Consider the following 55,289-nt stretch of genomic DNA (forward strand, 5'->3'; position numbering starts at 1 on the left):
ACCAGATTGAGGCCTTTGCTTCGGTGCAGGGCGACTTCGACAATCTGTCGGCCTTCCTCAAGGCGGCTGGCATCAAGAAGCTCGGCAAGGGCGCGCTGAAGGCCGCACTTGCCTGCTTCGGCGAGCGTGACGCCAACGCCCAGTCGGTGCTGGACGACAAGGGAAATCCGCAGTTCGATTCCGACCTGCGCGAGTTCGAGAACGTGCCGCTGAATCAGTCCATCGACGATTACTTCGCCCGCGAAGTGCTGCCCCATGTGCCGGATGCCTGGATCGACACCGGCAAGACAGATCCGAAGGACGGCCAGATAGGCATCGTCGGCTACGAGATCAACTTCAACCGCTATTTTTACGTGTACCAGCCGCCGCGTGCGCTGGCCGAGATCGATGCCGATCTGAAGGCGGTGGAGGCCGAAATCGCCGCACTGCTGGGCGAGGTGACGGCATGAACGAAATCCTGATCTATCAGGTGGGCAATCATCCGGTTGAGGTGCGTCTTGAGGGAGAAACCGTCTGGCTCAGCCAGCGGCAGCTGGCCGAATTGCTGGATACCACCACTGACAATATCAGCCTGCACGTGAAGAACATCTACAGCGATGGAGAGCTGGACGAGGCGGCAACTACCGAGGAAAGCTCGGTAGTTCAGCAAGAAGGTAAACGGCGTGTCACTCGCCGCCTGAAGCTCTACAACCTGGACGCCATCATCTCGGTGGCCTATCGGGTCAACTCCAAGCGCGGAGTTCAGTTCCGCCAGTGGGCCACCCGCGTGCTGCGCGAACACCTGACCCGTGGCTTCACCCTCAATCGCCAGCGTTTCGAGAGCAATGCCGGCGAGCTGGAGGCGGCGCTGCTGATGGTGCGCCGTCTCACCCATAACCCCGAGTTGAGTGCCGATGCCGGACGCGGCCTGGCAGATATCGTCAGCCGCTACGCGCAGACCTTTCTGCTGCTGCAGCGTTATGACGAAGGCTTGCTGAGTGAGCCCCTGGTGCAGGCGGGAGGCGTGTTGCCGACGCCAGATCAGGCACGCACCGCGCTGGCTGAGCTGAAAATCAACTTGATAGGTCGTGGCGAGGCTACTGAGCTGTTCGCCCGCGAGCGTGGCGATGACCTGGCCGCGTTGCTGGGCAACCTCGACCAGAGCGTGTTCGGCGAGCCGGCTTATCCCAGCATTGAGGCCAAGGCGGCGCACCTGTTGTATTTCGTCATCAAGAACCATCCGTTCGCCGACGGCAACAAGCGTAGTGGCGCCTTCCTCTTTGTTGACTTCCTGCACCGCAACGGCCGTTTGCTTGATAACGCTGGCCAGCCGGTGATCAACGATATTGGCCTGGCCGCGCTGGCGTTATTGGTCGCCGAGTCCGCCCCGGCACAAAAGGACACCCTGATCCGCCTGATTATGAACATGCTGGCCGGGCCGACAGGAGTGCAGGCATGAGCCATTACAAGCCCTATCCGGCGTACAAGGATTCCGGAGTGGAGTGGTTGGGGCTGGTGCCGGAGCACTGGGACGTATGCAAGCTGGGCTTTCGGTATTCGATTGAGCTAGGGAAAATGCTTGATGAAAAAAGGCTAACCAAGACCAGCTTAGTTCCTTATTTACGCAATCAGGATGTGCAGTGGGGCAGCATCAACACCCAGGATCTACCTGAGATGGATATTCACCCTGAGGAGTTGGAGCGGTACACCATTCGGCATGGTGATCTCTTGGTTTGTGAAGGTGGCGATGTCGGTCGTGCTGCTATTTGGCGCGGTGACAATGCAGCCTTCGGCTACCAGAAGGCTCTGCATCGTCTGCGCCACCGCTCAGTAAGTGCAGACACGGCAGAGTTTTTTTATTTCTCGCTTTTGACCGCTAAACAGCGAGGTGAAAGCTGATCTGCCTTCAAAAGCAATCTCTGCCATTGCCGCCGCTATGAGCAGCCACACGAGTATGGCGACCAAGCTGCTCAGCGATGAGTCGACACGGGATGTGTTCCTGACGGTGGTGTATGAGCTGCTAAAGAAGGAAGCGGGCGCGGGTTTATTTAGTTCCGTTCGTGCGTGACGTGGCTGTCCCAGTGGGTTGATGTCCCCTTCATTCCACATAACTAACTTGGTGGAACGCTACCCCCTTGTTCCACAGTCAGTGCAGTGGAATGAGGGGGATGAAACCTTGCCTTTATCGTGCAGCTACTTTCCACAGTTGATCGACTCGCGTAGTGAAGCTCTGGCTCAAAAGCTCGCGGCGCATCCCCCATTCAGGGCTTGCTGGCACTATGCCGGGCCGCAATGTACCGCGCCCCCATTTGGCGTTGACCGAATCCAGAACGGCCATCACCTTTTCCGAAGCAGCAGGCTGGCTGGCAGCAAATAAGTCGTCAGTGAATTCGCCGCGTCCGCAGAGATCCATCAGCAGTACCTCGGCCTTCGCATAGGAAAAACCTGGGCGATACACTTCATCGAGGCCGGCAAGTGCGGCCTGGGTGATCAGTCGGGTGTCGTCGGTGGGGTAGGGCAGCTCGCACAGCATGCCCTTGGCAAATTTGAGCTCGTCCGGATTAAACATGCCGGTGCGAATGCTGACCCTGACTTTCCTGCAGACAGAGCCTTGCGCGCGAAGCTTTTCGCACGCCCTGGCCGCGTATGTGGCGACCGCTTCGCGGATGGGGGGCAGGTCTTCCTGACGCTCGCCGAACATTCTGCTGCAGCAAATCTCCTGTTTCGGTGGCGCGACGCTGTCCAGTTCCAGGCAAGCAGTGCCCTGTAATTCCCGTGCCGTTTTTTCCAATACCACGCTGAATTTCTTCCGCAAGGTCCAGGCATCTGTTTGAGCCAACTGCCACGCTGTCCGAATCCCCATCGCGCCGAGGCGTTCGGTCAGTTGCCGGCCGATGCCCCACACTTCGTTGACTGCAACGGCGCGGAGCAGCTTGTCGCGGCGTTGGGAATCAGTGAGATCCACCACGCCTCCGGTCTGCTTCTGCCACCTTTTCGCAGCGTAATTGGCTAATTTCGCTAAGGTCTTGGTCGAGGCGATGCCGACTCCGGTAGGAATGCCGGTACTGGCTAAAACTTGAGAGCGGATCTCACGGCCCAAGCGCACCAGGTCCGACTGGATGCCTGTCAACTCTGCAAAGGCTTCATCGATGCTGTAAACCTCCAGCTTCGGTACCAGCCCTTCGATGACGGTCATGACCCGTTCGCTGATGTCGCCGTACAGCGCATAGTTTGAACTGAACGCAACTCCTCCAGCTGCTTCGTAGGACCTCCGAACCTTAAACCAAGGTTCGCCCATCTTGATGCCTAGCGCCTTGGCCTCGGGGGTGCGGCTGATAACGCAGCCGTCATTATTGGACAGCACCACAATAGGCGTGCGCATCAGATCGGGGCGAAAAACACGCTCGCAACTGCAGTAAAAACTGTTGCAGTCGATCAGCGCGAAAACGTTCTCAGCCACTGTTGCGACCCCGCCGGCACAGGCCTATATAAACCCCCCAGATGTGCAGCTCTTCGCCTTCCAGCACGTATCGCGGTGGGTAAGCCGAATTGGCAGAGTGCAGCACCACCTGCTGCGACTCGATGTCGAAAATCTTGATCAGTGGATCGCCATTGAGGCAGGCAATCACCACGTCCTCGCGGCGCGGTTGCAGCGCTTTGTCTATCAGCACTAGGTCGCCGTCGAGAATGCCTAAGCCCGTCAGGCTATGGCCTGAAACCTGAGCGAGATATATCTGCGGGCGGTGCAGGCGAAATAGCTCGTCGAGCGAGATTCGCTGCTCCAGGTGGTCCTGAGCGGGGCTCGGAAACCCAGCCGGGACGGTCGGCAGGAAAAATGGAATGGTCGTCGGGGAGGGCGCAACGGGGCCGAGGATCGAAACGCTGTCCACGGGAGTCACCTTGAGCACTGGATGGATGAACAGTATTTGTTAGCGGCAGTACACAGTCAATCGAAAATAACGGGAGGAGGACATGTGCGGACGTTTCGTCCAACGACAAAGCCTGGAGGCTTACCTGGACGAGCTGGGTGAAAACAATCACCCCTGGCTGGGTGGGATGACACGCCGCTAGCGCGTTACAACGTAGCAGCGAGCATTCCCGTACATCTACTACGTGTTTTAGTTGGTGGGCTTATCGCTTCGCCAGTGCGCTTGGGGTAGTCCCCGGCTTGGGCGAAGGGGAAGATGCCACCGCCCATCAATGCCCGGGTGGAGAAGGTCGCGGAGGGGAAGTTTTTCCGGCAAATCTGGCCGAACCGAGCCCTGGTGGCAGCAGACGGCTGGTACGAGTGGGTGAAAGACGAAACGGACCCAAAGCGAAAGCAGCCGTACTTCATCCAGCCGCGCGAGGGTTCTGCCTGTTTCTTCGCAGCAATCGGAAAATACCCAGCGGACGGAGAACAGTGCGACGGAGATGGCTTTGTGATTATCACTGCAGACTCGAAGGGAGGCATGGTCGATATCCATGACCGACGCCCGATTGTGCTGACACCGGAGCTGGCTCGCGAGTGGATTGATCCCGATACCACCCTGCACCGGGCCGAGCAGCTACTGTTGCGTAAGCGTCTGGCCAACACACCTCCCTGATCCCTCCAGCGTATCCGCTCCATAAACCCCACCTACCCATAGCCTGCTGATCATTGGATGCTGAGCTCCCGTTTTCACCGGAGTTCATCCTTTGTCTGAATGTGGGTGCTAACGCTCAAACTCAGCCAGCGCTCGACCATCGTTACCAGCCAGATGCCGGTGGACAACTGGCACGAGCTGATCGGCGACCCGACCCTGGCCGACGCCATCCTCGACCGCCTGGTGCACAACGCTTACCGGATCAATCTGAAGGGTGAATCAATGCGCAAACGGACGCAGAAATTGACGACGCCGGGCACCTCAGACTAACAATGCCAGCCCTGCGTCGCTGCGCTCCGACTGCCCGGCCGGATGGCCGTGGAACAGGTGGCCAGATGGCCGTGGAATGCCTGGCCAGATGAGCGTGGACTGGGTGGCCGGATGGCGTGGAATCCGCACCGAACATTACGAAAAAACCGGCACGAGGCCGGTTTCTTAATGCTGAGCCGGATTGCCAAGTGACGTGCCGGCTTCGAGCGCGATTTAGAAGATGGTGCCTCTCTCGCGCGCGCTCTTTAGTTTTTCAGAGGGATTGGGATCTGCTCGCCACTCCTCAACGCGGTAGAACCGATAGCGCTCTTCACTGGCGTAGGTCTGGAAATAGACATCGATCTCGGTGTCGCTGACCACTTTGATGTGCAAGTTAAAGTCCCGCTCATCCCAGCCCTGCAGGTTCACGTACCCATCGATGGGGCTCTGCCAAGCATAGTGAACACGCTTGGTCATTGGATCGCCATAATAGAAGCGCTCCACCTCCACGAAATAGCCCAGCTCGACTTTTGGGTCGTTCCAGTTGAATTTCAGGTCAGTTTTGGGCTTAAAGGTGAAGCCGGCCTCTCTGACCTCTTCGGCGTCACTGATCCACTTGTAACCCTCAAGCACCTTCATCATGGCGAGGATGTGGGTCTTGTAGGACTCATCCATTCGATCTTCCGATGAGTCGTAGTAATCGACGCTGGTGCGGTTTCGGTCGAGCTCAAGCAACTGCTCGTCAGCCACTGTCCGTGCAAGCACGGAGCCGCTGAACAGTGCGCCAATCAGCATGCCCGCCGTAATCATTTTGTACATGGTGCTTCCTTGTTTGTGGTGTGGGCCCATCCCCAGCTAAATTATCTACCGCTTTACATGGGCTATGGCTATCGGAGCGGTCTCGTTTGTTGATCCATTTCGACAAATAATGGCTTTTAATGACGTTCAACAGGCGCCGGAAAGCTGCGCTATAGAGCGGCTCCGCCTGTCGCCTTCGATTGGACTGAAGATTACGCCAGTCACAGTATTAATGCTTGAAAGGAGTGACGTAAAAGGGTATGCGTCCGGCCATCACGCCTTGCGTGATTAAAGTGGCTGCCACTTATGCGGTAGCAATTGATCGATGTCACTCGCCCGCTGCGTCGGCAGGCGCGTGAGGACATCCTTCAGGTAAGCGTACGGATCATGGCCATTGAGCCGTGCAGACTGGATCAGGCTCATGATCGCCGCAGCCCGTTTTCCGCTACGCAACGAACCTGCAAAGAGCCAGTTCTTGCGTCCAAGAGCCCAGGGCCGGATCTGGTTTTCTGCCCAATTATTATCAATGGGTACAGCCCCGTCATCGAGGTAGCGCGACAGCGCCGCCCAGCGTTTCAGGCTGTAACTCAGTGCTTTGCTGATGGCTGAGCCTTCGGGCACGAGATCGCGCTGCGCCATCATCCAGGCATGCAGCCTATCCATCACCGGTACCGCTTTTTCCTGCCGTATTTGGCGTCGTAGATCCGGCTCCAGGTCGCGGGCTTCGCTTTCGATTTCGTACAGCAGTTGGATATAGCGCAGGGCTTGCTCGGCGAGCATGCTCTTGTTGGTGACGTGCAGTTCGTAGAACTTGCGCCGCGCATGGGCCATGCAGCCGATCTCGGTCACGCCGAGTTCGAAGCTGGCCTTGTAACCGCCAAAATCATCGCAAACCAGCTTGCCCCTCCAGTCTTGCAGGAAGTTGCGAGCATGTTCACCGGCGCGGCTGGGGCTGAAATCGTAAACGACAGCCGCTGTTTTGCAGAACTGGCTGGTGGCATAGGCCCACACATATGAGCGGTGGGTTTTCTTTGAGCCGGGCGCAAGCATCTGTACTGGTGTTTCATCGGCGTGGACGACCGGCTGCCCGAGCACTACATCGCGCAGCGCGTCGACCAGGGGCTGCAACTGCACACCGGTCACGCCTACCCATTGAGCCAAAGTGGAACGTGGAATCGCCAAGCCCGCACGACCGAAAATCGACTCCTGGCGGTACAGCGGAAGATGATCGGCAAACTTGGCGATCATGACGTGGGCAAGTAGCCCGGCGGTCGGGATACCCTTATCGATGATTTGGGCCGGAACCGGTGCTTGGATCAGAGTTTCGCAGTCATCACAGACGCACTTGCCACGGACATGGCGTTCGACGGTAAACACGTCTGGTGTGTAGTCCAGCTTTTCGCTGACGTCTTCTCCGATACGCTTGAGGGCGCAGCCGCATGGGAAGACAGCCCTGGGCAAGGCCGTGAACTACCTGGCCAGCAACTGGAGCAAGCTGGTGCGCTACGTCGAAGGCGGAAATCTGCCTATCGACAACAATCGCGCCGAGAACGCCATCCGCCCGTTCGTCATCGGCCGCAAGAACTGGCTGTTCAGCGACACGCCCAAGGGCGCGACGGCCAGCGCAAAGATCTACAGCCTGATCGAAACCGCCAAGGCCAACGGCCAGGAGCCCTACGCTTGGCTGCGCCATGTGCTCGAACGCCTGCCGACCGCCAACAGGGTCGAAGACTATGAAGCGCTGCTGCCGTGGAACTGCTCGCCAGCGCCGCCACGCTAAACGGAACACGCCTCATATAACAAGGTGGGGTTGGTGGATCGCTTACGATGCGGGAGTCAACCTGACTCTTTACTCCCCCAAGGCCTATGGTATCCATTGAGATAGCTCTTAGGGGGAATGGTCGAGCGCGCCGTCGTTCTGGTGTGTCCCAGCTGCAAGGAGCCAGCGATCTCTGGCTGTTTCTACTTCCCAAGGGCAAGCGCTTCGGCCTGTTGATGCGTCACGCATAGCTGGACTCCGGCGCTGCCCACTCTCTTGCCAGCACACAGCCTTCATGGTTCTCGGTCGAAGTTTCTTTTACGGTATTCGGTTAGTTGCCCGCGTTCCTAGATTTCTTCCGCATCAGTCCGCAACGGGTCCTCATCCAAACATTCGCGAGCATCTAGGTTCCTCAGGATCCGCACTTTCCGCAGCCATATTTATACAGATCGTGTCGTTATTGCCGGTCAGTAGGTGGCGGTGTGAGCATAGCGGACGGACTCGCATCCCGAAGTTTGCATCACGGACCGTAGATCATGATTTACGGAGTTAATTGGTGTGGAAATCTCTTGGCCAAGCCCGCTTCGGAGCGTTGTACCACTCCATTGGCATAACTGCTTGCCGAAGGGTTTCATTTGCTGATTGCAGTCCATGGAGCGAATGAGTATTGGACTAACGCGCTAGCTGAACCTGAAGCGTATTTACGAACGCATCATCATTCTCAACCCCCGTCGCCTGCCGGAGAAACACAAACTAAGTGCCGGGATCTTGGCGGTGATTCATACCTTCCAGGGCGACCTAGGTATGTAATCGCGCTGACACCACCGTCGATCACAAGCAAGATAATCGCGCCAAGCCCGACCAGGAATCAATATGGCATTTGCATCCAGGAAAAATGCACTAGGCCAATAGTGCTTAAGTATTAAAGGACACATTTTCGTGGATGAGGAGCCCGGTTTGTACTCAGCGTAGTAAGCACTACCCCGATATGGCGGACAGTGCTGCATGGCGAAAAACGTGGTCTGCGTTAATACTAGTTATACCGATATCGAGAAGCACGCCGAAAATCATAGTCGAGAATTGAGCTGTCAGGTGGCAATACGGTGCAGCACTTACGGGAAATTGGCAAGAACAGCCTGCCTGGCAAAGTCCAGCGCAAGAACGAGAAGGATCATGCCGGATCCGTTAATGATAATAGCTTTAAGATGCGTGCGGATTTTGCGGATTTTGCGGGTCTCTTGACTTGGCTGCATATGCGATGCGGATGCTTTGCGGAAGGATGCGGACTGCGCTTCGGATTTTCCGAAGAATCCGCATCGACATAGCGCGGGAGTCAAAATTCCTCGGGAGCGGCAATTTCTGCAGCCATATTGATACGGAACGTTTTGCCATCGTCGGTTAGTAGCTGACGGTGCATGAGTAGCACATTTAGTATCTCGTCCCGCAGCTTCGCTTTACGGACAATCGGTGGTCCAGATTTACCGAGCTTATTGACGTGGAACTCCCTCCAGTGTCCGGCCCGTTTCGGATCTTCGAACCACTCCATTAGCTCAGCAGCTTGCTTGAGAGTTTGTTTTACTGCTCCGCTGTCTATGTACCGCGACCACTCTTGTAATGAGTATTGCACCAATGCAATTGCACGACTCATGCAATCGCCGTCGATCTCGGCTTTTCCTTCGAAGCATGCAAAGACTGCTGCTAGGCGCCGTGCAAGCTCGCCTGCGCGACTAGCGAAAGGTCGCAAAGAGGCGAATTCACCTAGCAGGCCCTGTTCGGTCTCTACCTTGTTGTAATACTCAACCCATACATCAAGGGCGTCGGCGGACAGTTCTATAACGGGCGGCTGCACCTCGCCCGTTTCGCTGTTGATGTACTGCGGACTAGCCATCAATTCCAGACACCTGGCCCAGAAATTCACCAGGCGCTGGTCCGAACATGATTTGCGAGTCATCTGCTCTACAGTTATCAGGCGAGTACCAGCCAGTGTCGCTGGACTTGCGAACAAAAAGCGAGGCAGAAATCCTTGCCCTTGTAGCAAGGGGTCTGCAAGGGCATTGGCTACAGTGACCGGTTGGGCAAGAAGGTGAATACTCAGACGGCGATCGAAGGCAGAGCCTGATCCCTCTAAGTTACCTAGCGAGCGCGAGCGCTCGAAAGTACCGTCATCGAATCCTTTGACCAAGCCGCCAAGGGTTGCGGCACGTGTGTCGGATTTTAAAGACGCACCACCTAGTACCTGACCACCCTCGTCAGTGTCCCAGGAAGCTGCAGACGTGCCGCGTATCATGTCGCCGGCAATTCGCTCAAAGGTGGCGTCGCTATATTGCGAGCGCGGTTCGCGAGGGAGGGGGTGGTCCTGCAGGAACTTTTCTCTGTCCTTTCGACTGAGCTTTGCTGACCTGCCTAGGCTTTCGGTATTCTCCTGCCGCCATAGACGTAAGCTTTCTCGCTCGCCTTCATCGATGACTTTGAAAGCGAGCTTTCGGCAATCAGTTTTGCGATCGCCAGACTCAGCTAAAGTCAGCAAGAACAATGAGCAGGGCATGCCATCAGGACCGTGGATGGCAGGTGCTTTAACGCGGGTCTGTGCAATATGAACGATTGCGCCAATCACGCACTGTCCTGCCAGCGCCGGCGCAGCCTGTACTAGCTCTGCTATTGCCAAAACGGCATCTCGTATAAGCTGCGGAAAGGCTTCTAAGGGATAAGGCGTGGGCTGCGCAGAGCTTGCCAACAGTGGCACGGGAGGGAGCGTCGGATCAAACGAGGGGCGCTGTGCCAAAGTCATGAGCGCAGCTTTCATGCTCTTGCCCTCAGCCATTGGCGTAGGTCGTTGAAGTCAGTCAGATGTAGAGGACTGCCTTCTGGCCAAGCGGGGAAAACTACACTGCACTTCAGTTCATCAGCCGCGCGAGTAGCGTCGGTTCGGCCGCGGTTATGCTTAGACTCTCGATCATCATCTCCAGCCAGGATGATCTCAATGCTCGGATAACGGCGTCGTAGCTGCTTAGCAACAGCTAACAGATTTCCCGCGTTCATCGCGCAAGCTACAGGTGAGCCAGTTTCCTCATGGATAGTTGCTCCTGTTGCCCATCCTTCGCAAATGTACACAGGTCGATCGGTTTGCAGCGAGCCGATGGGAGAGTAGCAACCTTCTACCTTTCCTCCTTTCAGAAATAACTTCCTGTTTTCTTCAGGGCAATTGTGCTGTACATAAATGCGCTGTAGGTTCATCAACGTACCCTCAGAGAACAGAGGGACGAGCAAGACACTGTCTTTAACGCGCAGAATATGGGATTCGCAACCTTTAAGTACGAGGTAAGGATGGTCACTGCTAGCTCCGCTGGAGGACTTCCACAGCTCGCGTGCTTTAATCGAGGCTTGGCTGTGCCGTTCATGCCTAAGAGCAGCTTGCTGCCGTCGCAACGCCTGAAATTGCTGGTCCATCACATACTTCTCTACCGTACTGGCTGGATGCCGGCTCGACCAAGTTCGTGAGATGTCGGCTTTCCAGCTGCCGAAGGCTCCGCCCCAAATTTCGCCAGGAAACAGCACGTACCAGCCATTTTTCGAGCTAGGACGATCGCCAGGGACGTCGAAACGGTGGATCACCCGGTCCGGAATGGGCGTCCAGTCGAGAGGGCCGAAAACAAACTGCATTTCGTTAAGAAATGCGATAGCCGGGGCAAGAGAGGCAAAAGACGATCGAGCCAAGGTTGGCTTTTTTTCAGTCTTGGGTGGGGTTGGTTTGATGCGCATGTAAGATCCTGAACCAGTTGATTGGTACAGAAACTTTGCAAAATTCCCTGTGCTGGATGTCGGGTCTAATTGAGCTTTTACCTGCGTTATAGCTGTTGCACTGGGCTGCTATGCATGCTGCATGGTGCAATCATCACTGCTAGCTAGGCAGCATTCGCCCAACAGCGAGTTAGGGGGCTGGTAGACCCCGGCCATACTAGTTGGCATACCAAACACCTTGAGCTCCATTGGGTTGGTTATGGGCGGGCGGCCTATCCAGTGTGACGATGCTGCGCGTGCATCTGATGCTGAACTGGTTTGGCTACAGCGACCCGGCGATGGAGGAAGCGCTGTATGAGATCACTATCCTGCGCCAGTTCGCTGGCTGAGCCTGGTACGCACTCGACGAAACCACCATCCTCAACTTCTGTCACCTGCTGGAGAAACACGAACTGCCTGCCGGCAGCCTGGCCGTAGTCAACCGCTACCTGGACGGCCGGGGTTTGTCGTTGCGCCAAGCATCATTGTTGATGCCACGCTGATCAATGCGCCAAGTTCGACCAAGAAAAAAGACGCAAACGCAACCCGGAAATGCACCAGACAAGAAGGGTAATTTGATCTGACTGAGCTTCAGCGATTCATAACGATTAAGCTAAGGGCCGGGCTTTAGCCCGTCCCAGTGAGCAAAGCGAACGGTTTGCAGTTGTTAGTCCCCGGCAGCAGCAAATGTCGTTAGTGCGGTAGATACTACAGACCAAGGAATACACTTGCGTACTGCGGCGGCTTTGCTCGCTAATGATGAAGCGCTTTCAGATGCGAGCACCGCTCCTTGGATTAGATCAGGGCTAACCCTGGCCGCTGAGACAAGTCACAAGAGCATCTTTGGTTCCATAATATGGTATGTAAACATACCGCGCATCACGATCGGGTTTACTTGCGCGCGGATATGTGCCTGAATCCGAGTTAGGGTTCAGCCAGCCGAGCCAATGCTCTTTCTGTGTCGAGTAGTTGTTGTAGCCTGGCGTCCGATTCGCGACAGAGTCATCAGACGGTAAATCACCAATAACCTGAATAAACCATCCAATGCTATCTGGCTTCATCAGTAAACTTTCCTTGTGTGGGTCTAACGTTTTGGCTAAGGGGCTGGCTTTAGCCGGTCCCAGCGAACGAAGTGAGCGACTTGAATGCTGTAATGGACTCTCCCCGCGCCACAGTTCTATACCGAGAACGGTGGTGACTGAAATTGGAGTGTCGTCATGAAGCGAATTGCAGTTGATCTGGCCAAGTCCGTTTACCAAGTTGCCGAGAGTGTCCGTTCCGGCCAAGTAGTGCAGCGTAAACGGCTGAACCGAGAGGCGTTTAGGCGATATATACAGGAGCAGGCCGAGTCGGTCGAGTGGGTGATGGAGGCTTGCGGTACGGCCCATTACTGGGGACGCGTGGTGCAGAACTGGGGCATGCGGTAAAGCTGATCCACCCGCGCTATGTGCGCCCGTATCGCCGCCGCAACAAAACCGACCGCAACGACTGCGACGCAATGTTAGAGGCGGCACGCTGCAGGGATATTAATCCGGTGCCCGTGAAAACCCATGAGCAGCAACAACTGCAGCAACTGCATGGGCTGCGCGAGACCTGGAAGAAAAGCCGCACCCAGCGCATCAACCTCTTGCGCGGCATCCTGCGCGAGGCGGGCATCGAAGCCCCAGCGTCCACCGCCGCTTTTCTCCGCGCCGCCCACGAGCTGGTTGACCGCCCAGAGCTCGCCCCCTTGAGTCATCAACTGCATATCGTTTTGGCGGAAATCAACCTGCACGAACAATGCATGGCCGAGTGCGAGCAGCAGCTCAAGCGTTGGCATGCTGACGATGAAATAGTGCGCAAACTCGATGAAGTCAGCGGTATTGGCCTGCTAACGGCCAGCGCCCTGACCGCCGCTGTCGGTAAGCCCGAACGGTTCGCCAGTGGTCGCCAGCTCAGCGCCTGGCTGGGCATGACACCGCGTGAGTTCAGCAGCGGCGACCGCCGCAAACTCGGTCATATCAGCCGGCAGGGCAACGTCTATGTGCGCACACTGTTAATCCACGGCTCCCGAGCAGCCTTGCTGGCAGCGCAACGCTGTCAGGCCCGCACGCCAGAAAAACTAACCCAGTTACAACGCTGGGCCGTCGAGACGGCAGCCCGTATCGGCCACAACAAAGCGGCTGTGGCGTTAGCCAACAAACTGGCCAGGATCTGCTGGGCCGTGTGGTGCCATGAGCGGCGTTTCAGCGGTAACTGGCAAAGCGTAAAGACCGCCTGACGGCGGGGGTAATCAGAAAGGAGTGATGGTTTTCTTGTGGTTGTGGTGAGCAGCAGCACTGTCGGAACAGGCGAGTCCTGCAGCGGAACAAGGCCGATAACAACGATGATCCCTGGGATCGATTGAACGCTTGGCCCCCGCTGCGCGAACTACAGAATGGCCAGGGCGGAAAAGCCCAAAACAGGCCGGATAAACGAATGCAACCGCGCTGACGACAGGTGCAAAAGCAAAGCTTTGCTCACTACTTGTGGGGAGAGTCCATATACCAGTTGTTAGGCTTGCATATGGGCTTGGTTTTTATTGCTCTCGCCGCGTAAAGCTCAGAATGAATCTTTTTGCAAGCATGGTGGGTATCCCACCAAATACTAACGCAAATGTTATTGCGTTAAGTGGAGGTTTTGCTGTTCCGGAGCCAATTGCTGCGAATAAAAAGGCAAGAACAACAATAGTGCTGGTGGCTTGTAGAAATTCGATTGCTAGTTCTTTGTAATTCATTATTAATACTTTTGGTTTTATGGCGGTTGGCTGTGATGAGGTTTTTTTGATTTTGTGTGACGCCAGTTAGGCTGGCAGAAGTAGTTTGTGGGCTTTGACTAGGGCTTTGATTTTTTCGGGATTTTTGCTGTATTCAAATATATATGATTCTGGGTCGTTTGATTTGGAGAATATTTCCTCTAAGGTTTGATGATGATCAAATATCTAAAAATATTTTTCTTCTGCGTTCGTGTAAATTCTATTGGGATTTCCTACAAAAATACTTTTCAATTCGGGCACTAGGAGCCAGAAGTAATCAGTATCGTAACCTACTATGGTTCCATAGTATTTTTGACCATTTTTACTGAAGGTTAAAGATTCAATCTCTATGGGCATGAAGGCTCCTGTGGATGCCTAACGCCGCGCTCTGCGGAAAATTTGGAGCGCAGCGGAAAATTTGTCCGACAGCAGCGCCTTGTTAGGCATTACTCGCACCACCAATCTCTTGCCTTCTCAAGGTCATCAACGACGATATCAACGTTATCTAGCATGCCCGCCGCGTCAGGATAGTTGTCGTGTGAGTTGATTCGATGAGTCTTGGTCGGTGGGCGGAAGTGAGAGCCGTGTGGCGCGTTATTCGATAGAGCATCGGGAGTGGGTGGTGCGGCAGATGATGCACTCAGTAGTGAAACGACGCATCGCCGATGGTAGTGTGGGGTCTCCCCATGTGAGAGTAGGTCATCGTCAAGCTCCTTTCCCAAACCCCCGACCCGCGTAAGCTGGTCGGGGGTTTGCTTTTGGGCTGAAGAAATATCTATCGAGACATCTAGGGCTGTTTCCGGCTCGGCGTGTAGAAGGGATGGCCGAATAGTGCGGGGCAGGCCGAGGCCGTGCAGGACTTGTTCTGGAGCGTGTCTGCCTGCGATCTATCAAGAGCCATGGTCATGCCTTCGTATAGTGCCGATGCTGAAATCAGCCGTTGCCGTTTTCTGTTGACGAACGGTTGCGCGACAAGCCGCGGGCCGGTTTGCCCTCTGGTGGCTATGAGTAGGCACCCAGCAGATCGGGGCCCAACGACAACATATCGATAGTCCCACTCGGTCGTTCACTGCTACTGAGTGTCGTCGTCTTCGTCCGACTGACAGCTCACAGCGGCGTCTGCCGCTCGTTTAGAATGAGTGCTTTGCTCGGATATTTGCTATGCCGGAATCGGCTGCTACGCCAGGGCTTGATGAGGTTCCGCTCGAGCAGTTAGTCGCTTGCCCTGAATGTGATTTGCTGATGCTCAAGCCGAACCTCAATCTCGGCGAGGTTGCTGAGTGCCCTCGTTGCGGTTGTGAGCTGTTTCGCTTGCGGCATCGAATCGTCGGACCTGGGCTGGCGTTGGTGCTCGCTGCGTTGCTGTTGTACTTCCCGGCCAACTTCCTACCCATCATGAGACTGAATCTGCTCGGCCGGGTTACTGACGATACGGTCTGGAGTGGTGTGCTCAGTCTGTATAACAGCGGCATGCAAGGTATCGCCGTGGTGGTGTTTCTCTGCAGCATGGCTGTGCCGCTACTTAAACTCCTTTGCCAGCTGGCTGTATTGCTCTGCATTGCGGTCGATCGAGCGAAGCCATTGGGCATGCTGCTCTACCGGACGTATCACCATCTACGTGAATGGGGGATGCTGGAGGTTTACCTGCTCGGCATTCTGGTGTCGATCATCAAACTCAGGGACATGGCCGAACTCAGCCTGGGGATCGGGCTGGCGTGCTTTGCCGGTCTGCTGGTCGTTCAGGTCTGGCTGGAGTTGGTGATGTCGCCGCACCAGGTCTGGCAAGCGTTGTCGGAGCGTCGCGATGCGCGCTGCTGACGCCGGGCTGATGGTTTGCCATGAGTGTCATCAGCTCAATCGGGCTGATGCCGGTCAGCGTCATCAACGCTGCGTCCGCTGCGGTGCACGCGTGCATATGCGCAGACCCAACAGTATCGTTCGAACCTGGGCGCTTCTGATTACAGCGGCATTGCTCTATCTGCCGGCCAATCTCCTGCCGATCATGACGGTACGCATGCTGGGCAGTGGCACGCCGGATACCATCATGTCCGGTGTCGTGACCTTAGCCAAACACGGCATGTTCCCGATAGCCGCCGTGGTGTTCATCGCCAGCATACTGGTTCCCACATTCAAGCTTGTTGGAATCGCGATATTGTTGTTTTCAGTACAGCGCCACCATCCAATGTCGCCGCGCCAACGGATATTGGTTTTTCGCTTTATCGAGTGGATCGGGCGATGGTCCATGCTCGATATCTTTGTGATCGCCATTCTGGTGGCCATCGTCAATTTCGGCAGCCTCGCCAGCGTCGAAGCGGGCTTCGGTGCGGTTGCTTTCGCCAGCGTGGTCATCTTGACCATGCTCGCTGCCATCACGTTCGACCCTCGTCTGATCTGGGATAACACGGAATCCGGGAACAAGCATGACTGACCTGCCACAAGCTAATACTCGTCCTGCATCCAGCTGGTCGGCCATCTGGATTCTGCCGTTGATCGCACTGGCGATCGGCGCGTGGCTGGCGTGGGAAGCCTATAGTGAACGTGGCATATACATCGAGGTTGTCTTCGAAAGTGCCGAGGGTATCGAGATCGGCAAAACATCGGTGCTCTACAAGGGCATGACGATTGGTGTCGTAAGGGATCTGCGCCTCGGCGATGATGAGCGTCGGCAGGTCGTTGTCGCGGACATCGAGATGAACAAGGACGTCGATGGCTATCTACGCAGCGGCACGCGCTTCTGGCTGGTCAAGCCCAGTGTGACGCTAGCCGGGATTACCGGGCTGGAGACTCTGGTGTCGGGCAACTACATCGGTATCAGCCCTGCTGATGGCGAGGCATCGCGGCGTTTCGTTGCGCTGGCGGAAGAGCCGCCGATGTCCGATAGCCGCATCGGCCTGCACCTGACGCTCAAAGCCGAGCGCCTTGGCTCGCTGAATCGCGGCAGTCCGGTGTTCTATCGGCAGATCCAGGTCGGACAGGTGAAGAACTACGTGTTGTCCGAGGACGACAGTACCGTCGAGGTGCAGTTGTATATCCAGCCGGAGTACGCCCATCTGGTGCGCAAGCACACGCGATTCTGGAATGCCAGCGGCGTCACCGTGGATGCCGGTCTGACGGGGGTTAAGTTCCGTACGGAGTCGCTGGCTAGCATCGTCGCCGGCGGTATCGCCTTCGCCACGCCATCTCACCGCAAGGACAGCCCTGCGACCGATCCGAGCATCCCGTTCCGGCTCTACGAGGACTTCGATGCGGCCCAGGCGGGTATCAAGACGCTCGTATCTCTGCAGGATTTCGATGGGCTGCAGGCCGGCCGGACGCCTGTCATCTACAAGGGCATGCAGGTCGGTCTGCTGAAGAAGCTGGATATCGATTCCGACCTCAGCGGCGCGCAGGCCGAACTCTCCATCGACCCGCTATTCGAGGATTATCTGGTCGAGGACACGCAGTTCTGGGTGGTCAAACCGTCGGTTTCGGTTGCCGGGATATCCGGGCTCGAGGCGTTGGTGCGCGGCAATTACATTGCTGTTCGCCCCGGCGAGAAGGGCGCAGAAGCCAGGCGCAACTTCGTCGCACGCGCCAAGGCACCACCGCTGGACATACGCTCGCCCGGTCTTCACCTGGTACTGACGGCGGACAACCTCGGTTCGCTGGATGTCGGTAGTCCTGTGCTCTATCGCCAGGTACGGGTTGGCTCCGTGCAGAGTTACCAGTTCTCGCGCGACCAGCAGCGGGTCGTGGTTGGCGTGCACATCGAGCAGCCCTACGCCGACCTGGTGAACAGTTCGAGCCGGTTCTGGAATGCCAGTGGCATTTCCCTTACCGGCGGGCTTTCCGGTATTGAGGTACGCAGCGAATCGCTGCAGAGCCTGCTGGCCGGGGGCATCGCATTCGAGACGCCGGAGCCGCAAGCTCCGGCTACCAGAAAGGTGCCCCGATTTAAGTTGCACAAGGACCGGGACAGCGCAATACGGCGCGGTACCTCGATAGAGATTCGTCTCGATCGCGGCGACGGACTCGGTGCCGGCACGCCGATCCGCTACAAGGGGCTGGAGGTCGGCGAGGTTGACAGTGTGACGCTTAGCGATGACCTCGGACACGTCGTGCTGCGGGCCCGGATTACCGCCGCAGAGTCGCGGATTGCTCGTGCTGGCACTCAGTTCTGGGTCGTACGGCCCGAGCTTGGCCTCATGCGCACCGCCAATCTGGATACGCTGGTCAGTGGTCCCTATCTTGAGGTTGCTCCCGGCAAACCAGGTGCGGCCGCTCAAGCGCATTTCGTGGGCCAGGAGCGTGAGCCGCAGAAGGCTGGTGAAGGGCTCACCCTGGTCCTCAGCGCGGCGCGTCTGGGTTCGATCAAGCCAGGCAATGCGGTCACCTACCGTGAGGTGAAGGTCGGTGAGGTGACTGGCTACGAGTTGGGGCAGACTGCCGACCGTGTATTGATCCGCGTACTTATCGAGCCGCGTTATGCTGCACTGGTGCACACCGGCAGCCGCTTCTGGGAAACCAGTGGCTTCGGTGTCGACTTCAGCCTGTTCAAGGGCGCCAGTTTGCGTACCGATTCGCTGGAGTCGCTGATCGAGGGCGGTGTTGCCTTTGCCACGCCTGATGGCGAGCAGATGGGGCGCAGCGCACTACCGGGACAGACGTTCGCCTTGTTCAAGGAGCCGCAGGAGGAATGGTTTGGCTGGGCGCCGAAGATCGAGCTGGGGCGAGCTGCCAGTGACAAGTGACGATTGATCCGGGACGTTGTTGGTGGGCTGAAGTCCACCCTACGGCGATATCCGGATGTGTATGAGAAAGGGCCCCGCGGGGCCCTTTTTCATTGCAGGGAGATCAGGCCGGTTCTTCGGTCCGTTGGGCTGAAGCAATGTGCTCGCTGGCGATCGGTTCGCGGCGGCTGATGTATTTCCAGTCCGCCTCGTCGATGTAGATACCGGCCGGCCCGCTGCCGCCCTCCAGGTCGATGGCGACGTGCGCGGAGACCTGTGGCTTCACCGACGCGAGGATCGGCACGAAGCCCAGCTGCAGGCTGGTTTCGATCAGCGCCTGCTGGTTGCGTTCGTCGATGTCAGCCGCCTCGTCGAGGTAGTAGGGCAGGCGGATGCGCCCGGCCTGCTCGCGGTCCATCAGGTGCAGCAACAGATACATGTTGGTCAGCGCCTTGATGGTCATGGTGGTGCCGTTGGACGCCGCACCGTCGATGTCGGTGTGGATCACCGGCTGGCCGCCAACCTTGGTGATCTCGAACGCCAGCTCGAACAGGTCCTTCAGGCCCAGCTGGTTGTTGTTCGCCGCCACCAGCCGCGCCAGATACTCCTTGGCTTCCTCGTTCTTCGCGTCCTGTTCGGAAGACTGGGACAGATCGAACACCGACAGCGTCTCGCCTTCCTCGTACTGCCCGGCGCTGTGAATGATCTGGTCGATGTGCTTGAGCGCATCCTTGTTCGGCGCCAGCACGATGCGGAAGCTCGCCAGGTTGGAAACCTGACGCTTGTTGATCTCGCGGTTGAACAGCGCCAGCTGGTGCTCGAGGCTTTCGTAGTCGCTGCGGATATTGCGCAGGGTGCGGGCGATGTCGGTGACGGCCGCGCGGCGGGCCTTGGCCAGGGTCAGCGCCTCGTCCTGACGGTGGGCGTAGGCATTGACCAGCAGCTGCAGGCGGCGCTCGGGGTCTTCCTCGCTATCGAACTTGGCTACGCCCTTCAGGCGCACCTGGGCATACAGCGCCTCGATCTGGCCGTCGACGCGCTGTAGCGCCTGCCAGCTGTCCTGGTAGTCGTTGAGCAGCGGCAGCAGGTTGTCCAGCGAGTCGTCCACCGGGTCCATGAAGGGCGTGCCGAACGGCAGGTTCGCCGGTAACAGCTGGCGGCGGCGCAGGGCATCCTCGAGCGTGCGTTCCTTGGCTTCCAGATCGGCCAGCTGACGGCCGACCAGCTGCAGCTTGGCGGACAAATGCTGCACGCGCTCGGCGAAGGCGTCACTGGTGCGCTTGAGTTCTTCCTGGGCGGCTTCGGCCTGGGCCAGCTGTTCCAGCTTCGCCGGCTCCTCGGCGGCCAGGGTCTGGCTGCGGCGGAAGTCTTCCAGCGCTTTCTGCGCATCGAGCACGGCCTGATACAGCGCCTCGGCCTGGGCCTTGCTTGCGGCGCGGTCGACGGCCACCGCATGCTGCGTCTTGAGCTGCTTGAGCTCGCGCTCCAGACGATCCTTCTGGTCGCGCAGGGCGGCACGGTCGGCCAGCGCCTGCAGCGCCGGTGGCTCGATATGCGAGAGGTCGATGGACAGGCCCGGCACCGAGAAGGTGTCGCCCTTGAAGCGATCCAGCACGGCCTCGACCGCCTTGACCCAGTCGTCACCCTCGGCAGTGATGCCTTTTTCGCCGAGCGGCAGGCTGAACAACTGGCCGTTGAACAGGCGCATCAGGCGGTCGACGTCGGCCTGGGAGAACTCTTCGCGCAGGCGCGAATAGCTGTTGTTGTCGGCGTGATCGAGCTGTTGCTTCACCGACTTCAAACGCTTCTCCAGATCGCGCAGGCGCTCGTCCAGGTCTTCGCTGGAGAACTGACGGGACTGCGCCAATGCACCGGCCAGCTCGTCATGGGCGTCCTTGGCGGCGAGCAGCTGCTGCTCCAGCACATGGGCGTCCTCGACCAGGGCGAAACGGTTCTTCAGCACCGCCAGCTCGCCGAGCCAGCGCTGGGCTTCGCTGATCTCGCGCTCCAGACGCATGAGTTCGCCGGTCGAACCGCGCTGTTCGTTCTGCAGGCCGTCCTGCTCGCGACGGTAGTGCTCGGCCTGGATCACCAGCTCTTCCTTGCGTGCATCGGCGTAGTCGTGCCAAGTGCCGAGCAGGTTGTCGAGCAACGGCGACAGGCGATGCAGCTTGCCGCGCAGCAGCTCGCGCTGGGCGACACCGGAAGCCAGCGCTTCGACCAGCGGGCCGGCGGCGACCAGTGCCTGGTAGTCCTGCTCCATGCGGCGCACGTCGCGGAAGGCTTCTTCGGTGGCTGCGATGTAGTCGACGCTGCCCGAGCGCAGGCTGTGCTCGAAGGCATCGAGGAACAGCTGCTTGAGCTTGGCAGCCGTGATCTCCCTCATATGCAGCAGGTTGATAAACAGGGCGCGGAAGGTCTTCAGGCTCTGCTCGCTGGTCGAGCGCAGCGGGATCAGCGTCATGTCCAGCGGGATCGAGGTATGCCCGCCGACCAGCAGCCGGCGCAGCTCGTCCGGCTTGGCCTCGTAGGCTTTGATGCCGGCGCGCTCGAGGTTGGCGAACAGCTCGCGCTGGCGCAGGCAGGTGCCGTTCTGCTGGTAATGGTCGAGATCCAGCGAGCCCTGGTAGACGAAGAACTGGTGGCCGAAGCCGCCGCCCGGGCCGCGACCGGCCACGCCGATCACATGCGGGCCGTGGGGCAGCATGACTTCCACCAGGATGTAGCTGGTGTCGCTGGCGAAGTAGAACTTGCGTGACTGCTCGAGGCTGTACTTGCCGAAGCTCATGTCTGACATGCGCGCCAGGATCGGGAACTGCAGCGCGTTGATCGACGCGGACTTGCCGAGGTTGTTGGCGCCGTAGACCGACAGCGGGTTCTCCAGCGGAAAAATGCCGAGGCTGTAGCCGGCGGTGTTCAGCAGGGCGAAGCGGCGGATGCCGTAGCGTTCCTGGCTCATGCTTCAAGCTCCTTTTCTTCGGCGATGGCGCGGGCCAGGGCGTCCTCTTCGGACTCTTCCAGCGGCTCGTCGATGAGGATGATGTCGTCCTCGCTGTCGTCTTCCGCGATCAGCTCCGGCGCTGGTAACGGCAGATCGCTGCTGTGCAGGCTGGCGGCGAGATCGCGGTCCTGCTGCACCGACAGGCAGACGTCGAGGAAACGGTGCATCGGCGGCAGGAAGCGGTAGACGCCGTTGCTGTCCTCGGCGAAGCCCAGCTGCGTCAGGCGGCGGATGACCTTTTCTTCAAGTTCTTCCTGCGTGGTGACTTCGGCCTGCAGGAACAGGTCGCGGTACTTGTCCAGCAGCGCCGGCAGTTCATCGCGACCGAGGCTGCCGCCGTCGAGCACGGCCAGCGGATCGCGACCCTGGTCAGCCAGGTGTTCGACGAGGATGAAGGTGAACAGCGCCAGGCGCTGGGCGGTCTTGTTCACCTGCGCGCCCATCTGCTCGGGGACGAAGTAGTAGAAGCCGCGCGGATCGCAGACCAGTTCGAAGCCGAGCGCCTTGAACAGTGCGCGGTACTGGTCCTGCATGTTCGACAGCTGCGCGTAGGGCTCCGGCTCGCTGCGCGACAGGTGATAGCCCTTGAACAGCTCGCGGAAGATCGGCGCCAGCTGGGTCATTTCCTTGAGGTCGATGTTCATTCAGGTTGCTCGCTGGATCGTTGGGTAGAAATCAACAAGGTGATTTCCACAGCGTGATTTGATGGGCTTTGGCCTGTCTGTGCTGCTGGTTGGTGCCTGCCCCTCACCCCAACCCTCTCCCCATAGGGGAGAGGGGGCTGTTGGTGCGGGGAGCGGAAAGCGACGTCGACCTGAGCCTTACGATGGGCAGGCTGCGGGGCCTGGCTGTAATGCCGGATGTGAGCGAAGTATGGAAGACCGCCCCATGGAAAGCGGCGAAGCCTTTTCCACCTTTTCGATTCGGCGTGGCTGGAGGTGGGCAAGCTGCGCGTTGTCCACCCTACGTAGGAATCAGCCATTGGCGTTGGCCACCAGGGCGAAGGAGCTGAGGCTGACGCAGTGCTCGCGGGTCAGGTATTCGCGGCGCTCCAGGCGGTCGCGCTGGAAGCGGGTGTCGCGGGACAGGCGCGAGAACCAGTAGAGCAGCTCGTCGGTGGCGCCCTCGGGTTCCTGCTCCAGCAGCCAGGCCATCAGGTCCGGTAGCGGCAGTGCCTGCTGGCAGCGCTCGATCATCTCGCGGGCGGTGCGCGGTGCGCGCGGTTGCTCGCCCTTGCGCTTGCCGCTGGCCCGGGGGAATTGCGCCGGTTTCGGCTCGAAGCGGGCCAGGGCGTAGACGTAGGCCTCGACCTGGCTGGCGGTGCCGAGAAAGGTGCTCTGCGGACGGGTGAACAATGGCAGCGAAGCCTGCGGTACGGCGTCCAGGCCCTTCTTGCGGATCGCCGACAGCGCCAGCGCCGCGCCGCGGGTCACGGCATTGTGCCGGCGCGCTTCCTCGCGCAGCGGCAGCAGCAGCTCGCGGGCCTTGCGCAGCGTCAGCTGGGCGGTGGTCTGCATCTCGAGGATGCGCGCATGGGTGCGCACGAGCAGATCGTCGTCCACCAACTGGCCGAGGCGCTGCTGCTCGCCGAGTAGCTTCATCAGTACCTGCTCGACGCGGTGCACGCCCTGCTCGAAGGCACCGTCGGCGGAAACCAACTGAATCATTGGCTCGACGTATTCGTCCCAGGTCGCCAGCACCTCGGCATAGCGCTGGCGCAGCGGAATCTGACGGTCGCTGGTCTTGGCCCGGTCGGCCACGGCGACCAGCGCCTGTTCGTCGTTATCAAGCTTCTTCAGTACATCGCGCACGCGCATGTCGAGCAGGCGCAACTGGCGGGCCAGATCGTTGCCGTCGCGAATCTCGAAGGCATCGAGAATATGTCCGGCCAGACGCTCAAGATGGCGCAGGTAGGCTTCGATCTCCAGGCACAGGCCGAGGCGGTGCTCGCGGCGCAGGTAGGCGAGGAAGTCGTGGATCTGCGCGTTCAGCTCGAAGCGGTTGGGGCTCTTGGCCACCGGCACCAGGATGTCCAGGCGAATCCACTGGTCGAGCAGGGCGGTGATATCGGTGGGCGTGCCTTCGGGCAATTGCGCGGCGAGCTGATGACGCAGCTCAACCAGACTCAGGGTGCCGGCATCCAAGCGCTCGCACAGCGGCTCGAGCAACGTCCAGTGTTCGGCGAGGGCACGCAGTACGCGCTTGGGTTCGATCATCGAGGCGCCAGTCCAGCCAGTGAAAAAGCGCGAATTGTACTGCATTGAGCTCCGGGTGAAGGGCCGCCCGGCGACTGGAAACGCACTGCGTGACGTCAGGCGGGTAATTCACCCGAACGTCATCGCACCTGGGCTAGGCTGTCTGCCATCGGCGTTAGCCGCCGATAGCGGCATTACCGGATGTCCTGGAATGGTGACGAAGTGTTGAAAATCTATTTCGATCTGCGCCGGTAATCGGCACAATTCGCGGCTTTTGCAAACGGGAGCTGCCGGCTCCTGTCCGGCGAAATCCCTTGGGGGCACGTAGACATGATCCAGACGCCGTATTACCTAATTGATAAACAGAAGCTCCTGGGCAACCTGGAAAAGATCGCCTACGTGCGCGAACAGTCCGGCGCCAAGGCGCTGCTGGCCCTCAAGTGCTTCGCCACCTGGTCGGTATTCGACCTGATGCAGCAGTACATGGATGGCACCACTTCGTCCTCGCTGTACGAACTCAAGCTCGGCCGGCAGAAGTTCGCCGGCGAAACCCACGCCTACAGCGTGGCCTGGGCCGACGACGAGATCGAAGAGATGGTCGCCAACTGCGACAAGATCATCTTCAACTCCATCGGCCAGCTGGAGCGCTTCGAGGCCGGCACCGAGGGCACCATCCGCGGCCTGCGGGTCAATCCGCAGGTGAGCAGCTCCGACTATCTGCTAGCCGACCCGGCGCGGCCGTTCAGCCGCCTGGGCGAGCACGATCCAGCGAAGATCGAGGCGGTGATCGGCAAGATCAGCGGCTTCATGTTCCACAACAACTGCGAGAACAGCAGCTTCGAGCTGTTCGACCAGATGCTGACCACCATCGAGGAGCGCTTCGGCCACCTGCTGGAAAAGGTCGAGTGGGTCAGCCTCGGCGGCGGTATCCACTTCACCGGCGAAGGCTATCCGCTGGATGCCTTCTGCGCGCGGCTGAAAGCGTTCTCGGAAAAATTCGGCGTACAGGTCTACCTGGAGCCGGGCGAAGCGGCGATCACCATGAGTGCGTCGCTGGAAGTCACGGTGCTCGACACCCTGTACAACGGCAAGAATCTCGCGGTGGTCGACAGCTCGATCGAAGCGCACATGCTCGACCTGCTGATCTACCGCCTCAACGCCAAGATGGCGCCCAGCGACGGCGAGCACAGCTACATGGTGTGCGGCAAATCCTGTCTGGCCGGCGACATCTTCGGCGAGTACCAATTCGATCGTCCGCTGGCCATCGGCGATCGGCTGTCGTTCATCGACGCGGCAGGCTACACCATGGTCAAGAAGAACTGGTTCAACGGCCTGAAAATGCCGTCCATCGTGGTAAAGCAGCTCGACGGCAGCGTCGAGGTGGTTCGTGAGTTCGACTTTAACGATTACCTGTCCAGCCTTTCCTGAGGCCGCAGTACAAGGGGGTGAAACAATTGAAGAAAAACGTTCTTATCATTGGTGCAGGAGGTGTCGCCAAGGTGGTGGCCCATAAGTGCGCGCAGCACAACGACGAACTCGGTCGTATTGCTATCGCGTCGCGCAACATCTCCAAATGCCAGGCCATCATCGACAGCGTGCAAGCCAAGGGCGGGCTCAAGCAGCCCGGCGAAATCAAGGCCTATGCGTTGGACGCCATGGACGTGGAAGCGACCAAGGCACTGATTCGAGAAACCGAATCGCAGATCGTCATCAACGTCGGTTCTGCCTTCCTCAACATGTCCGTGCTGCGCGCCTGCATCGACACCGGCGCCGCGTATCTCGATACCGCGATCCACGAAGAGCCGGGCAAGATCTGCGAAACGCCACCGTGGTATGGCAACTACGAGTGGAAGCACCTGGCCGAGTGCCAGGAGAAGGGCGTCACCGCCATCCTCGGCGTCGGTTTCGACCCGGGCGTGGTCAACGCTTACGCTGCCCTGGCGCAGCAGGAATACTTCGACAAGATCGAGTCGATTGACATCCTCGACGTCAACGCCGGTTCCCACGGCAAGTATTTCGCCACCAATTTCGACCCGGAAATCAATTTCCGCGAATTCACCGGTCAGGTTTACAGCTGGCAGAACAGCCAGTGGACGACCAATCGCATGTTCGAGGTCAAACGCACCGACGACCTGCCGGTCGTGGGCGCACAGAGCCTCTACCTGACCGGCCACGACGAGGTGCACTCGCTCTCCAAGCACCTCGATGTACCGAACATCCGCTTTTGGATGAGCTTCGGCGAGCACTACATCAACGTCTTCACCGTGCTGAACAGCCTTGGCCTGCTCTCCGAGCAGCCGGTGCGCACCGCCGAAGGCCTGGAAGTGGTACCGCTCAAGGTGGTCAAGGCCGTATTGCCCGATCCCGCCTCGCTGGCGCCGGGCTATACCGGCAAGACCTGCATTGGCGATCTGGTCAAGGGCACTAAGGACGGGCAGCCTCGCGAGCTGTTCATCTACAACGTCGCCGACCATGAAGAAGCCTATGTCGAGACCGACAGCCAGGGCATCTCCTACACCGCCGGCGTACCGCCGGTTGCCGCCGCGCTGCTGGTAGCGCGTGGCGAGTGGGATGCGCAGCGCATGGTCAACGTCGAAGAGCTGCCGGCCCAGCCGTTCCTCAAGCTGCTCGATGTGATGGGTCTGCCGACTCGGATCAAGGATGAGCGCGGCGATCGGGCCTGGGATCAGGCTTGATCGGCTGCGCGTCGGCCCTGCTGCGTTAAAAACAGGCTCGGAATGCTCATTTACAGCAGTAAACTCCGCTTCCTCGCCTGTTTTTGCCTTGCATGGCTCTAGCTCGCTCGATCAGCCCAAAGCCCGCCTAAAGGCGGGCTTTGTGTTTTCTGGCGTAGGGTGGAAAACGCCGAAGGCTTTTCCACCGACGGGGAACGCTGGTGGAAAACGCTTCGCGGTTTTCCACCCTACGCTGCAACAACCCAAGCCAAACGCAGCTTCGCCTTCCCGCTTTGTTCATTTCACGCGACAATCCGCGGACTACAGCGCCCCCTGAGAGGCGCTCGGCAGCCGTGAGGATTTCCTATGAGCAGCAATGATCGCGTCATCATCTTCGACACCACCCTGCGCGACGGCGAGCAGAGCCCCGGCGCGTCCATGACCGGTGAGGAAAAGCTGCGCATCGCCCGTGCGCTGGAGCGGCTGAAGGTGGACGTGATCGAAGCGGGCTTCGCCATCGCCAGCCCGGGCGATTTCGCCGCGGTGAAGCTGGTTGCCGACAACATCAAGGACAGCACCGTGTGCAGCCTGGCGCGCGCTGTCGATGCCGACATCGAGCGTGCCGCCGAAGCACTGGCCGGCGCCAACTCCGGGCGCATCCACACCTTCATCGCCACCAGCCCGATCCACATGCAGTACAAGCTGCGCATGCAGCCGGACCAGGTGGTCGAGCAGGCGGTGCGTGCGGTGAAGAAGGCGCGCAGCCTGTGCGCCGACGTGGAGTTCTCCTGCGAGGATGCCGGGCGCTCGGAGATCGATTTCCTCTGCCGCATCATCGAGGCTGCCATCGACGCCGGTGCGCGTACCATCAACATCCCGGACACCGTCGGCTATGCGATTCCGCACCAGTACGCCGACACCATCCGCCAGCTGCTCGAACGCATCCCCAACGCCGACAAGGCAGTGTTCTCGGTGCATTGCCACAACGACCTGGGCCTGGCCGTGGCCAACTCCCTCGCGGCAGTCGTCGCCGGTGCGCGGCAGGTGGAGTGCACCATCAACGGCCTCGGCGAGCGTGCCGGCAACGCCGCGCTGGAAGAGATCGTCATGGCGATCAAGACCCGCCAGGACCTGCTCGATGTGCACACCCGCATCGAGACCGAGCACATCCTCGCCGCTTCGCGCCTGGTGTCGGGCATCACCGGCTTCCCGGTGCAGCCGAACAAGGCCATTGTCGGCGCCAACGCCTTCGCCCACGAGTCGGGCATCCACCAAGACGGCGTGCTCAAGCACCGCGAGACTTACGAGATCATGTCCGCCCAGTCGGTTGGCTGGAACGCCAACAAGATGGTGATGGGCAAGCATTCCGGCCGCGCCGCATTCCGTTCGCGTCTGGATGAACTGGGCATCCTTTTGGAAGGCGACGAGCTGAATGCCGCGTTCGCCCGCTTCAAGGAGCTGGCGGACAAGAAGCACGAAATCTTCGACGAAGACCTGCAGGCGCTGGTCTCCGACACCCTGGCCGACGAAGCGCCTGAGCACTTCAAGCTGGCCACCCTGGAAGTCGCGAGCAAGACCGGCACCATCCCCGAGGCTAAGCTGGTGCTCAGCGTCGACGGCGCCGAGCGTAGTGCCCAAGCCCAGGGTTCCGGCCCGGTCGATGCAACCTTCAAGGCCATCGAGGCGATTGCCGATTCTGGCGCCACGCTGCAGCTGTATTCGGTCAACGCCATCACCCAGGGCACTGACTCCCAGGGCGAGGTCACCGTGCGGCTGGAGAAGGGCGGACGCATCGTCAATGGCAACGGCGCCGATACCGATATCGTCGTCGCCTCGGCCAAGGCTTACCTCAACGCGCTGAACCTGATGCAGGTCGGCGCCAAGGCACATCCGCAGGTGGAAGGCGTTTGATCAACGAAGCCCGGCGTCGCGCCTACCTCGACGCCATGCAGGTAGCCAGCTGGCTGCCGCGTACTGAGCTGCCGTTCGCCGCACCGTCGCGGCCGGAGTTGCTGTTGCCGGTCGCGGCCGAAGCGGAGCCAGAGATTGCCGCTGCACCTGTAGCAGAGGTGTCCGTGGCCGCTCCAGTTGCGGAGCGGTCGGCCGCAGCGCCGGCAGTCGAGCAGCCGCAAGCGCCGCGCCCACGTATCGCCATGCCGGAACCCAAGCAGCCGGAACCGGTTGCTGCTGCGGCGGTAGAACAGGCGGCCGAACCTGCCAAACCCATCGAGCCACCGCCACGTTTCTCGCTGCAGCTGATGCGCGCCGGCAACGTGTTGCTGGTGGTGGAGTTGCCCACCGGCGAATCCTTCCAGAGCCGCGACCCGGCCTACATCCTGCTCAAGGACCTGCTGCGCGCCGCACGTCTGCCGGACAAGCCGCAGCAGGTCGGCGATGGCGAGCCGATTCGCTGGCCGCTGCTGAACAAGGGCAGCCTCGACCAAGGTGGAGAAGCCGCGCGTGATTACGTGCAGGGCGTGATGGCCGCCGAGCTGGAAAACATGTGCTGCGATTGCATCTGGCTGATCGGTCGTCCGGCGCTGCGTTTCGCCGGTGAAGTGGATGTCGACGCCTGCTATCGCGAACTGGCTGTCGAAGGGCTCGGTCGCGCACTGGCGATGCCCGGCCTGGAACAGCTGATGGAGCAGCCGGCCGCCAAGGCCGAGCTGTGGAAAACCCTGCGCCGCAGCATGCCGCGCTGGCACATAGGTTCATGAGTACGTGTGATGAGTGATGCTGTCAGCTTCCGCCCGATGACCGCGGCGGACATCGAAGCCGTGTTGAAGATAGAGTACGCCGCCTTCAGTCACCCCTGGACGCGCGGCATCTTCAACGACGCGCTGAGTGCCTACGAGTGCTGGGTGATGTTCGAGGGCGAGCAGCAGGTCGGGCACGGTGTGATCAACCTGATCCTCGACGAGGCGCACCTGCTCAATATCACCGTCAAGCCGCAGAGCCAGGGCCGCGGCCTCGGTCTGCGCCTGCTCGAGCATCTGATGGAGCGTGCCCGCGAACGCGGCGGCCGTGAATGCTTCCTCGAAGTACGTGCGAGCAACACCACGGCCTATCGGCTTTACGAGCGTTATGGCTTCAACGAAGTCGGCCGGCGCCGGGCCTACTACCCGGCGGCAGATGGGCGTGAAGATGCGCTGGTGATGGCCTGTACGTTGCTGGATTGATCGCTGCAGGCCGAGGCTCCGGCGGCCGGCAGCTCGCTGCCGCCCACGTCTCGCAAACCCCGATCTCCGACTGTCGCCGCTCGTAGGGTGGATCACGCTTCACCGATCCACCGTGTTCGCGTCAAGGTGGTTGTAAAAGGCGACATCCACCCTACATCTACGAAGTCAGTCGAGACCGCCTTATGAGCTCCGGGGCCATGTCGCTTCCGCCTACCGAGTGCGGCAAATGGCTCCGCTCTATTCCCCCGGCCGCTTGTCCCGTCCCGAATCCAGTGGGGCTTCGCCTTCCAGTTCTTCGTCCGACAGCACACTGTCGTCCTCGCGCAGTACCGCATCGCCACCGCTGAGGCCGGTGTCTTCGTCGCCATTGGCGGGGCCGTCCCAGGGTTTGCCGTCAAGCGGGTCGTAGCGGCCGAGTTCGGCCTCGTCGAGATCCACATCGGCGCCGATTTCATGCTCGGAAACCACGCTCAGGTCCTGATCGGCCGGCTCGCCATGGCCGCGTTCGCTCGGCGAGCGTGCGCCGTCCTCGGGGATCAGCGTTTCCGGTGCCATGTCGTCCATCGTGGTCTCGCCATCCGGGACTTCACCCGCGGTCATGCCTGCTTCGGCGGCGCGTTCGGCGGAGAACTCGTCGGCCACCTGTTCACCGGGCACTTCGTCGCCGATGCGGCCCTTGCGCTCGTCACGGCGCTGATCGAAATCGAGCTGTTCGATGGAGCCCATGCGGTCTTCGGTGTTGTCGATTTCCGTTGGGGTGTAGGGTTTTTGATCGCTCATGATCGTCTCCTGTCAGAACGTCGGTCATGCAGGTTGTGACCCGGCTGCCCTGGGAAGATTCAGGGCTGTCGGCTGGCCGATAACGCCATTCGGGTCCATCCTTTCCTGCGGCCGTAGATGCCTGAGCGTCTTGAGAAAAAGGGGACGAACCACCGCGCGTGATCCGGAGTCCTACTCTGCATGAATGATCAAAACGACCAACCCGCGCCAGAGCCTCGGCGCTACGCCTTCTTCTTCGATGTCGACGGAACGCTGGCTGAGATTCAGCCCCGACCGGAACTCGTCTTCATTCCACCGGCCACCCTCGCGGCCCTGGAACGCCTGCATGCCAGCGGCATTCCCGTCGCCGTGATCTCCGGCCGACCGCTCGTGCAGCTCGATGCGCTGCTGGCGCCCTTGCAGCTTCCCGCCGCTGGCGTCCACGGTGCCGAGCGCCGTGATGCCACGGGTGAGCTGCGCAATCTGGCACTCGACAATCAGGCGCTGGCGCGCATCCAGCGTGAGTTGCAGCAGGCCTGCAGCGAGCATCCCGGCCTGCACCTGGAGAACAAGAGCGTCGCCTTTGCCCTGCATTTCCGTCAGGCGCCGGAGCTGGAGGAGGTTGCCCGCACACTCGCCGAAGACTTCGTCCAGCGTTACGCCGAGGTACTGACCCTGCAGCCCGGCAAGTGCGTGTTCGAACTCAAGCCCCGCGGCGCGAGCAAGGGCGAGGTGATCCGCGCCTTCATGCAGGAAGCGCCGTTCGCCGGCCGCACTCCCGTGTTCCTTGGCGACGATCTCACCGACGAAGCCGGCTTTGCCGCCGTCAATGCGCTCGGCGGTCGATCCATCAAGGTCGGCGACGGCCCCAGCGAGGCCCGCGAACGGGTGGCGTCGGTGGCTGCCGTAGGCAGCTGGATCGAAGCGCTGCTGAACGAACCCGGTGTGCCGGCCGAACCCAGAATAAAACCCGACTAGAGCGAGATTTACTGCCATGAGCCGTTTAGTAGTGGTTTCCAACCGCGTGGCGCCAATCAAACCGGGCAAGGTAGCCGCCGGAGGGCTGGCCGTCGGTGTCTACGATGCGCTGCGCCAGGCCGGTGGCATCTGGTTCGGCTGGAGCGGCGAGATCAATGCAACGCCAGCCATCAATACCGAGGAAGTGGGCAACATCACCTATGTCACGCTGCCGCTGAACAAGCGTGACTACGATCAGTACTACCGCGGCTTCTCCAACAACACGCTGTGGCCGATTTTTCACTATCGCATCGACTTGGCGCGCTACAGCCGCGAAGAGTACGACGGCTACCGGCGGGTCAACGGCATGCTGGCCGAAAAGCTCAAGCCGCTACTCAAGCCCGACGACATCATCTGGATTCACGACTACCACCTGATCCCGTTCGCCGAGGCCTGCCGGCAGCTGGGCATTCGCAACCGCATCGGCTTCTTCCTGCACATCCCGTTTCCCGCACCGGAAATCCTCACCGCCATCCCGCCGCACAACGAGCTGCTGAAGACCCTCTGCTACTACGACCTGATCGGCTTCCAGACCGACACCGACCGCCTGGCCTTCCAGGACTACATCACCCGCGAAGTGCGCGGTGTGATCGAGCCGGACGGCAGCTTGACCGCCTACGGGCAGAACTTCCGCGCCGGGGTGTACCCGATCGGTGTGGTGCCGGACGAAATCCAGAAACTTGCCGAAGGCTACAAAGGCCGAGCCCATCCCATGCGCCGGGCGAGCGACGCGACGCGCCAGACCATCATCTCGGTCGACCGCCTGGACTACTCCAAGGGCCTGGTGGAACGCTTCCGCGCCTACGAAGAGTTTCTCGACCGCTATCCCAAACACCGCAACAACGTCGAATTCCTGCAGATCGCACCGACCTCGCGCTCCGACGTGCGCACCTATCAGCACATCCGCGAACAACTCGAAAGCCAGGCCGGGCACCTCAACGGGCGCCTCTCCGATCTCGACTGGACGCCACTGCACTACCTCAACAAGAGCTACGACCGCCGCGTGCTGATGGGCCTGTTCCGCACCGCCGACGTTGGCTTCGTCACGCCGCTGCGCGACGGCATGAACCTGGTCGCCAAGGAATACGTCGCCGCGCAGGACCCGGAAGATCCCGGCGTGCTGGTGCTGTCGCGCTTCGCCGGCGCCGCACGCGAGCTGACCTCCGCGCTGATCGTCAATCCGTACGACTGCGTCGGCATGGCGGAAGCGCTCGACCGTGCCCTGAGCATGCCGCTGGCCGAGCGCAAGGACCGCTACGAGCACCTGATGCGCGCCATTCGTGCCGCCGATCTGGATGCCTGGCGTGACAACTTCATGCGTGACCTGCGCTCGTTCGTCTCCCAGCCCAGCACCACGGTCATCGAAACGGAAGAACTCGTCGAGCCAGATTGAACGCCCGCGCGAGCCGGCCTTGCTTGTCAAAGGCCAGGCCGGCTCGTAAGGTGCGGGGCCGAACCATAGGGACAACGTAGATGAGCGAGCTGGAACCGCTGTTCGAGAACAACGCCCGCTGGGCCGAGGCCATCAAGGAAGAAGACCCCACCTTCTTCGAGAAACTGTCTAAGCAACAGGCGCCGGAATACCTGTGGATCGGCTGCTCCGATGCCCGCGTGCCCGCCAACGAGATCGTCGGCCTGTTGCCGGGCGATCTCTTTGTTCATCGCAACGTCGCCAATGTCGTGCTGCACACCGACCTCAACTGCCTGTCGGTCATCCAGTACGCGGTCGACGTGCTCAAGGTCAAACACATCCTCGTCACCGGCCACTACGGCTGCGGTGGCGTGCGCGCCTCCATGCGTGACGACCAGCTGGGCCTGATCGACGGCTGGCTGCGCAGCATCCGCGACCTCTACTACGAGCATCGCGTGCACCTGTCCAAGCTGGCCAGCGAAGAGGAGCAGGTCGACCGCCTCTGCGAGCTCAACGTCATCCAGCAGGTCGCCAACGTCAGCCACACCACCATCGTCCAGAACGCCTGGCACCGCGGCCAGCCGCTGGCCGTGCATGGCTGCATCTACGGCATCAAGGATGGCCTGTGGAAGAACCTCAACGTCACCGTCAGCGGGCTCGATCAGCTGCCGTCGCAATACCGCCTGCGTCCGCTGCGTAACGCCTGATGAACAGCCGCCACGCCCCGGCATTCGCCGGTCTGCTCATCGCTGTGCTCTGCTGGAGCGGCAACGCGCTAGTGGCACGTGCCTTCTATGACCAGATCCCGCCGCTGAGTCTGTCATTCTGGCGCTGGGTGCTGGCCACCACGCTGCTGTTGCCCTTCGTCGCCAAAGGCATCTGGACGCACCGCGCCACCTTGCGTGCCGCCGGCTGGCGCCTGCCGGTGATCGCCGCGCTCGGCATCGCCAGTTATAACTCGCTGCTCTACACCGCCGCGCAAAGCACCGAGGCGATCAACCTGACACTGGTGAATACCTGCCTGCCGCTGGCAACCTTCATCGGCGCGGGTTTTCTGCTTGGTGAATGGCCATTGCGGCGCGCCTGGTTCGGCATGTCCGTGGCGGCGGCGGGGCTGCTCTACCTGATCAGCCGTGGCAGCTGGCAGACCTTTGCCAGCCTGTCGTTCAAGGCTGGCGACCTCATCATGCTGCTCGCCGTGCTGGTGTGGGCGCTGTACACGCTGCTGCTGCGGCGCTGGTCCGGTTTCCTCACTGTGCCACCGCTGGTGCTGCTCGGCGTGCTGATGCTGCTGGGCGTGCCGCTGATCCTGCCGTTCTACCTGTACGAACTGAGCCGGGTAGGGGGCTTCGCCGCCACACCGGCCAACCTCGGCGCCATCGGCTACACCGCCGTGTTCGCCTCGCTGATCGCCTACCTCGCCTGGAACCACGGCGTAAAAGTCGTCGGCGCCGCCAAGGCCGCCATGGCCAGCTACCTGATGCCCGTCTTCACCGCACTGCTCGGCTGGCTGCTACTCGGCGAGGCCCTGCAACCCTTCCACTGGATCGGCGGCACCCTGATCTTCGCCGGCCTGCTGCTGGCCACGCGGCCGTCATTTCGCTAGCGGCGCCCCACATGGCGCATCCTAGGCGCCATGGACCGTTCGTAACTAACCGTTTGAAAAGGATAAAAAATCTGCGGAGCCAGGGTTGACAGCCCAAACCGACCAGAGAATAATGCGCGCCACTTGGCTACATAGCTCAGTTGGTTAGAGCGCAGCATTCATAATGCTGATGTCCCAGGTTCAAGTCCCGGTGTAGCCACCAGACAAAACAAGGGGTTAGCGAAAGCTAGCCCCTTTTTTGTTTGTGCCGGTGACTACAAAGTGACTACGGCTAGACTACAGGCCGCTTTTCAGCGGCAATGCTGTTGCTCGCACGGAACGCCGTCCATATTTCCGTCCATTTTTGTGCCCGGGCAGTTCCTCAGGAAGAAGGTAGCTTCTTCGCAGGATCTCATCTGCGAACAATGAGTGCGGCCGTCACATGAGTAAGAGGGTGTCGCTACTTTGGGAAAGCTCGTAGCTGTTTTAGCTGGTGCAGCTGAACTCGAGTAAGCCGTAGCGCTAGAGCGCCCTTCATCGGGTTTGAGATAGAAATGCCAAACCGCCGCGCCGATCATTAGGGCAATCAATAAGTTTTTCATCGTGAGTCCTTTCATAGTCGCTTTCGCTTTGGGGCGCAGACGGTAAATATTTAGCCGGTTGCTCGCAATGGCTCGATCTCGTGTTCGATCTCTTCGCCGTTTGCTGCATAGGTAGTTGCCAAGGCGTAGTCGGATTGCAGGTTCATCCAGAACTGTGCGGACGTATCGAAGTAACGGCCCAAACGGATAGCCGTATCGGCAGTAATGCCGCGACGCTCGCGCACGATGTCATTGATGGTCGGCGCCGACACATGCAGCGCACGAGCAAGGGCTGCGGGAGTGATGCCCAGCGGCTCCAAGAACTCTTCGCGCAGCACTTCACCAGGGTGAATGGGGCGCATGCCGTTGATTGCCATGTAGCCACCTCCTCAGTGGTAATCGACGATTTCGACCTGCATCGGGCCTGCGTCCGTCCAAACAAAGCAGATCCGCCACTGGTCATTGATCCTGATGCTGTGCTGCCCGGCCCGGTTGCCCTGCAGCAGCTCCAACCTATTACCGGGTGGAGAGCGCAAGTCGCGCAACTCTGTGGCCGCATTGAGCATCGCGAGCTTCCGCGTTGCGACAGTCAGAATGTTTCCCCAGCGCCTGGAGCTTCCTGATTCAAACAGGGACCGGGTTTCATCGCATCGGAAACTCAGTATCACGCTTTAATCCTTAACGTTAAGCGTTAATGAATCATACGCCTATTGGCTACTTCGTCAACACGTGCCAATAGCGTGGCCGGCTTGAGTTAGCGGCGAGAGACGCAGTGCCGACTCCAGGTGATCCGGCGACAGGTGCGCGTAGCGCATGGTCATCGTGATCGACGAGTGCCCCAGGATTCGTTGCAGGCCGAGAATGTCGCCACCGGCCATCATGTAATGACTCGCGAACGTGTGCCGCAGGATGTGGGTCATCTGGCCCGGGGTGTCGAAGCCGCAACGCTTGTAGGCACACCGGAAAGCCGACCGGCAGGGCATGAATAGCCGACCGTTTCCAGGCATCCCCGCCTTCAACGCCAGATCCTCAACATCCTTCGGAATCGGTACGGATCTCGACTGCCGATTCTTGGTTCGGTGGAAGTGAGCCTTACCGCCGTAGATCGCGGCACGGGTCAGCGACTCGGCTTCGTCCCAGCGGGCACCGGTAGCCAAGCAGAGCAGGGCGACGGGGTAGGTGTGATTGTTGGTGGAGCGTTTGCACTCTTCGAGCAGCTGGCGGATCTGCGGCAGGGTAAGAAAGGTCAGCTCTACCTGATCCGTCTTGATCTGACGGACATTGGCGAGCGGGTTCTTTCCTACCCAGGCACCGAGCCGGATCAGTTCCGAGAACACGGCGGACAGGTAGCGTTGCTCATGGTTGACGGTATTCGGAGACGCCACTTTCAACCGCTGTTGCCGATACCGCGCCCACGCCAGTGCGTCAAAGGACGAGACGAGTGGATCGCCAAGCCGTTTCGCGATCGCCAGCGTTCTCGACAAACGTGTCTTCTCGTCCTTGAGCGTGCAGCCGTGCAGCTGATGCCAGAGATTAACCAGATCCGATAGCCGATCATCCATCGGTCGCCCGGTTTGCGTCAGGCTTTTGAAGAAATCCGTTTCGTAGCGTTGGGCAGCGGCTTTGGTTAGAAAGCCTTTCTTGCGGATACGGCGTCCGCTTCTCCCGTTATCGTAGAAGTCAGCCGTCCAGGTCTTACCGTCCTTACGTGCCGTCATATAGCGCGACCCCATCGCACATGCCGTTCCTGGAGCAGGTTCTTTATGTGCTTGTACAGGTCCCGCTCCGTCATATCCTTCGAGGCGTAGTGATCGCGAATCACCGGCCAGCATTCCCATTCCTTCAATCGATCAAATGCGGTCTTAGCGCCCACTCGCTCCCGTGCCAGCAGGCTTACGAAGTTTCCCAGGAACAGTTCCACGTTCTTGCCCGAGAAGCCCCGTGAGGTCTTGTAGTAGCGCTTGTATTCCGTTTCATCGACCAGCGAATCGACCGGCACATCGACACGAATGTCATCGCGGATCAGCGTCCAAATCGGCTCGAAATAGCCGGGGCGGGCAAGCAGCTTGAACTGTCCCAAACCGTAGCGCCACAGGCCGTCCAGATGGGCTGAGAAGGCGGCATAGGAGTCCGTTTCGAGGGCTTGGCCGGTCTTTGCGTCAATCGAACCACTGGCGAACTGCTGGATGACCGAATGGTGATAGCGCAGCTCGACGCGCCATACGTCTTGGGTCGGGTCATAGTTGTCGGGATCGGTCGAATCGAACGAATCCCGGCGACGCCAGACGCTTTCCCAGTAGTCGAGTTTGTCTTGGGAGCGAGCCTGGATTGTCTTGTTGTAGATCCCGAGCTGTACGCCACCAGCGGAGCCGAACAGGAAGGATTGCCCCCGACCATAGGTGGCAGCTTCCATGGTCCATTGAATCTCCTTGATGCCCGAAATATCGCGGTTTGCGCGAGCGCGACAGTGCATCCGAGCGGTCAGATCTGCCGGGGGCGTCCAGCCTTGCAGATCCAAGGCGAGGTGGACGGCGCATTGGTTCCGCTCGCGGTGCGTCATCACGGCTGCGGCGTAGTAGTCCATGCGCTCTTGCAGACGCTCAGGCGACAGGGCGTCGATAGCGTGGGGTGAAACTTCGATTTTCAGGTGTGGGCCGATCTGGTCCAGCTTCGCGTTGAAGTTCTTGATGAGCAGAATGAACCCGAGGTCGGCATTCTGGAGCTTGTACTGGTAGCCCGAGTCCCGGCCAACACGACCGGCGTGCCAGAACTCACCGGCAAACTCGACCATGACGCCCGGTTTCTCAAACAGCGCCATGACCTCGGGACGGATCAGTCCGCGGTACAGCTGGCGGACCGTATCGACGCCGCAGTGCAACAAGCGGACGTTGGATAGATCGGCTATCCGGGCTGTGCCCGGGTCAACGAACAACCGGCTTCGGCTGTCTTCCAATCCGGTCAGGAGGTCGATTCGTTTGAAGTCTTTATTGGCCATTCTGTTTCCCCTTCACTATGGGTTACTAAGGTTGTTCGGTTGGATTTATCTGACGTGCTACAGGGACGTCAGCGTGCGCGTTTGCACGCCGGCTCGTGCCTCGCCGTGCGTGCAAAGAGCGCGGAGCGCACGCGCGCTGACGGTCATCACCACAGGAAACGCCCCTTCTCATAGGGCACCCGCGTGACGGTGGTTCCGGCTTGCTGCTGGCTCGGTTGATAGGCTGGCGAGGTGGAAGGTGGTGGCTGCTGGTTGCGCTGATCTTGCGGCGAGCCACGGTCGGGCTTGGTGTCGTCGAAGTAGCCGTTCTGCACGACCGACATGCAGAAGCCGAACGACACTTCCAGGCGCGTGCCTTGCTGGGTGTTGCACCGGCACCCCGTCAGCCCTTCATCGCTGTCACCGACCTGCATGCGCTTGTAATTGCGGGCGATCAGATCGCGGTCGGTGGTGGCGATGCACACGGGCTTGGGGAAGGTTTGCGGGCCGGTCAGGCCGTCATACACCGGCGCCGATGCTGGCAGGTCCTGCACCCTGGGTACGCGCCTGCCCAGGTACTGCTCAACGGTGAGCGGCGCGGCCTGTTCGGCGTTGGAGGCGCTTGGCCGGATGAAGGCGCCGACCGTATCGCGCACCTGATCGACCATGCTCCCGGCCGGCGCGCTGCTGGTGGCTTCGAGCGCGACTTTCTCGGCGTTGTAGCGCTCATAGGCGCGATAGACGAGGATGCCCGCACCGATCAGCACGCAGATGGCCAAGATGAACTTGGTGGGCACCTTGGCCTGGAAGTGGTGCTTGGCGTTGGTGCTGGTGTAGGCGCCGAAGTAGCGCTTATCCAGGCGCAGCGACTTCTTGTCGGCATCCTTGAAGCTGGTTTTCAGCTCGACTTTTTCCACCACCACTTCCGACTCGAAGCGCAGCAGCTGGGCGGACTTGAAGACGCGCCAGTAGTGGATGTGCGTGTTGCACAGCCGACGCAGGTGCACATCCAGATAGCGCGGGTCCTGGGTGACGAGGTGCACTTCGTGGCCCTGGTGGCGCATGGTCTCGAAGCGGGTGATGTGCTCCGGTGGCCGCGCCCTGGGATCGCGTGAGCCGAACCAGCCCTGCGCTTCATCGACCACGATGATCGAGTCGTTGGGCAGCTCGAACCACTTCTCGGGGTCTTCGAACTCGAACCACTGCGCTTGCAGCTGATCGGGCTTGAGGCCGTTGATGTTGTGGTAGTAGACAACCCGGCCTTCGGCGTGGGCCTTCTGGTCCACTTCGCGGATGGTGTTCAGGGTCTTGCCATGGCCGGGCTTGCCGGTACGGATAACGAGCATGACGGCGCCTCCTTATGCGTCGATGGAGGTGCCGCCCGGCTTGCGCCAGACCTGATTCCGACGGCGGTCAGTGGCCTTGTCGATCCCGGCGAGCATGAAGCGTGTCGAGATGGCGGCAAAGTACAGGTTCACCACCACATCGAACTTGGCCAGCCCGAGAATCCCCTGGATCACCGGGCCGACATCGCCCATCAGCCCGAACAGATAGTCCTGGGCTTGGCCAATGATCATGTTGAAGCCGACATAGGTCACGAAGCCGAAGCCGAGGATCTTCAGGACCATCTTCACCAGTGGGCCAAGGATGATGACGAGCATCTGCACGATGAAGAGAAACTGCATTACTGACCTCCTACGGAGCGGCCCACGTACAGGGCAGCCAGGACGGTAGCGACAGCGACGAACAGGCCGCTCAAGTCATTGGCGGCGCGGCATAGCGGCTCGTAGCTGATTTCGAAGGAACGCCCGCCACTGGTGCGCAGGCTGAAGGTTTCCGCAGCGGGACAGCTGGCCGGAAGGAAGCGGGTGCCCTGGTTGACGAAGGTCGGCAGTTCGATCTCGCTGCTGCCTTCGTCGAGCTTGAACTTGTCGCCCTGCACAGCGGCTTCGATGGCGGATTCGTGCTTCTCGAAGTCGGCCTGTTCTTCGGCGTGGCAACGCAGTTTCTTTTGCTGGCGGAGGATCGCGCACTGGACGGCATCGCCCGTGCACTTGATCTCGGCGTTACAGGCTTCACCCTCTACGCTGGGCTTACCGCATTTGTTTGGGTCCTTGGCCGGGTCGCATTCGGCCTCGCCATCGCCTTCACCTGATCCATCGCCGTCACCACTGCCATCGCCATCACCCGAGCCGTCTCCAGAACCATCACCGGAGCCATCACCACCGCCGTCTCCTTCGCCATCCCCATCACCGTCGCTATCACCGTCCCCGTCGCCGTCATCACCATCGCCGGGATCATCAGGGTCGGGGTTCTCGGTGTCGTCACAGCCACCGACCTCGACTTCGGGATCACATGGCGGGGGCGGCTCCTTGCTGCAAAAGGTGCCGTTCCAGGCGTAGCCGTCTGGGCATTGGTTGTCAGGATCGGGCGTTGGGGTTTCGTCAGGGTCGGTCTGCTGGCCCGGGTTGCCCGGTTGCTTGCGGGTGTCTTCGTTGCACTGGATGCCGTTGCCGGTATAGCTGTAAACGCCAAAGACCCCGGAAGGGTCGCCGCTGCTGTAGACGTAGACGTTGCTGGCCGGCGTGAAGCCGAAGGCGTACTGGCAGCTATTGGCGCAGACCGAGCCCGGCGGATCGATCACCGGCTGGCCAACCGCTTCTTTCATCTTGTGTTCGTGGGTAACGACCTGGCCGATGGTGGCTTCGCAGGCGTTAGTCGGTGCATCGCACTTTCCAGTGGCAGGATCGAACACGCCGCCAGAAGGGCAAGTATCACCAAGGCGCAGAATATTGGACGAGGCTACCCGGCTAGAACCGGAGTTCTTATAGGTGACTCGGCATCTCCACTGCGTTTCAGTTGTTCTGGTGAGTTCTTGAGCAACGGATGTATTAGAGGCTGTCTCATAAAGGCCCATGTAGTAATTACATGCAGCGGGCGGATCAGAAAACTGTCCGTAATCGGAACCGGCTGACAGGGTCCAGTAGTAGTCGGCCGACCAAACAGGCAAAGCCCATGTGAACAGAAGAAAAGCGATAGCGACCGAAATCCGTTTCATCCTCACACCCGCCCAAAAAACACGAGATAGAACGCCAGGGTGGTCAGGATCAGGACGTACAGTTCGTAGCTCATTGGCGTTTCCCTGGAAGAGAAAACCCCGCCGGAGCGGGGTTTGTTTGCTTCGGCACATGCAGTGCGCAAAACCCCGGTTACAGGGCGCGGCGCATGTACTTGAACGCCATCGCGGCGATGATCACGGCGAAGACGGCCCAGCCGATGGTCCCAACGTCGGTGCCCGCGGTGTCGAGGGCTTCGGTGGCTTCGGCCGGGACTGCCGCGTAGACGGAGCCGGCAGCAGCCGAGAGAGCAACGGCAGCGCCGAGGCCAATTTTCTTGATGAAGTGCTTGTTCAGTTGCATGGTTGATACCTCACTGTTTCAGGGCTTTTTTCAGGACCAGGAAGCCGAACACGGTGGCGAACAGAACAATCGCTTCGCCTTGCAGCTCGGAGACTTGGTCCCAGGTCAGTGCAGAGCCGTAGAGGCTTTGCATTTCCTCGACCGTGAGGGCGACCAGCGAGCCGGAGCAGATGGGCGAACCATCGGCGCCTTGCAGCCAGTCACCGTCACAGGCGAGGAAATTCATTCGCCGGCCTGCTCAAGGTCGGCAGTTGCTTCGGACGGTTCGCAGTCAGGGCAGACGGCGAAGTGGGGCGGCAGGCTGAGGTCGGGCAGCAGGTCGCTTTGCGGTGCGGGCAGCGCCATGAGCTTGCCCATGTCGTTGCCGCAGCAGTCGCAGTACACCCGGTCATCGATCAGCATGGCCGCCCCTCCCGGTTAGTTGGCCTTGGCCGCGTCCGGCTGGGTGCCGGCTGGCTTGGCGGTTAGGGTCGGTTGCTGGGTCGGCTTGGTGGCCTGGGTGGCGGGCTTCACCGATTCCAGATGCAGGCAGAGATTGTTGCCCTTCTGTTTGCCGGCTCGGGCGATCTCGAAGTGGATGCGCACGGTTTCCAGCGGCTCGAAGTTGGCGCCCGAGGCAAACACTTCGTCGGCTACTTCCAGCGGAACATCCATGCTGACGATGGACAGGCCGTTTTCGGTCTGGCCGTCCGGCTCATCGCCATAGAAGACTTTGACGATCTTTACTTCGCTGCCGTTTTGGCTGAAGGCGAGTTTCTGAGTGCCGAGAAATGCAACTTCCATAGTCGAACGTGCCATCTTGTGTTTCCTCAGTTAGTTGCGCGTTATTGCGCGGTTTGCCTTTTGCGGGCCGAGAGAGCCCGAGCAGAGGAACTGTAAAGTTCGCCTCTTGCCTGGGTTTACGCGGCTTACAACGGGTTTGTGGTACTAGTTATACACGCTTGGAAAGCGTTTTTATCATCGCTAAACAACTTTCATAGTTGCCGTTAGTTCATGGAATACAGTGGAATAGTCAGGTGTTTAAACTTTCACACTATTAATTCCATCGATAGTTCATTAACACCAAGGGCTCTGCCCTTGTCATCCCGCTCTTGCCGCCGAGGGCTCGGGAGCGCGGGGCGGTGAAGCTGCCCCTCACTCACGAGCGGAGGCTATTCCTGTTCGTGCAGGGTCAAGGGTGCGCTCCGCCCGTGCTTCCGTTCGCCGGATCGGTGAAGCGTGATCCGACGAGCCGGGAGCGCGGCCCTGGACCTGATCAAATCCGAGTCGCGGCATGGCTGTGAGAATTGCTCCGATGGCTACCACCGTCAGTGACTGGCTAAGCACGAGCAACACGGTGATGACGTTCATGCGCTCACCCCACCAGCTCGAACGGTTTGTGAATCGGCACATAGGGCGTTGGCTTGCCCGAGTCGTAGATAACGCTCCACCACTTCGCGGGGCGGGCGGGTGGCGTGTGCTTCTCGCAGATAAAGGCCGGTTCCACTGTCCAGTCCGAGACCAGAGGCTTCCAGGTTCCACCGACGCAGCCCATTTGCAGCGTGCGAATCGGCCGCGCAGAGGCGGGGCGGCATTGGGCGCAGCGTGTGGACGGGGAGGGAGCGGGGGTCGCCATTTCGCGTTTGGACCAGCAGACAGAGCAGTCGCAGTCCGGTGCGTGCGGAAGACGTAGATAGCTGGTCGGCTTCGACATAGGTCATCCCATCCCCTGGCTTTCCATAAACGGTGCGGATCATTCGGAGCGCTCCTGTTCACTGGTGCTGGGCGCAACCTGGGCGAAGGACGCTTCCAGGCGGATGACGATTTCGGCGTTCAGGGAGCGGCGTGCAGCCCAAGCGGACCGCTCGACCTGGGCGCGGAGTGCAGCAGGCATGCGCAGCTTGAATTGCTGGTCTGTGCGGCTCATGGGTTTACCCCCGGGAAACGCACCAGACGGGTGTTGCCCAACTTCACGCTCTCGACGGCGCCAGTTCTGACCCAGCCAGCGACCATATCTACGGATACACCGGCCAGAGCGGCGAAGGCGGCTTGCGTATAGAGAGGAGGATTCATGCGGTCCACTCCTGTTCCAGCAGGCAGCTACGCAGCAGCACGATAGAGTCGGGTCGCACCAATGCCGGGAAGAGAAGGAATTCGCAAAGGATGACGCTATTCATCGGCGTAATCCCCCTGGCAGAACACAGACTTGCCGCGCTCGATGTCGCGGCGGATGCGGTGCAGGTTGATGACGCGGCGGCGGCCGATCTTCACGGTTGGGAGGGTGTAGGTTTCCACCCAGCCGCGCACCACGTCTTCGGTGATCTGCTCGACGCCCATCATTTCAGCCAGCACGTACTGCGTGCAGAACGGCGCTTCCCTGAAGCTGACGATCCGTTCGGCTTGGCCTTCGATGGTTAACCCCACTACACCAGACTGTTCCATGTGTTTACCCCCTATAATCCGTGAACGCACTTAAGCAGGTGTGGAATATTTCAACTGCATGAGTGGAATAATACCATCGCCATGGGCGGGTGGAATATTTCAACCGATCCTTTTTAAGATCTTTATGGAATCAACTCACGATAGGGTTAGGCTTTTTCTCTCTAAGGTTGGCCATCGAGAGGTCGCCGAGGCCACGGGGATAAAGGAAGAGCGCTGTAAAACGATCAGGTACGACAAGAGAGCGAATCTGAGAACAAGCGAACTGGACTTGATGGCAGATCGCTACCCTGAATACTCTCTCTGGCTGAGAACCGGGCGGATAGATCCCGCTAGGGGAGAGATCAGCCCGGACTACCACGAGGCCAACCGAAACTTGGCCAATCCAAACGCGGGATAGCGATCACACAGGAAGTAGCTAGGCGCTGGTACGCCCGAAGGAGTGGAGAAGACCAATGAAACGGATTTTGCTGGCACTGGCCCTAATCGCAAGCCCCGCCTTGGCGGAAGAATCCAAACCCATTGCCACCCAAGTTGGTGACGCAATGCGGCCTGCTGCCGAAGCCTATGGCAAGGCAGTATCCCGCTGGACTGACGAATTCTTCGCCGGTTCGAAGGGAATGCTGGGCGACGCTGCCCGCGCCAACCTTAAAGCCCGAGATCAACGTGAACGCGAAGCCAATCGCGGGGTTCGGCGCACCATGAAGGAATGCATTAAACCTGGAAACGTAATTGATGACGACGTTAGGGAATGCATCGAAGGATTAAGAGGAAAAGATTGGTAACCACTGCCTAATCAGCGCGAAACCAATGTAGAGCACCTAGAGATGAAAGAAGAGCAAAAAAAAGCGGCCCTAGGTAAGTTTTGGATAGCAGGTAAAAGCGCAGATACATCTAGGGTTGGCGTCTTAACGCTAGAGAAAGAAGGGGCAAAGATTGTACTAGAGGGCTCACTAACAGGGCGAGAGCAGATAGTAGATAAAGTGATTTTTGGCGTATTGGCTGAGGGGGCCGAAAAAATAACGCTATACAATTCATTTACAACTAAATACACCGTAACTGGGTCTGGCGACGAAAATTCGACCACTATTATAGAGTCGACAGAGGCAGTGATAGGCGCTCATAAAGAAAGTCCGGAGTTCTACGGGATACAGTTTAGAATTCCAGAAAGCGCAAAGTGGTTTAATGATAAAACTTTCGAGCGCCAAAATTTCAGCAGCGAAGAATGCGTCATAAGTTTTAAGCCTTATGAAGAAGAAGAAATACAAATCAATGACAGCCTACAATTAATAAAGAGCTATCGGTCTCAAATAAATATGGTGTGCAGGGGTGTCGAAGAACTTACCATAAAGAAAGAGCTTTATTTCCAAATTTTATCAAAAGAAATCCTGGCTACAGACAAGCTTTTTGACGAGCTGAGACATTTCAAGCGCTTTATAGAGTTTGCCTGCCAAATCCCGCTTGAACATGCGGACATGTCTCTGATAGATGACGGCAATGAGCGTTGGAAAACACACCGGCTACATGTGAGCAGTATTTTTCAGAGACAAAAGAAAAAGCTTGATCACAACACTGTACTCTTGCATGTAAACTCTCTGCCGAAAGAGATCGAAAAAGTAATCTTAAAATGGTTTGATCTAAAGATTTCGCATAAAGAACCAATAGATCGATTCTTTGACGCGCTGGATCATGATAACTCAAGTAACGTACTGTCGTTCCTTTGGCGGGTGTCTGCTATAGAGGAGATGCACAAGATCAAAACTGGCGAAAGAGGAAGGTCCCCTAGCCTTAAAGAAAGGCTAGAAGCTGTATGCAGCAGATGGAGAGAGCTTATAGATGTGAAGGAGCTTGACCACCATCTGAAGAAAATAAAGGATACGAGACATTATTATGCCCATGGCGCAAGTGACTTAAGAGAGAAGTCTGCACATGACTGGACAATGATGCGCTATAGTTATTTCTTGGTTGGGCTTTTCAATCTGGAAATGCTCAGCTTAATTGGATATTCAGACAGTGAAGTCATAAAAATTGCAAGATCACATTTTTGGATGGAAGAGTACTTATCCTTGTCGATGTTCCCAGGAAGTGATTAGTAACTAGCACGAGAGCGTGTCGCCTCGGGTGACTACATCGGCAGCATTTTCTGAAATGCTTTGGTGCAGTGAGGTGGGGAGGCAGGTGCATAGCCCATTTTCTGGGACTTTCTGGCTCAGTAGGGCGCTACACAAGCGATTCATAATGCTGATGTCCCAGGTTCAAGTCCCGGTGTAGCCACCAGACACAGAAAGGCGGTTAGCGAAAGCTAACCGCCTTTTTTGTTTTGGCTGGAGATTACCGCTCGCCGACTCGCCCCGCTTCAGCGGCAATGCTGCTGCTCGCACGGAACGCCATCCATATCCCCGTCCATGGTGGTGCCAGGGCAGTTCCGAAGAAAGTAAGTCGCTTCTTCGCAGGATCGCATCTGCGAGCAATGCGTGCGCCCGTCGCATGAGTAAGCGCGAGGCGCTGGTTTGGTGAAACTGGTAGCTGCACTAGATGGGACTGTCGATGCGGGGTAAACCGTGGAGCCAGCCCGCTGCCCTGCATCAGGCTTCAGGTAAAAATGCCAAACCGCCGCACCGATCATTAGCGCAATCAGCAGGTTCTTCATTGTGAGTCCTTTCAGCTATCGTCGAGAGGCGCGGACTGTAGATAATCGTACGGCTGCTCGCAATGTCTGGTTTTTGGTTGGCACAACGTTCCGGACTTGATGATGGTGGGCCGCTGAAAAATAAATCTGTCCCCTTTGTTTTCGGGAAGTAGCTAGGCGCTGGTGCGCCCGTACGTAGGTCAAGAAGGCACCGACAGCAAAGAGAAATTTCTAGGCTGTCGGCATAAAAAAAGTGGGGGTTAAGTAAATTTCAAATTCATTTGAGCTTCAAAAATTATCAAGTCGCTTTCCTCGTTGCTCCTCATTGCGGCAACTAGTTTAGGATCAATTGTTATTTCCCCATCTTGGTCTACACGAATTCTATCCGGGTAATTGCTTAATATTAAATCGGATAGGCCACGGCTGAAGCCGTCTTTTATCATTTTTATTTTTGTATCGTTAGTTGTTCCATACTTTATTGTTTTGTAGAAGTCTGGGTCGACCGCTTCAACCCCGTTCATGACCTCAACGAATCTAAAGATATGGTAATCAAAAAAGTCTTCTTCTTCTTTGATTCTAACTATGGCGAGGTTGATCTTTTCCTTTTTGGATTTGGTTGACACGTCAACCCAGTGTTCATTAAAACTCTCATTGTAAGAAGTGTCGCCCCACTTTCCAACATAAATGAGGGTTGATCTCTGGTTTTGGGAGAGCTCATCCCAGTGTTTTATATACTGATAAATTATTTGCTTTACCGAGTATTTTTTGATTTGCCAGTCAAGCATCATTGCGTAAAATTTACGCGCCGACTCCTCCTCAAGTCGAGAAAGTTCACTATAGCCGCGTGACTCATCAAAATAATCAATAAAGCATTGCTTGATAGCAAGCATTAAAGATGTGGAGTCTTGGATCTGGCCGTGAGTCTCAATAAATAGAGAAAGTTCATTTTCTATTTCTTCCTCGGCATCAAATACGTCGATTTCTCCTATGCCATTTGCTAGCAAGAGCCTTCCCACCTCTGTGGTCACATATTTGCACTCGCGATCATCCACTATGCCTGGCTGTAGGTTTTCAAGCCTCTCGACTGCGTCTTCGAATTTTTTGGAGTTTGAGTCGTCAATATCCGTACCTTCAAGGAGAACATTTTTCAAGCTATCTTGGTCTTCTTTGGATACATTAACAGTTTTCTGATAGTAGCCCTCAAGGTCTGATCCTTTGCGGGTGTAACCATCTACTCCTAATAAATATATGCTCGATTCAAGTCGTTTAAGTGCTGTAGAACCTTTTGCTGAAAAAACCTCGCTGAAGCGGTTAACCCTGCCAACTAGGTTCTTAAATTGAGAAGGCGATAGAAGATTTGCACCTTTGCGGTGGTCAATAAGGAATAGTTTTTCAATGGGCAGGTTGACCCCTTCTAAAAGGTTGCGCTACAAACCAGATACTTAAGTTTCTTTGACTTCGAAAATGTATTCTCTAGGTAGAGTCGGACAGTGTCGGCTATTGAGCCATGATGATACATAACCCCGCGACGTAAGCATTCGATAATTAAGTATTGGCTGTCAAAGTTATCTGAAAGCTCGCCGCATGCTTTATCTATTATTGGGCATTGTACTTTGGGGAGCCGTTGAGCTAGCGACCAGGCAAAAGATTCAATGTTTTTAGGTTTGTTGCCGTAAATAATGGTTTTTGAAAGCGCTTCACCTAGGGAAGGTCTGAAAAAGCCGCCTGTTTTTTGACCGACTTCAGCCCTTGCCGATTTTGAAAGCGGCAAATCGATCAAAACCCGCCCGATCACCCGCTCATTTCTTGGTTTTTAGCCGCTGCGAGCTTTCAACAGAATCGGTCGAAAGCAGCCAGCCTCGATTCCTAACCCAACCCCGGCAAACCCCTCTCCAACCTCGGACAAACCCACTCCACAAACGCCCGCACCCTTGGCGATAGCTGCAAGGCGTGCGGGTAGACGAGTTGGATTGGTAAATCCTTCGGTTCGTAATCCTTAAGCACTCTTACCAGACGACCATCAGCCAGTTCTTCGGCGACCTGATAGTGCATCAGCCGCGTGATGCCGAGGCCTTGCACGCAGGCCAGGCTGGCGGTGCGGATCTGGTTGCAGGTCAGGCGTGGGGTGATTTCTTCCGCCTGTTTCTTTTCGCCGTGGCGGTAGTACCAGTGGCGGCCCTGGGCGGCGAAGAGGATGCAGGCGTGGTCCTCCAGTGCTGCCGGGGTGTCGATGGCGGGGGCGGTGCTCAGGTAGTCGGGGCTGGCGCAGGTGACCAGCCGGGTGCTGCCGATCTGTCGGGCGACCATGGCCGAGTCGGGCAGGTGGCCGATGCGCAGGGCGAGGTCGAGGCGTTCGTCGAGCAGCGGGACGATCTGGTCGCTCAGGTTCAGCTCCACCCGGATCTCTGCATGTTCCTTGAGAAAGTCATTCACCAACGGCGCGACGTAACGCTGGCCGAATTCCACTGGCGCGGTGATGCGCAGCAGGCCGCGGACGGCGCCGTCGCTGGCTTCCAGGCGCTGCTCCATGTCGGCGAAGTCCGCCAGCATGCGCCGGCTCCAGGCCAGGTATTCCGTGCCCTCGTCGGTGAGGGCCATGCGCCGGGTGCTGCGGTTCAGCAGCCGCACGCCGAGATGGCGCTCCAGCGCGGCCAGTGAGCGCACCACCGATGCCACGGATTGCCCGGTGGCATCGGCGGCCGAGCTCAGGCTGCCGTTGTCGACGATGCGAACGAAGTTGGCCATTGCTTTGAGCTTGTCCATTGCCACCCCGGGATTTGTGCGATTGCTGCATAGATGTTGTCAGGCCGGCGGCATAGGTGAAACCCGCAGGGCGGCTGACACTTCAGGGACTGAGGTCTTTTGGAGTTTCGCACATGAATCAGTCAGCCAGCCCCGCCCGCATTCTCGCCTATGACCACATCGGCATTCGTGTCAGCGACCGGCCGCGGGCGATGGCCTTCTACCAGGCGCTGGGCTTCGTCGAGAGCGCCAGCTTCCCGCTGTTCGAGGCTAACGAAATGCTCAGCCCGGATGGCGTGCGCATCAATCTGATCTTCAACGATGCGCGTGCGGCTGATGCGCACAACGTGCTGCTGGATGCGCCGGTCAAGCGGCCCGGCATGACCCATCCGGCCTTTATCGTCGATGACCTCGCGGCGCTCCAGCATTGGCTCGAGGCGCAGAACATCGTCATCACCGAGGGGCCGCATCCCATCGGCCCGCGGCGGATCGCGCTGTTCATCCGCGACCCGGACGGCAACGTTCTCGAATTCAATCAGCTCATCAGAGAAGGTGCGCAATGAAACTGTACGACCTGGGTCCATCCGGCAACTGCTACAAGGTGCGGCTGTTCGCTGCGCTGGCAAATATCGACCTTGAACTGGTGGCCGTAGATTTCGCCAATGGTGCGCACAAGAAGCCGCCGCTGTCCGAGCTGAACCCGCTGGGGCAGCTGCCGATTCTGGATGATGGCGACCATATCGTCCGCGACTCGCAGGCCATTCTGGTTTACCTCGCCGGCGCATACGGCGGCCTGGCGTGGTGGCCGGACAACCCGCGCGGGCAGGCGGAGATCGTGCAGTGGCTGTCCTTCACCGCCAACGAGATTCAGCAGAGCCTGAATGCGGCGCGGCTGGTGCAGAAGTTCGGCTACCCGCTGGACAAGGCCGCGGCGCTGGCCAAGGCACCAGCAGTGCTCAAGCTGCTGGACGATCATCTGCAGCGCCACGACTGGCTGGCGATCGACCGACCGACCATCGCCGATTGCGCGGTCTACCCCTATGTGGTGCTGGCGCCGGAAGGGGATGTGGATCTCACGCCATACAGCCACGTCACCCGCTGGATGGAGCGGCTGGAAGCGTTGCCGGGTTATCTGCCCAAGCCCTGACCTGCAGGCGCTCGCTGCCGACAGGCGACCCGGTAAGCCGGGCCGCCCCTTGCCGCGTTATCAGAAGCTGACCACCGTCTTCAGCCCTACGACCACCACGTCCTCCGCCTCGTCGAAGCCGCCGGGGCGGTGGAAGTACTGGACGTTCGGCGTCAGCGAGATGGCCGGCGTGAGGGCGACGCGGTAGTAGAGCTCGGCGGGGTACTCCACGTCCGGCACCGGCTCGCCCTGTTCGCGCAGGTGCTTGCGGGCGTCGTCGTTGATTTCCAGGCGGCCGAGGCCCAGGCCAAGTTCGTCATGCGGGCGCGAGGCGAAGGGCGCGGAGAGGATGCAGCCAACCTGCCAGATGCGCTCGATATAGGTCACGTCCGGGTCGGACTGGATGAAGTTGGCGAACAGCTTCAAGCGTCGCTCGGCCACCGCGCTGCTCTGCCAGAGCTGCTGTTCGGCCATCAGATAGCCGCCGGTGGCCTTGTCGTGTTCGGCGGCTGGCGCGCCGGAAAGCGCCATCGGCCGGCCGGCAGCGTCACGGTAGATGTCCTCGAAGTCGCCGGTATTGCGCCAGAGGCCCAGGCGATAGTTGCCGGGTTGACCGGAGAAGGTTGGCGTCCAGCCCAGTTCGGCGACCGCATGGTAGCCAGTGGTGCCGGACGGGCTACCGAAATTCAGGCCCTGCTCGCGCTCGGTGAAACGCGGATTGACCTGATAAAGCGCGGTTTGCAGCGACCATTCTTGATCCAGCTGGTAACGCGCGGTGGCGCCCCACTGGCTGATCGGCCAGGTGAACCAGTTCGGCGTGACATAGCCGGGCACCGTGCCGCAGAAACCGAGGTTCTGGAACGGGCAGGCGAAGGGGAATATCTCGCCGCTCATGGGCAGGCGGCCGAGCTTGATCAGTAGGCGGTCGTCCAGTAGCGCCTGCTGGTAATAGAACTGCACCAGCCGGGTGACGCTGCCGTAGCCATGGATTTCCTGGGGTTGCAGCAGGACGCCGAGATCGGCCTCGGCGTTGAGGTTCTCGCCGTTGCGGTTGACCACGCTGAAGCGGAAACCAGCGCCGGACCAGCCCAGCAGTTTCTCCAGGTCCAGCGCGGCATCGAACATCAGCTGATCGGAGTAGGTGCCGGTGTGGTCATCGCCGCCCTGGGTATTCCAGGCCAGTTCGTTGACGTAGGTGATCTGCAGGTCGACGCCGGCCTCATGCAGACGGGTACGGCTGCCGTTCCAGTCGCCGAAGAGGAACTGATCGGGTGAATAATCGGCCGCGTGGGCAGAAGTGAACAGGCAGGCGGCGAGAACGCCGCTGCCGAAGCGCAGGCTTGTTGTCATTGTTCTGATCCTTCGGATGTAACGATGCGGGGTGCAGCGAATACCGTTAGCCGCACTGCCTGCGGGCATTCACGGTATTCGCGTGCGTTTCTGCTCAGTGGTAACGCCTGGCTATGTAGGCGTTATTGGTTCAAGTGTTTAGTTGGCGATTGAACGTGGCCGGTTTAATGTCCGCCGCCAGACTTCACACCATCGCGCGCTTGCCGACGAACAAAATGGCGAATGCTTTCCAGCTCTGCATCTGTCAAATCTGGAAACTTGGGCATGCCGTTGGCAAGTAACGCGCCACCGCGCACAACACTCTCGAACGCCTTCTCACTGCCTTTGAGCAATATCGGCGACTCCCGCAGATCGGGTGCTTTCATACCCGCAACAGCTCCGGCGCCATGACAGCCAACACAGAGGTTCTCCGCAAAGACACCCGCGCCTGCCTCGGCCTTTTTGGCATCGACCTCAAACTTCTCATCGATAATTGGCTTGGCAAGTTGCGGTGCAGGCTGTTCTGGAATAACCGCTTTTCCGTCAAGCGAGAACGTCATGATGCGGCGTTCATGCACACCATATTTCCAGCCGTGGCTTTCAAATCCCAGTTCACCCGAGCCGCCGAAGTTGGAGGCCAGTGCACCACCAGGACCCACGAGCAGGGAAACCATCTGCTTGCCATCCAGCTTGTAGGTAATCGGTGGCGCAGAGATACCGAGGCCTACGTCATAGGACCAAAGTTCATCACCAGTGCGGGCATCGTAGGCTTTGAGCATTCCATCAGGCTGGCCCTGGAAAACCAGGTTTCCGGCTGTGGTCAAGGTTCCGCCACCCCATGGGCTTTTCTGATTTACTTGCCACACACGCTTGTTCCTGACCGGGTCCCAGGCCTGCAGGGAACCGCGTGACTCGTGTGGGTCCTTGGTCAGTTCCCAACCGGTCAGCCCCAGGTAAAGTTTGTGGTTCGCCATCTTGTGGCCAGGCTTCGTGTTCTTGCCGTCGTCCTTGAAGGTGTTGCCCAGATGGTTGGTGGGGATAAAGGCAAGATTCAACTCGGGGTTATAGGACATTGCATGCCACGAGTGAGCGCCGAATGCCGACGGATAGATATTCTTCTCGCCATCGGGATACCTGGCATCGTCCGCAACAATATGGCGCTGCTCTTTCAGGTCGTACTTGGTTGACCAGTTGGCGTCAGTGAATTTTTCAGCGGACAGCACCTTGCCGTTCGAGCGGTCAATCGTATAGAAGAAGCCGTTCTTCGGCGCATGCAATACGGCATCAACATCCTTGCCATCGACTTTCAGATCGGCCAGCACGATGTCCATGTTCGAGTTGTAGTCCCAGGTGTCGCCTGGTGCAGTCTGGACGTGCCATTTGTATTCGCCCGTATCCGCATCTACAGCCACGACAGAACACAGGAACAGGTTGTCGCCGCCGTCCGGGCTGCGCACTTTGATATTCCATGGCCCACCGTTGCCTGTCCCGAAGATGAGCTGGTTGTATTTCTCGTCGTAAGTCCAGCCATGCCAGGCATTACCGCCGCCGCCGTTTTCCCACCACCGGCCAGTCCAGGTTTTGGCGGCCATTTCCTGAGCGGCGTCTTCGAATCCATCTGCGGGATTGCCAGGGACGATATAGAAACGCCAAACCTGTTTACCCGTTTCAGTGTCATAGGCGGTCACATAACCGCGCATCGGCCCAAGTTCTGTTCCGCCATTGCCTACAAATACCTTGCCATCGAAGGCCTTGGGATGACCTGTGATATTCAACGGCTGGTCGTGATCGAAGGTTCGGGTCTGCCAGACTTCCTTGCCGTCCTTTCTGTTGATTGCAATCAGGCGGCCATCCCATGTGGCGATGAATAACTTGTCCCCGTATGTTGAAAGGCCTCGGCTGTGCTTCCAGAAGACCTTCTTCATGTTGTTGTCGATGATCTCTTTGGAAACTTGCGGATCGTATTCCCAAAGCATCTTGCCCGTGCGTGCATCGAATGCACGTGTTCTGTTCATTTCACCAACGTAGTACATGACCCCATCGACGACCAAAGGTGTTCCGACGATATCGGAGCGATCCGGCAGCGGCGCGTACCATTCAGGCTTGAGCCCGCTGACGTTCTCTACGTTGATGTCTTTGAGGGGGCTGAATCGCTGTTCGGAGTGTGTTCGCCCGTAAGCCAGCCAATCAGTGGTGTTCGATTCGTCAGACAGTTCCTTGTCGGTAATGACTCTGTCTGATGCGTGCAGTGGCGTGATCGCAGGAAGCGAGGCGGCCATGATTATCTGTACCCTTAAGGATGGTCTGAAAAAGACTTCCCGAATCTGGTGAAATACGCCGATCCCGTTGCCCGAGTTTCCCGATGAAGCAAATGACCTTCGCCGACGCCGAGTACGCCGGCAAGCGCAAGCAGACCCGCAAAGAGTTGTTCCTGATCGAGATGGATCAGGTGGTGCCGTGGAAGGGTTTGATTGCCCTGATCGAGCCGCACTACCCCAAGGGTGAAGGTGGTCGTCCGGCGTATCAGCTGATGGCGATGCTGCGCGTACATTTGATGCAGAACTGGTTCGGCTACAGCGATCCAGCGATGGAGGAGGCGCTGTACGAGACCACAATCTTGCGCCAGTTTGCCGGGCTGAACCTAGAGCGTATTCCCGACGAAACCACCATCCTCAATTTCCGTCGCCTGCTGGAGAAGCACGAGTTGGCGGCCGGGATTCTGGCGGTGATCAATGGTTACCTGGGCGATCGGGGCCTGTCGCTGCGCCAGGGCACCATCGTCGATGCCACGCTGATCCATGCGCCGAGTTCGACCAAGAACAAGGACGGTAAGCGTGACCCGGAAATGCACCAGACCAAGAAGGGCAATCAGTATTACTTCGGCATGAAGGCCCACATCGGCGCGGATGCCGAGTCTGGCCTGGTGCACAGCGTGGTGGGGACGGCAGCCAACGTTGCTGACGTTACCCAGGTCGACAAACTGCTGCATGGAAAGGAAAACATGGTCGGCGCCGACGCGGGTTACACCGGCGTAGAGAAACGCCCGGAACATGAAGGCCGGGAGGTGATCTGGCAGATTGCGGCCCGCCGCAGTACGTACAAGAAGCTGAGTAAGCGCAGTGCGCTGTACAAAGCCAAGCGCAAGATCGAGAAATCCAAGGCCCAGGTGCGCGCCAAAGTCGAGCACCCGTTCCGGGTGATCAAGCGCCAATTCGGCTACGTGAAGACACGCTTCCGTGGCCTGGCGAAGAACACCGCGCAGTTGGTGACACTGTTCGCGCTGTCGAACCTGTGGATGGCGCGCCGACATTTGCTGACGAATGCAGGAGAGGTGCGTCTGTAATGCGGGAAATGGCCGGCGCGAGGTGCTCGCGCCGGCTATAAATCCGGAAAGAGGGGATGATTTGATCGTTTTTTAGCCGAATCACCGTTTTGAAATCGGCAAGGGCTGGAGTCAGCCAGAAATACCTGACTACTTCAGACCATCCTTAAACTCGACTGTTTGAATTTCATTTTTATTATTTCCTTGTATGGGGTTGTTTCTCGTTTCAGGCATTCCTTAAACGAGCGACCGCTGCTA

Annotated in this window: 53 protein-coding genes, 1 tRNA gene and 6 pseudogenes (1 of these 60 only partly in view); 27 read left to right on the forward strand and 33 right to left on the reverse strand. The window is 58.9% G+C overall.

Annotated elements, in window-relative coordinates; genetic code table 11:
• The 4 genes in view from CW305_RS18785 to CW305_RS18800 are tightly spaced (each overlapping or abutting the next) and all read left to right on the forward strand, a layout consistent with a single transcriptional unit that may run on beyond the window.
• Positions 1-449, forward strand: partial view of a type I restriction-modification system subunit M gene (locus tag CW305_RS18785; protein ID WP_104098598.1) — the end only. It extends 1,471 nt beyond the left edge of the window; the window shows 449 of its 1,920 coding nt (coding positions 1,472-1,920); the start codon falls outside the window, past its left edge; it ends in the stop codon at positions 447-449.
• Positions 446-1,438, forward strand: a complete 993-nt coding sequence (locus CW305_RS18790; RefSeq protein WP_104098599.1) for a virulence RhuM family protein/type II toxin-antitoxin system death-on-curing family toxin — start codon at positions 446-448, stop codon at positions 1,436-1,438. Before CW305_RS18785 ends, CW305_RS18790 begins: the two co-directional genes overlap by 4 nt.
• On the forward strand, positions 1,435-1,878 hold the full coding sequence (locus tag CW305_RS18795; protein WP_181063912.1) for a restriction endonuclease subunit S domain-containing protein: 444 nt from the start codon (positions 1,435-1,437) through the stop codon (positions 1,876-1,878). Before CW305_RS18790 ends, CW305_RS18795 begins: the two co-directional genes overlap by 4 nt.
• A complete protein-coding gene (locus tag CW305_RS18800) occupies positions 1,868-2,047 on the forward strand; it encodes a hypothetical protein (RefSeq protein ID WP_245891007.1) in 180 nt (59 codons plus the stop codon). Before CW305_RS18795 ends, CW305_RS18800 begins: the two co-directional genes overlap by 11 nt.
• Positions 2,048-2,161: 114 nt before the next feature.
• Here CW305_RS18800 and CW305_RS18805 read toward each other — a convergent pair whose 3' ends face one another.
• Positions 2,162-3,439, reverse strand: a complete 1,278-nt coding sequence (locus tag CW305_RS18805; protein ID WP_104098600.1) for a Y-family DNA polymerase — start codon at positions 3,437-3,439, stop codon at positions 2,162-2,164.
• Positions 3,432-3,869, reverse strand: coding sequence for a LexA family protein (locus CW305_RS18810; protein ID WP_104098601.1), 438 nt, complete (start codon positions 3,867-3,869; stop codon positions 3,432-3,434). Before CW305_RS18810 ends, CW305_RS18805 begins: the two co-directional genes overlap by 8 nt.
• A gap of 285 nt (positions 3,870-4,154) precedes the next feature.
• Between CW305_RS18810 and CW305_RS18815 the strand changes: the two are divergent.
• Together CW305_RS18815 and CW305_RS18820 are read left to right on the forward strand one after the other, a co-directional pair.
• Positions 4,155-4,565, forward strand: a pseudogene (locus CW305_RS18815) (SOS response-associated peptidase family protein); the annotation flags it as partial.
• 117 nt (positions 4,566-4,682) lie between these two features.
• A pseudogene (locus CW305_RS18820) lies at positions 4,683-4,874 on the forward strand (ATP-binding protein); the annotation flags it as partial.
• Positions 4,875-5,087: 213 nt separating this feature from the next.
• Here CW305_RS18820 and CW305_RS18825 read toward each other — a convergent pair.
• Positions 5,088-5,672, reverse strand: coding sequence for a hypothetical protein (locus CW305_RS18825; protein WP_104098603.1), 585 nt, complete (start codon positions 5,670-5,672; stop codon positions 5,088-5,090).
• Positions 5,673-5,939: 267 nt separating this feature from the next.
• A pseudogene (gene tnpC / locus CW305_RS18830) lies at positions 5,940-7,091 on the reverse strand (IS66 family transposase); the annotation flags it as partial.
• 7 nt (positions 7,092-7,098) lie between these two features.
• Between tnpC and CW305_RS18835 the strand changes: the two are divergent.
• A pseudogene (locus CW305_RS18835) lies at positions 7,099-7,431 on the forward strand (IS66 family transposase); the annotation flags it as partial.
• A gap of 1,312 nt (positions 7,432-8,743) precedes the next feature.
• On the opposite strand, the gene CW305_RS18840 reads toward CW305_RS18835, so the two are convergent.
• Together CW305_RS18840 and CW305_RS18845 are read right to left on the reverse strand one after the other, a co-directional pair.
• On the reverse strand, positions 8,744-10,231 hold the full coding sequence (locus CW305_RS18840) for a DUF3987 domain-containing protein (protein WP_104098604.1): 1,488 nt from the start codon (positions 10,229-10,231) through the stop codon (positions 8,744-8,746).
• Positions 10,210-11,169: a toprim domain-containing protein gene (locus tag CW305_RS18845; protein WP_104098605.1), complete on the reverse strand. Its 960-nt coding sequence runs from the start codon at positions 11,167-11,169 to the stop codon at positions 10,210-10,212. Before CW305_RS18845 ends, CW305_RS18840 begins: the two co-directional genes overlap by 22 nt.
• A 240-nt stretch (positions 11,170-11,409) precedes the next feature.
• Here CW305_RS18845 and CW305_RS18850 point away from each other — a divergent pair.
• Positions 11,410-11,757 (forward strand): annotated as a pseudogene (locus tag CW305_RS18850) (transposase); the annotation flags it as partial.
• 647 nt (positions 11,758-12,404) lie between these two features.
• Positions 12,405-13,447: pseudogene (locus CW305_RS18855) on the forward strand (IS110 family RNA-guided transposase).
• A gap of 297 nt (positions 13,448-13,744) precedes the next feature.
• On the opposite strand, the gene CW305_RS23295 reads toward CW305_RS18855, so the two are convergent.
• The gene (locus tag CW305_RS23295; RefSeq protein ID WP_146067167.1) at positions 13,745-13,942 is read right to left on the reverse strand and encodes a hypothetical protein; all 198 of its coding nucleotides are present in this window, start codon (positions 13,940-13,942) and stop codon (positions 13,745-13,747) included.
• Between the two features lie 1,179 nt (positions 13,943-15,121).
• Between CW305_RS23295 and CW305_RS18860 the strand changes: the two genes are divergently transcribed.
• From CW305_RS18860 to CW305_RS18870, 3 genes are read left to right on the forward strand one after another with little or no spacing between them, the layout of a single operon-like run.
• Positions 15,122-15,778 carry a paraquat-inducible protein A gene (locus CW305_RS18860; protein WP_104098606.1) on the forward strand — a complete coding sequence of 219 codons (657 nt, stop codon included), beginning with the start codon at positions 15,122-15,124 and terminating at the stop codon, positions 15,776-15,778.
• Positions 15,765-16,388 (forward strand): paraquat-inducible protein A, encoded by a 624-nt coding sequence (locus tag CW305_RS18865; RefSeq protein WP_104098607.1) that lies wholly within the window; start codon positions 15,765-15,767, stop codon positions 16,386-16,388. Before CW305_RS18860 ends, CW305_RS18865 begins: the two co-directional genes overlap by 14 nt.
• Positions 16,381-18,690: a PqiB family protein gene (locus CW305_RS18870; protein ID WP_104098608.1), complete on the forward strand. Its 2,310-nt coding sequence runs from the start codon at positions 16,381-16,383 to the stop codon at positions 18,688-18,690. The genes CW305_RS18865 and CW305_RS18870 overlap by 8 nt, the downstream gene beginning before the upstream one ends.
• Positions 18,691-18,793: 103 nt before the next feature.
• Here the strand turns inward: CW305_RS18870 and mksF are convergent, their stop codons facing one another.
• The 3 genes from mksF to mksB all read right to left on the reverse strand — a co-directional run bounded on the left by mksF (position 18,794) and on the right by mksB (position 23,931).
• Complete coding sequence (mksF, locus tag CW305_RS18875; protein ID WP_046621344.1) at positions 18,794-21,628, reverse strand: Mks condensin complex protein MksF; 2,835 nt, start codon at positions 21,626-21,628, stop codon at positions 18,794-18,796.
• Positions 21,625-22,314, reverse strand: a complete 690-nt coding sequence (gene mksE / locus CW305_RS18880; RefSeq protein WP_104098609.1) for an Mks condensin complex protein MksE — start codon at positions 22,312-22,314, stop codon at positions 21,625-21,627. Before mksE ends, mksF begins: the two co-directional genes overlap by 4 nt.
• A 330-nt stretch (positions 22,315-22,644) precedes the next feature.
• Positions 22,645-23,931, reverse strand: a complete 1,287-nt coding sequence (gene mksB, locus CW305_RS18885) for an Mks condensin complex protein MksB (RefSeq protein WP_104098610.1) — start codon at positions 23,929-23,931, stop codon at positions 22,645-22,647.
• Between the two features lie 264 nt (positions 23,932-24,195).
• Here mksB and CW305_RS18890 point away from each other — a divergent pair, with 264 nt between their 5' ends.
• The 5 genes from CW305_RS18890 to rimI all read left to right on the forward strand — a co-directional run bounded on the left by CW305_RS18890 (position 24,196) and on the right by rimI (position 29,719).
• Positions 24,196-25,293 (forward strand): carboxynorspermidine decarboxylase, encoded by a 1,098-nt coding sequence (locus CW305_RS18890; RefSeq protein WP_090522293.1) that lies wholly within the window; start codon positions 24,196-24,198, stop codon positions 25,291-25,293.
• 26 nt (positions 25,294-25,319) lie between these two features.
• Positions 25,320-26,561 (forward strand): saccharopine dehydrogenase family protein, encoded by a 1,242-nt coding sequence (locus tag CW305_RS18895; protein ID WP_104098611.1) that lies wholly within the window; start codon positions 25,320-25,322, stop codon positions 26,559-26,561.
• 345 nt (positions 26,562-26,906) lie between these two features.
• The gene (locus tag CW305_RS18905; protein ID WP_104098613.1) at positions 26,907-28,451 is read left to right on the forward strand and encodes a 2-isopropylmalate synthase; all 1,545 of its coding nucleotides are present in this window, start codon (positions 26,907-26,909) and stop codon (positions 28,449-28,451) included.
• Complete coding sequence (locus CW305_RS18910; RefSeq protein ID WP_104098614.1) at positions 28,448-29,257, forward strand: energy transducer TonB; 810 nt, start codon at positions 28,448-28,450, stop codon at positions 29,255-29,257. The genes CW305_RS18905 and CW305_RS18910 overlap by 4 nt, the downstream gene beginning before the upstream one ends.
• Positions 29,258-29,266: 9 nt before the next feature.
• Positions 29,267-29,719 (forward strand): ribosomal protein S18-alanine N-acetyltransferase, encoded by a 453-nt coding sequence (gene rimI / locus CW305_RS18915; RefSeq protein WP_003281964.1) that lies wholly within the window; start codon positions 29,267-29,269, stop codon positions 29,717-29,719.
• Positions 29,720-29,956: 237 nt separating this feature from the next.
• Here rimI and CW305_RS18920 read toward each other — a convergent pair whose 3' ends face one another.
• Positions 29,957-30,499, reverse strand: coding sequence for a hypothetical protein (locus CW305_RS18920; protein ID WP_104098615.1), 543 nt, complete (start codon positions 30,497-30,499; stop codon positions 29,957-29,959).
• 180 nt (positions 30,500-30,679) lie between these two features.
• Here CW305_RS18920 and otsB point away from each other — a divergent pair, with 180 nt between their 5' ends.
• The 5 genes from otsB (at position 30,680) to CW305_RS18945 (ending at position 34,714) form a co-directional block, all read left to right on the forward strand.
• Positions 30,680-31,456, forward strand: coding sequence for a trehalose-phosphatase (gene otsB / locus CW305_RS18925; protein WP_104098616.1), 777 nt, complete (start codon positions 30,680-30,682; stop codon positions 31,454-31,456).
• A 16-nt stretch (positions 31,457-31,472) separates the two neighbouring features.
• Positions 31,473-32,888 (forward strand): alpha,alpha-trehalose-phosphate synthase (UDP-forming), encoded by a 1,416-nt coding sequence (otsA, locus tag CW305_RS18930; protein ID WP_015275953.1) that lies wholly within the window; start codon positions 31,473-31,475, stop codon positions 32,886-32,888.
• Between the two features lie 80 nt (positions 32,889-32,968).
• Complete coding sequence (gene can, locus CW305_RS18935) at positions 32,969-33,613, forward strand: carbonate dehydratase (protein ID WP_044316322.1); 645 nt, start codon at positions 32,969-32,971, stop codon at positions 33,611-33,613.
• Complete coding sequence (locus tag CW305_RS18940; RefSeq protein WP_104098617.1) at positions 33,613-34,512, forward strand: DMT family transporter; 900 nt, start codon at positions 33,613-33,615, stop codon at positions 34,510-34,512. The genes can and CW305_RS18940 overlap by 1 nt, the downstream gene beginning before the upstream one ends.
• A gap of 125 nt (positions 34,513-34,637) precedes the next feature.
• A tRNA-Met gene (locus CW305_RS18945) sits at positions 34,638-34,714 on the forward strand.
• A gap of 88 nt (positions 34,715-34,802) precedes the next feature.
• On the opposite strand, the gene CW305_RS18950 is transcribed toward CW305_RS18945, so the two are convergent.
• From CW305_RS18950 to CW305_RS19030, 16 genes are all read right to left on the reverse strand, one after another.
• Positions 34,803-35,108, reverse strand: coding sequence for an excalibur calcium-binding domain-containing protein (locus tag CW305_RS18950; protein WP_336604898.1), 306 nt, complete (start codon positions 35,106-35,108; stop codon positions 34,803-34,805).
• Positions 35,109-35,143: 35 nt separating this feature from the next.
• The gene (locus CW305_RS18955) at positions 35,144-35,449 is read right to left on the reverse strand and encodes a HigA family addiction module antitoxin (protein WP_104098619.1); all 306 of its coding nucleotides are present in this window, start codon (positions 35,447-35,449) and stop codon (positions 35,144-35,146) included.
• A gap of 12 nt (positions 35,450-35,461) precedes the next feature.
• Positions 35,462-35,740, reverse strand: a complete 279-nt coding sequence (locus CW305_RS18960) for a type II toxin-antitoxin system RelE/ParE family toxin (protein WP_090522284.1) — start codon at positions 35,738-35,740, stop codon at positions 35,462-35,464.
• A 54-nt stretch (positions 35,741-35,794) separates the two neighbouring features.
• Positions 35,795-36,790, reverse strand: a complete 996-nt coding sequence (locus CW305_RS18965; protein ID WP_104098665.1) for a phage integrase — start codon at positions 36,788-36,790, stop codon at positions 35,795-35,797.
• Positions 36,787-38,067, reverse strand: coding sequence for a hypothetical protein (locus CW305_RS18970; protein WP_104098620.1), 1,281 nt, complete (start codon positions 38,065-38,067; stop codon positions 36,787-36,789). Before CW305_RS18970 ends, CW305_RS18965 begins: the two co-directional genes overlap by 4 nt.
• 146 nt (positions 38,068-38,213) lie before the next feature.
• Positions 38,214-39,392: a zonular occludens toxin domain-containing protein gene (locus tag CW305_RS18975; protein WP_104098621.1), complete on the reverse strand. Its 1,179-nt coding sequence runs from the start codon at positions 39,390-39,392 to the stop codon at positions 38,214-38,216.
• A gap of 12 nt (positions 39,393-39,404) precedes the next feature.
• Positions 39,405-39,731, reverse strand: a complete 327-nt coding sequence (locus CW305_RS18980; protein WP_042926027.1) for a DUF2523 domain-containing protein — start codon at positions 39,729-39,731, stop codon at positions 39,405-39,407.
• Complete coding sequence (locus tag CW305_RS23805) at positions 39,731-41,104, reverse strand: virulence factor TspB C-terminal domain-related protein (protein WP_245891008.1); 1,374 nt, start codon at positions 41,102-41,104, stop codon at positions 39,731-39,733. Before CW305_RS23805 ends, CW305_RS18980 begins: the two co-directional genes overlap by 1 nt.
• Positions 41,105-41,255: 151 nt before the next feature.
• A complete protein-coding gene (locus CW305_RS18995; protein ID WP_042926026.1) occupies positions 41,256-41,465 on the reverse strand; it encodes a major capsid protein in 210 nt (69 codons plus the stop codon).
• A gap of 10 nt (positions 41,466-41,475) precedes the next feature.
• Positions 41,476-41,691 (reverse strand): hypothetical protein, encoded by a 216-nt coding sequence (locus CW305_RS19000; RefSeq protein WP_015277797.1) that lies wholly within the window; start codon positions 41,689-41,691, stop codon positions 41,476-41,478.
• Positions 41,688-41,867, reverse strand: a complete 180-nt coding sequence (locus CW305_RS19005; RefSeq protein WP_104098622.1) for a hypothetical protein — start codon at positions 41,865-41,867, stop codon at positions 41,688-41,690. Before CW305_RS19005 ends, CW305_RS19000 begins: the two co-directional genes overlap by 4 nt.
• 15 nt (positions 41,868-41,882) lie before the next feature.
• On the reverse strand, positions 41,883-42,263 hold the full coding sequence (locus tag CW305_RS19010; RefSeq protein ID WP_104098623.1) for a hypothetical protein: 381 nt from the start codon (positions 42,261-42,263) through the stop codon (positions 41,883-41,885).
• 556 nt (positions 42,264-42,819) lie between these two features.
• Positions 42,820-43,158, reverse strand: coding sequence for a lysogeny maintenance protein PflM (pflM, locus tag CW305_RS19020; RefSeq protein ID WP_104098624.1), 339 nt, complete (start codon positions 43,156-43,158; stop codon positions 42,820-42,822).
• Between the two features lie 39 nt (positions 43,159-43,197).
• Positions 43,198-43,371: an Arc family DNA-binding protein gene (locus CW305_RS19025; protein ID WP_104098625.1), complete on the reverse strand. Its 174-nt coding sequence runs from the start codon at positions 43,369-43,371 to the stop codon at positions 43,198-43,200.
• A complete protein-coding gene (locus tag CW305_RS23300; RefSeq protein WP_146067168.1) occupies positions 43,368-43,517 on the reverse strand; it encodes a MerR family transcriptional regulator in 150 nt (49 codons plus the stop codon). Before CW305_RS23300 ends, CW305_RS19025 begins: the two co-directional genes overlap by 4 nt.
• 96 nt (positions 43,518-43,613) lie before the next feature.
• On the reverse strand, positions 43,614-43,886 hold the full coding sequence (locus tag CW305_RS19030; protein ID WP_037019588.1) for a hypothetical protein: 273 nt from the start codon (positions 43,884-43,886) through the stop codon (positions 43,614-43,616).
• Between the two features lie 452 nt (positions 43,887-44,338).
• Here CW305_RS19030 and CW305_RS19040 point away from each other — a divergent pair, with 452 nt between their 5' ends.
• Complete coding sequence (locus tag CW305_RS19040; RefSeq protein ID WP_104098627.1) at positions 44,339-44,668, forward strand: hypothetical protein; 330 nt, start codon at positions 44,339-44,341, stop codon at positions 44,666-44,668.
• Between the two features lie 42 nt (positions 44,669-44,710).
• Complete coding sequence (locus CW305_RS19045; RefSeq protein ID WP_104098628.1) at positions 44,711-45,976, forward strand: ApeA N-terminal domain 1-containing protein; 1,266 nt, start codon at positions 44,711-44,713, stop codon at positions 45,974-45,976.
• A gap of 263 nt (positions 45,977-46,239) precedes the next feature.
• Here the strand turns inward: CW305_RS19045 and CW305_RS19050 are convergent, their stop codons facing one another.
• From CW305_RS19050 to CW305_RS19060, 4 genes are all read right to left on the reverse strand, one after another.
• Complete coding sequence (locus CW305_RS19050) at positions 46,240-46,533, reverse strand: excalibur calcium-binding domain-containing protein (protein ID WP_104098629.1); 294 nt, start codon at positions 46,531-46,533, stop codon at positions 46,240-46,242.
• Between the two features lie 239 nt (positions 46,534-46,772).
• Positions 46,773-47,663, reverse strand: coding sequence for a hypothetical protein (locus CW305_RS19055; RefSeq protein ID WP_104098630.1), 891 nt, complete (start codon positions 47,661-47,663; stop codon positions 46,773-46,775).
• A gap of 263 nt (positions 47,664-47,926) precedes the next feature.
• A complete protein-coding gene (locus CW305_RS23305; protein WP_146067170.1) occupies positions 47,927-48,292 on the reverse strand; it encodes a hypothetical protein in 366 nt (121 codons plus the stop codon).
• Positions 48,293-48,378: 86 nt separating this feature from the next.
• A complete protein-coding gene (locus CW305_RS19060) occupies positions 48,379-49,275 on the reverse strand; it encodes a LysR family transcriptional regulator (RefSeq protein WP_104098631.1) in 897 nt (298 codons plus the stop codon).
• 113 nt (positions 49,276-49,388) lie between these two features.
• Here CW305_RS19060 and CW305_RS19065 point away from each other — a divergent pair, with 113 nt between their 5' ends.
• Positions 49,389-49,817, forward strand: a complete 429-nt coding sequence (locus CW305_RS19065; RefSeq protein WP_104098632.1) for a VOC family protein — start codon at positions 49,389-49,391, stop codon at positions 49,815-49,817.
• Positions 49,814-50,401 carry a glutathione S-transferase family protein gene (locus CW305_RS19070; protein ID WP_104098633.1) on the forward strand — a complete coding sequence of 196 codons (588 nt, stop codon included), beginning with the start codon at positions 49,814-49,816 and terminating at the stop codon, positions 50,399-50,401. The genes CW305_RS19065 and CW305_RS19070 overlap by 4 nt, the downstream gene beginning before the upstream one ends.
• A gap of 60 nt (positions 50,402-50,461) precedes the next feature.
• On the opposite strand, the gene CW305_RS19075 is transcribed toward CW305_RS19070, so the two are convergent.
• The gene (locus tag CW305_RS19075) at positions 50,462-51,730 is read right to left on the reverse strand and encodes a carbohydrate porin (RefSeq protein ID WP_104098634.1); all 1,269 of its coding nucleotides are present in this window, start codon (positions 51,728-51,730) and stop codon (positions 50,462-50,464) included.
• Positions 51,731-51,894: 164 nt separating this feature from the next.
• Positions 51,895-53,988, reverse strand: a complete 2,094-nt coding sequence (locus CW305_RS19080) for a PQQ-dependent dehydrogenase, methanol/ethanol family (protein WP_104098635.1) — start codon at positions 53,986-53,988, stop codon at positions 51,895-51,897.
• A gap of 83 nt (positions 53,989-54,071) precedes the next feature.
• Here CW305_RS19080 and CW305_RS19085 point away from each other — a divergent pair, with 83 nt between their 5' ends.
• Positions 54,072-55,052 (forward strand): IS5-like element ISPst5 family transposase, encoded by a 981-nt coding sequence (locus tag CW305_RS19085; protein WP_014820685.1) that lies wholly within the window; start codon positions 54,072-54,074, stop codon positions 55,050-55,052.
• Positions 55,053-55,289: the final 237 nt, after the last annotated feature.

Source organism: Stutzerimonas kunmingensis, assembly GCF_002929225.1.
Taxonomy (GTDB): domain Bacteria; phylum Pseudomonadota; class Gammaproteobacteria; order Pseudomonadales; family Pseudomonadaceae; genus Stutzerimonas.

What these genes read in the sequence shown, in the direction of transcription:
- CW305_RS18790 (WP_104098599.1), top strand. Translation starts at nt 446, where the DNA reads ATGAACGAAATCCTGATCTATCAGGTGGGCAATCATCCGGTTGAGGTG.
- CW305_RS18795 (WP_181063912.1), top strand. Translation starts at nt 1,435, where the DNA reads ATGAGCCATTACAAGCCCTATCCGGCGTACAAGGATTCCGGAGTGGAG.
- CW305_RS18825 (WP_104098603.1), bottom strand. Translation starts at nt 5,672, where the DNA reads ATGTACAAAATGATTACGGCGGGCATGCTGATTGGCGCACTGTTCAGC.
- CW305_RS18840 (WP_104098604.1), bottom strand. Translation starts at nt 10,231, where the DNA reads ATGGCTGAGGGCAAGAGCATGAAAGCTGCGCTCATGACTTTGGCACAG.
- CW305_RS18845 (WP_104098605.1), bottom strand. Translation starts at nt 11,169, where the DNA reads ATGCGCATCAAACCAACCCCACCCAAGACTGAAAAAAAGCCAACCTTG.
- CW305_RS23295 (WP_146067167.1), bottom strand. Translation starts at nt 13,942, where the DNA reads ATGAATTACAAAGAACTAGCAATCGAATTTCTACAAGCCACCAGCACT.
- CW305_RS18860 (WP_104098606.1), top strand. Translation starts at nt 15,122, where the DNA reads ATGCCGGAATCGGCTGCTACGCCAGGGCTTGATGAGGTTCCGCTCGAG.
- CW305_RS18865 (WP_104098607.1), top strand. Translation starts at nt 15,765, where the DNA reads ATGCGCGCTGCTGACGCCGGGCTGATGGTTTGCCATGAGTGTCATCAG.
- CW305_RS18870 (WP_104098608.1), top strand. Translation starts at nt 16,381, where the DNA reads ATGACTGACCTGCCACAAGCTAATACTCGTCCTGCATCCAGCTGGTCG.
- mksF (WP_046621344.1), bottom strand. Translation starts at nt 21,628, where the DNA reads ATGAGCCAGGAACGCTACGGCATCCGCCGCTTCGCCCTGCTGAACACC.
- mksE (WP_104098609.1), bottom strand. Translation starts at nt 22,314, where the DNA reads ATGAACATCGACCTCAAGGAAATGACCCAGCTGGCGCCGATCTTCCGC.
- mksB (WP_104098610.1), bottom strand. Translation starts at nt 23,931, where the DNA reads ATGCAGTACAATTCGCGCTTTTTCACTGGCTGGACTGGCGCCTCGATG.
- CW305_RS18890 (WP_090522293.1), top strand. Translation starts at nt 24,196, where the DNA reads ATGATCCAGACGCCGTATTACCTAATTGATAAACAGAAGCTCCTGGGC.
- CW305_RS18905 (WP_104098613.1), top strand. Translation starts at nt 26,907, where the DNA reads ATGAGCAGCAATGATCGCGTCATCATCTTCGACACCACCCTGCGCGAC.
- rimI (WP_003281964.1), top strand. Translation starts at nt 29,267, where the DNA reads ATGAGTGATGCTGTCAGCTTCCGCCCGATGACCGCGGCGGACATCGAA.
- CW305_RS18920 (WP_104098615.1), bottom strand. Translation starts at nt 30,499, where the DNA reads ATGAGCGATCAAAAACCCTACACCCCAACGGAAATCGACAACACCGAA.
- otsB (WP_104098616.1), top strand. Translation starts at nt 30,680, where the DNA reads ATGAATGATCAAAACGACCAACCCGCGCCAGAGCCTCGGCGCTACGCC.
- otsA (WP_015275953.1), top strand. Translation starts at nt 31,473, where the DNA reads ATGAGCCGTTTAGTAGTGGTTTCCAACCGCGTGGCGCCAATCAAACCG.
- can (WP_044316322.1), top strand. Translation starts at nt 32,969, where the DNA reads ATGAGCGAGCTGGAACCGCTGTTCGAGAACAACGCCCGCTGGGCCGAG.
- CW305_RS18940 (WP_104098617.1), top strand. Translation starts at nt 33,613, where the DNA reads ATGAACAGCCGCCACGCCCCGGCATTCGCCGGTCTGCTCATCGCTGTG.
- CW305_RS18950 (WP_336604898.1), bottom strand. Translation starts at nt 35,108, where the DNA reads ATGAAAGGACTCACGATGAAAAACTTATTGATTGCCCTAATGATCGGC.
- CW305_RS18955 (WP_104098619.1), bottom strand. Translation starts at nt 35,449, where the DNA reads ATGGCAATCAACGGCATGCGCCCCATTCACCCTGGTGAAGTGCTGCGC.
- CW305_RS18965 (WP_104098665.1), bottom strand. Translation starts at nt 36,790, where the DNA reads ATGACGGCACGTAAGGACGGTAAGACCTGGACGGCTGACTTCTACGAT.
- CW305_RS18970 (WP_104098620.1), bottom strand. Translation starts at nt 38,067, where the DNA reads ATGGCCAATAAAGACTTCAAACGAATCGACCTCCTGACCGGATTGGAA.
- CW305_RS18975 (WP_104098621.1), bottom strand. Translation starts at nt 39,392, where the DNA reads ATGCTCGTTATCCGTACCGGCAAGCCCGGCCATGGCAAGACCCTGAAC.
- CW305_RS18980 (WP_042926027.1), bottom strand. Translation starts at nt 39,731, where the DNA reads ATGCAGTTTCTCTTCATCGTGCAGATGCTCGTCATCATCCTTGGCCCA.
- CW305_RS23805 (WP_245891008.1), bottom strand. Translation starts at nt 41,104, where the DNA reads ATGAAACGGATTTCGGTCGCTATCGCTTTTCTTCTGTTCACATGGGCT.
- CW305_RS18995 (WP_042926026.1), bottom strand. Translation starts at nt 41,465, where the DNA reads ATGCAACTGAACAAGCACTTCATCAAGAAAATTGGCCTCGGCGCTGCC.
- CW305_RS19000 (WP_015277797.1), bottom strand. Translation starts at nt 41,691, where the DNA reads ATGAATTTCCTCGCCTGTGACGGTGACTGGCTGCAAGGCGCCGATGGT.
- CW305_RS19005 (WP_104098622.1), bottom strand. Translation starts at nt 41,867, where the DNA reads ATGCTGATCGATGACCGGGTGTACTGCGACTGCTGCGGCAACGACATG.
- CW305_RS19010 (WP_104098623.1), bottom strand. Translation starts at nt 42,263, where the DNA reads ATGGCACGTTCGACTATGGAAGTTGCATTTCTCGGCACTCAGAAACTC.
- pflM (WP_104098624.1), bottom strand. Translation starts at nt 43,158, where the DNA reads ATGTCGAAGCCGACCAGCTATCTACGTCTTCCGCACGCACCGGACTGC.
- CW305_RS19025 (WP_104098625.1), bottom strand. Translation starts at nt 43,371, where the DNA reads ATGAGCCGCACAGACCAGCAATTCAAGCTGCGCATGCCTGCTGCACTC.
- CW305_RS23300 (WP_146067168.1), bottom strand. Translation starts at nt 43,517, where the DNA reads ATGAATCCTCCTCTCTATACGCAAGCCGCCTTCGCCGCTCTGGCCGGT.
- CW305_RS19030 (WP_037019588.1), bottom strand. Translation starts at nt 43,886, where the DNA reads ATGGAACAGTCTGGTGTAGTGGGGTTAACCATCGAAGGCCAAGCCGAA.
- CW305_RS19040 (WP_104098627.1), top strand. Translation starts at nt 44,339, where the DNA reads ATGAAACGGATTTTGCTGGCACTGGCCCTAATCGCAAGCCCCGCCTTG.
- CW305_RS19045 (WP_104098628.1), top strand. Translation starts at nt 44,711, where the DNA reads ATGAAAGAAGAGCAAAAAAAAGCGGCCCTAGGTAAGTTTTGGATAGCA.
- CW305_RS19050 (WP_104098629.1), bottom strand. Translation starts at nt 46,533, where the DNA reads ATGAAGAACCTGCTGATTGCGCTAATGATCGGTGCGGCGGTTTGGCAT.
- CW305_RS19060 (WP_104098631.1), bottom strand. Translation starts at nt 49,275, where the DNA reads ATGGACAAGCTCAAAGCAATGGCCAACTTCGTTCGCATCGTCGACAAC.
- CW305_RS19065 (WP_104098632.1), top strand. Translation starts at nt 49,389, where the DNA reads ATGAATCAGTCAGCCAGCCCCGCCCGCATTCTCGCCTATGACCACATC.
- CW305_RS19070 (WP_104098633.1), top strand. Translation starts at nt 49,814, where the DNA reads ATGAAACTGTACGACCTGGGTCCATCCGGCAACTGCTACAAGGTGCGG.
- CW305_RS19075 (WP_104098634.1), bottom strand. Translation starts at nt 51,730, where the DNA reads ATGACAACAAGCCTGCGCTTCGGCAGCGGCGTTCTCGCCGCCTGCCTG.
- CW305_RS19080 (WP_104098635.1), bottom strand. Translation starts at nt 53,988, where the DNA reads ATGGCCGCCTCGCTTCCTGCGATCACGCCACTGCACGCATCAGACAGA.
- CW305_RS19085 (WP_014820685.1), top strand. Translation starts at nt 54,072, where the DNA reads ATGAAGCAAATGACCTTCGCCGACGCCGAGTACGCCGGCAAGCGCAAG.